Annotated in this window: 48 protein-coding genes and 1 tRNA gene (2 of these 49 only partly in view); 33 read left to right on the forward strand and 16 right to left on the reverse strand. The window is 67.3% G+C overall.

Translation table 11 applies throughout. The features are described from left to right. Together ntrC and C3Y15_RS05680 are read left to right on the forward strand one after the other, a co-directional pair. A protein-coding gene (ntrC, locus tag C3Y15_RS05675) for a nitrogen regulation protein NR(I) (protein ID WP_011885434.1) crosses the window boundary here: on the forward strand, positions 1-1,489 show its 3' portion. It extends 32 nt beyond the left edge of the window; the window shows 1,489 of its 1,521 coding nt (coding positions 33-1,521); its start codon lies beyond the left edge, outside the window; its stop codon occupies positions 1,487-1,489. 78 nt (positions 1,490-1,567) lie between these two features. Beyond that, a complete protein-coding gene (locus tag C3Y15_RS05680; RefSeq protein ID WP_045578950.1) occupies positions 1,568-3,712 on the forward strand; it encodes a prolyl oligopeptidase family serine peptidase in 2,145 nt (714 codons plus the stop codon). Positions 3,713-3,742: 30 nt separating this feature from the next. On the opposite strand, the gene xth is transcribed toward C3Y15_RS05680, so the two are convergent. Continuing rightward, on the reverse strand, positions 3,743-4,519 hold the full coding sequence (xth, locus tag C3Y15_RS05685; RefSeq protein WP_059462111.1) for an exodeoxyribonuclease III: 777 nt from the start codon (positions 4,517-4,519) through the stop codon (positions 3,743-3,745). 192 nt (positions 4,520-4,711) lie between these two features. Here xth and C3Y15_RS05690 point away from each other — a divergent pair. After that, positions 4,712-4,788 (forward strand) — tRNA-Met (locus C3Y15_RS05690). An 82-nt stretch (positions 4,789-4,870) separates the two neighbouring features. On the opposite strand, the gene C3Y15_RS05695 is transcribed toward C3Y15_RS05690, so the two are convergent. Continuing rightward, positions 4,871-5,563, reverse strand: coding sequence for an aspartate/glutamate racemase family protein (locus C3Y15_RS05695; protein ID WP_045578951.1), 693 nt, complete (start codon positions 5,561-5,563; stop codon positions 4,871-4,873). A gap of 180 nt (positions 5,564-5,743) precedes the next feature. Here C3Y15_RS05695 and dinB point away from each other — a divergent pair, with 180 nt between their 5' ends. Continuing rightward, entirely contained in the window at positions 5,744-7,150 is a 1,407-nt protein-coding gene (gene dinB / locus C3Y15_RS05700; protein WP_124259918.1) for a DNA polymerase IV, read from the forward strand. A gap of 62 nt (positions 7,151-7,212) precedes the next feature. On the opposite strand, the gene C3Y15_RS05705 is transcribed toward dinB, so the two are convergent. The 4 genes from C3Y15_RS05705 to fixL form a co-directional block, all read right to left on the reverse strand. Then, on the reverse strand, positions 7,213-9,300 hold the full coding sequence (locus C3Y15_RS05705; protein ID WP_014723292.1) for a M3 family metallopeptidase: 2,088 nt from the start codon (positions 9,298-9,300) through the stop codon (positions 7,213-7,215). A 294-nt stretch (positions 9,301-9,594) separates the two neighbouring features. Beyond that, on the reverse strand, positions 9,595-10,449 hold the full coding sequence (gene folD, locus C3Y15_RS05710; RefSeq protein WP_011885428.1) for a bifunctional methylenetetrahydrofolate dehydrogenase/methenyltetrahydrofolate cyclohydrolase FolD: 855 nt from the start codon (positions 10,447-10,449) through the stop codon (positions 9,595-9,597). A 239-nt stretch (positions 10,450-10,688) separates the two neighbouring features. Next, entirely contained in the window at positions 10,689-11,327 is a 639-nt protein-coding gene (gene fixJ, locus C3Y15_RS05715) for an oxygen response regulator transcription factor FixJ (RefSeq protein WP_006493245.1), read from the reverse strand. Continuing rightward, the gene (gene fixL, locus C3Y15_RS05720) at positions 11,324-13,840 is read right to left on the reverse strand and encodes an oxygen sensor histidine kinase FixL (protein ID WP_124259919.1); all 2,517 of its coding nucleotides are present in this window, start codon (positions 13,838-13,840) and stop codon (positions 11,324-11,326) included. The genes fixJ and fixL overlap by 4 nt, the downstream gene beginning before the upstream one ends. Before the next feature lie 272 nt (positions 13,841-14,112). Between fixL and aceE the strand changes: the two genes are divergently transcribed. The 3 genes from aceE to lpdA all read left to right on the forward strand — a co-directional run bounded on the left by aceE (position 14,113) and on the right by lpdA (position 20,589). Then, positions 14,113-16,809 (forward strand): pyruvate dehydrogenase (acetyl-transferring), homodimeric type, encoded by a 2,697-nt coding sequence (aceE, locus tag C3Y15_RS05725; protein ID WP_011885426.1) that lies wholly within the window; start codon positions 14,113-14,115, stop codon positions 16,807-16,809. A gap of 70 nt (positions 16,810-16,879) precedes the next feature. Next, a complete protein-coding gene (gene aceF, locus C3Y15_RS05730; protein WP_069246269.1) occupies positions 16,880-18,520 on the forward strand; it encodes a dihydrolipoyllysine-residue acetyltransferase in 1,641 nt (546 codons plus the stop codon). Between the two features lie 281 nt (positions 18,521-18,801). Next, positions 18,802-20,589, forward strand: a complete 1,788-nt coding sequence (gene lpdA / locus C3Y15_RS05740; RefSeq protein ID WP_124259920.1) for a dihydrolipoyl dehydrogenase — start codon at positions 18,802-18,804, stop codon at positions 20,587-20,589. Between the two features lie 198 nt (positions 20,590-20,787). Here the strand turns inward: lpdA and C3Y15_RS05745 are convergent, their stop codons facing one another. Further along, the gene (locus tag C3Y15_RS05745) at positions 20,788-21,354 is read right to left on the reverse strand and encodes a phasin family protein (protein WP_011885423.1); all 567 of its coding nucleotides are present in this window, start codon (positions 21,352-21,354) and stop codon (positions 20,788-20,790) included. Positions 21,355-22,007: 653 nt separating this feature from the next. Here C3Y15_RS05745 and pbpG point away from each other — a divergent pair. Beyond that, positions 22,008-23,159, forward strand: coding sequence for a D-alanyl-D-alanine endopeptidase (pbpG, locus tag C3Y15_RS05750; protein WP_011885421.1), 1,152 nt, complete (start codon positions 22,008-22,010; stop codon positions 23,157-23,159). Positions 23,160-23,263: 104 nt separating this feature from the next. Here the strand turns inward: pbpG and C3Y15_RS05755 are convergent, their stop codons facing one another. After that, a complete protein-coding gene (locus C3Y15_RS05755; protein ID WP_011885420.1) occupies positions 23,264-24,073 on the reverse strand; it encodes an IclR family transcriptional regulator in 810 nt (269 codons plus the stop codon). A 194-nt stretch (positions 24,074-24,267) separates the two neighbouring features. On the opposite strand from C3Y15_RS05755, the gene C3Y15_RS05765 reads away from it, so the two are divergent. From C3Y15_RS05765 to iscX, 12 genes are all read left to right on the forward strand, one after another. After that, positions 24,268-24,990: a (Fe-S)-binding protein gene (locus C3Y15_RS05765; protein ID WP_011885419.1), complete on the forward strand. Its 723-nt coding sequence runs from the start codon at positions 24,268-24,270 to the stop codon at positions 24,988-24,990. Between the two features lie 34 nt (positions 24,991-25,024). Next, positions 25,025-26,437: a lactate utilization protein B gene (locus C3Y15_RS05770; protein ID WP_059460475.1), complete on the forward strand. Its 1,413-nt coding sequence runs from the start codon at positions 25,025-25,027 to the stop codon at positions 26,435-26,437. Between the two features lie 127 nt (positions 26,438-26,564). Further along, a complete protein-coding gene (locus tag C3Y15_RS05775; protein ID WP_014723283.1) occupies positions 26,565-26,792 on the forward strand; it encodes a hypothetical protein in 228 nt (75 codons plus the stop codon). Between the two features lie 101 nt (positions 26,793-26,893). Next, entirely contained in the window at positions 26,894-27,376 is a 483-nt protein-coding gene (locus tag C3Y15_RS05780; RefSeq protein ID WP_011885416.1) for a low molecular weight protein-tyrosine-phosphatase, read from the forward strand. Between the two features lie 117 nt (positions 27,377-27,493). Next, positions 27,494-28,033: a Fe-S cluster assembly transcriptional regulator IscR gene (gene iscR, locus C3Y15_RS05785; protein ID WP_011885415.1), complete on the forward strand. Its 540-nt coding sequence runs from the start codon at positions 27,494-27,496 to the stop codon at positions 28,031-28,033. A gap of 73 nt (positions 28,034-28,106) precedes the next feature. Then, a complete protein-coding gene (locus C3Y15_RS05790) occupies positions 28,107-29,330 on the forward strand; it encodes an IscS subfamily cysteine desulfurase (RefSeq protein WP_011885414.1) in 1,224 nt (407 codons plus the stop codon). A gap of 68 nt (positions 29,331-29,398) precedes the next feature. Next, positions 29,399-29,806 (forward strand): Fe-S cluster assembly scaffold IscU, encoded by a 408-nt coding sequence (gene iscU, locus C3Y15_RS05795; protein WP_009691729.1) that lies wholly within the window; start codon positions 29,399-29,401, stop codon positions 29,804-29,806. Positions 29,807-29,870: 64 nt separating this feature from the next. Then, complete coding sequence (gene iscA / locus C3Y15_RS05800; protein ID WP_011885413.1) at positions 29,871-30,194, forward strand: iron-sulfur cluster assembly protein IscA; 324 nt, start codon at positions 29,871-29,873, stop codon at positions 30,192-30,194. A 97-nt stretch (positions 30,195-30,291) separates the two neighbouring features. Next, positions 30,292-30,819, forward strand: a complete 528-nt coding sequence (hscB, locus tag C3Y15_RS05805) for a Fe-S protein assembly co-chaperone HscB (protein WP_011885412.1) — start codon at positions 30,292-30,294, stop codon at positions 30,817-30,819. A gap of 54 nt (positions 30,820-30,873) precedes the next feature. Continuing rightward, entirely contained in the window at positions 30,874-32,742 is a 1,869-nt protein-coding gene (gene hscA, locus C3Y15_RS05810; RefSeq protein WP_011885411.1) for a Fe-S protein assembly chaperone HscA, read from the forward strand. Positions 32,743-32,825: 83 nt separating this feature from the next. Beyond that, positions 32,826-33,167 (forward strand): ISC system 2Fe-2S type ferredoxin, encoded by a 342-nt coding sequence (gene fdx / locus C3Y15_RS05815; RefSeq protein ID WP_011885410.1) that lies wholly within the window; start codon positions 32,826-32,828, stop codon positions 33,165-33,167. Positions 33,168-33,203: 36 nt separating this feature from the next. Then, positions 33,204-33,413 carry a Fe-S cluster assembly protein IscX gene (iscX, locus tag C3Y15_RS05820; protein WP_011885409.1) on the forward strand — a complete coding sequence of 70 codons (210 nt, stop codon included), beginning with the start codon at positions 33,204-33,206 and terminating at the stop codon, positions 33,411-33,413. Between the two features lie 109 nt (positions 33,414-33,522). Here iscX and C3Y15_RS05825 read toward each other — a convergent pair whose 3' ends face one another. The 5 genes from C3Y15_RS05825 to C3Y15_RS05845 form a co-directional block, all read right to left on the reverse strand. Further along, the gene (locus tag C3Y15_RS05825; RefSeq protein WP_014723279.1) at positions 33,523-34,251 is read right to left on the reverse strand and encodes a glycine zipper 2TM domain-containing protein; all 729 of its coding nucleotides are present in this window, start codon (positions 34,249-34,251) and stop codon (positions 33,523-33,525) included. Between the two features lie 347 nt (positions 34,252-34,598). Continuing rightward, on the reverse strand, positions 34,599-36,125 hold the full coding sequence (gene lysS / locus C3Y15_RS05830; protein WP_124259921.1) for a lysine--tRNA ligase: 1,527 nt from the start codon (positions 36,123-36,125) through the stop codon (positions 34,599-34,601). A gap of 75 nt (positions 36,126-36,200) precedes the next feature. Next, positions 36,201-37,305, reverse strand: a protein-coding gene (gene prfB, locus C3Y15_RS05835; protein WP_106919330.1) for a peptide chain release factor 2 whose coding sequence is annotated in 2 segments (ribosomal slippage) — positions 36,201-37,223 and positions 37,225-37,305 — 1,104 coding nt in all. Because the reading frame shifts where the segments join, the coding sequence is not laid out codon by codon here. 147 nt (positions 37,306-37,452) lie between these two features. Continuing rightward, positions 37,453-39,150, reverse strand: coding sequence for a single-stranded-DNA-specific exonuclease RecJ (gene recJ, locus C3Y15_RS05840; protein WP_059460476.1), 1,698 nt, complete (start codon positions 39,148-39,150; stop codon positions 37,453-37,455). A 10-nt stretch (positions 39,151-39,160) separates the two neighbouring features. Then, positions 39,161-40,237 carry a hypothetical protein gene (locus C3Y15_RS05845; protein WP_059460477.1) on the reverse strand — a complete coding sequence of 359 codons (1,077 nt, stop codon included), beginning with the start codon at positions 40,235-40,237 and terminating at the stop codon, positions 39,161-39,163. A gap of 207 nt (positions 40,238-40,444) precedes the next feature. Here C3Y15_RS05845 and C3Y15_RS05850 point away from each other — a divergent pair, with 207 nt between their 5' ends. The 9 genes from C3Y15_RS05850 to ftsB all read left to right on the forward strand — a co-directional run bounded on the left by C3Y15_RS05850 (position 40,445) and on the right by ftsB (position 51,451). Next, on the forward strand, positions 40,445-41,698 hold the full coding sequence (locus C3Y15_RS05850; protein WP_059456381.1) for a lipoprotein-releasing ABC transporter permease subunit: 1,254 nt from the start codon (positions 40,445-40,447) through the stop codon (positions 41,696-41,698). 55 nt (positions 41,699-41,753) lie between these two features. Continuing rightward, entirely contained in the window at positions 41,754-42,449 is a 696-nt protein-coding gene (lolD, locus tag C3Y15_RS05855) for a lipoprotein-releasing ABC transporter ATP-binding protein LolD (RefSeq protein WP_014723276.1), read from the forward strand. Positions 42,450-42,511: 62 nt separating this feature from the next. Next, positions 42,512-43,300 carry a TatD family hydrolase gene (locus C3Y15_RS05860; protein WP_014723275.1) on the forward strand — a complete coding sequence of 263 codons (789 nt, stop codon included), beginning with the start codon at positions 42,512-42,514 and terminating at the stop codon, positions 43,298-43,300. A 59-nt stretch (positions 43,301-43,359) separates the two neighbouring features. Next, complete coding sequence (locus tag C3Y15_RS05865; RefSeq protein ID WP_069246385.1) at positions 43,360-45,906, forward strand: DNA internalization-related competence protein ComEC/Rec2; 2,547 nt, start codon at positions 43,360-43,362, stop codon at positions 45,904-45,906. Positions 45,907-46,027: 121 nt separating this feature from the next. After that, positions 46,028-46,873, forward strand: coding sequence for an alpha/beta hydrolase (locus C3Y15_RS05870; protein WP_011885399.1), 846 nt, complete (start codon positions 46,028-46,030; stop codon positions 46,871-46,873). 175 nt (positions 46,874-47,048) lie between these two features. Next, positions 47,049-48,707 (forward strand): CTP synthase, encoded by a 1,659-nt coding sequence (locus C3Y15_RS05875; protein ID WP_011885398.1) that lies wholly within the window; start codon positions 47,049-47,051, stop codon positions 48,705-48,707. Further along, positions 48,704-49,558: a 3-deoxy-8-phosphooctulonate synthase gene (kdsA, locus tag C3Y15_RS05880; protein WP_011885397.1), complete on the forward strand. Its 855-nt coding sequence runs from the start codon at positions 48,704-48,706 to the stop codon at positions 49,556-49,558. Before C3Y15_RS05875 ends, kdsA begins: the two co-directional genes overlap by 4 nt. A gap of 105 nt (positions 49,559-49,663) precedes the next feature. Then, on the forward strand, positions 49,664-50,947 hold the full coding sequence (gene eno, locus C3Y15_RS05885; protein ID WP_011885396.1) for a phosphopyruvate hydratase: 1,284 nt from the start codon (positions 49,664-49,666) through the stop codon (positions 50,945-50,947). A gap of 81 nt (positions 50,948-51,028) precedes the next feature. Then, complete coding sequence (gene ftsB, locus C3Y15_RS05890; RefSeq protein ID WP_011885395.1) at positions 51,029-51,451, forward strand: cell division protein FtsB; 423 nt, start codon at positions 51,029-51,031, stop codon at positions 51,449-51,451. Positions 51,452-51,548: 97 nt separating this feature from the next. Here ftsB and C3Y15_RS05895 read toward each other — a convergent pair whose 3' ends face one another. From C3Y15_RS05895 to C3Y15_RS05905, 3 genes are all read right to left on the reverse strand, one after another. Beyond that, positions 51,549-51,902, reverse strand: coding sequence for a hypothetical protein (locus C3Y15_RS05895; RefSeq protein WP_011885394.1), 354 nt, complete (start codon positions 51,900-51,902; stop codon positions 51,549-51,551). A gap of 163 nt (positions 51,903-52,065) precedes the next feature. Next, complete coding sequence (gene hslO / locus C3Y15_RS05900) at positions 52,066-53,013, reverse strand: Hsp33 family molecular chaperone HslO (RefSeq protein ID WP_014723272.1); 948 nt, start codon at positions 53,011-53,013, stop codon at positions 52,066-52,068. Positions 53,014-53,038: 25 nt separating this feature from the next. Beyond that, entirely contained in the window at positions 53,039-53,563 is a 525-nt protein-coding gene (locus C3Y15_RS05905; RefSeq protein ID WP_011885392.1) for a gamma carbonic anhydrase family protein, read from the reverse strand. A gap of 151 nt (positions 53,564-53,714) precedes the next feature. Between C3Y15_RS05905 and C3Y15_RS05910 the strand changes: the two genes are divergently transcribed. From C3Y15_RS05910 to C3Y15_RS05925, 4 genes are all read left to right on the forward strand, one after another. After that, on the forward strand, positions 53,715-54,572 hold the full coding sequence (locus tag C3Y15_RS05910) for a ferritin-like domain-containing protein (RefSeq protein ID WP_046428364.1): 858 nt from the start codon (positions 53,715-53,717) through the stop codon (positions 54,570-54,572). Between the two features lie 258 nt (positions 54,573-54,830). Then, a complete protein-coding gene (locus tag C3Y15_RS05915) occupies positions 54,831-55,721 on the forward strand; it encodes an alpha/beta hydrolase (protein WP_046428325.1) in 891 nt (296 codons plus the stop codon). Between the two features lie 82 nt (positions 55,722-55,803). Then, a complete protein-coding gene (locus C3Y15_RS05920) occupies positions 55,804-56,634 on the forward strand; it encodes a 3',5'-nucleoside bisphosphate phosphatase (protein WP_014723269.1) in 831 nt (276 codons plus the stop codon). A 76-nt stretch (positions 56,635-56,710) separates the two neighbouring features. After that, positions 56,711-57,019 carry the 5' end (the start) of an L-threonylcarbamoyladenylate synthase gene (locus C3Y15_RS05925; RefSeq protein WP_059460479.1) on the forward strand. 324 nt of this gene lie beyond the right edge of the window, so 309 of the gene's 633 nt are visible here — the first part of the coding sequence; the start codon lies at positions 56,711-56,713; its stop codon lies beyond the right edge, outside the window.

The following is a 57,019-nucleotide window of genomic DNA, read 5'->3' on the forward strand; positions in this document are numbered from 1 at the left end:
ATCGATTCGCTGGGTGCTCGAAAAGGCGCTCGCCCGCGACAGCTTCGCGACGCGCAGCTTCGCGAACGTGCGCGATGCGCTGGCCGCGCTCGATCACGAGTCGCCGCAGGTGCTCGTATCCGACATCCGGATGCCGGGCGGCTCGGGCCTCGAGTTGCTGCAGGCGATGCACGAGCGTCTGCCCGGCTTGCCCGTCATCATCATGACGGCGTTCTCCGATCTCGACAGCGCAGTGGCCGCGTTCCAGGGCGGCGCGTTCGAATACCTCGCGAAGCCGTTCGACGTCGACAAGGCGGTCGAACTGATCCGCCGCGCGGTGGAGGAAAGCCTGCGCGGCGGCGCACCGCAGGACGAACGCGTGGCCGAGGCGCCCGAGATGCTCGGGCAGGCGCCGGCGATGCAGGACATGTTCCGCGCGATCGGCCGGCTGTCGCATTCGGCCGCGACGGTGCTGATCACCGGCGAGTCGGGCACCGGCAAGGAGCTCGTCGCCCGGGCGCTGCACCGTCACAGCCCGCGCGCGAACGGCCCGTTCATCGCGCTGAACACCGCCGCGATCCCGAAGGATCTGCTGGAATCCGAACTGTTCGGCCATGAGCGCGGCGCGTTCACCGGCGCGCAGACGACCCGCCAGGGCCGCTTCGAGCAGGCCGAGAACGGCACGCTGTTCCTCGACGAAATCGGCGACATGCCGTTCGACCTGCAGACGCGCCTGCTGCGCGTGCTGTCGGACGGCCAGTTCTATCGGGTCGGCGGCCACAACCCGCTGCGCGCGAACGTGCGCGTGATCGCCGCGACGCACCAGAACCTCGAATCGCGCGTGCGGCAGGGGCTGTTCCGCGAGGACCTTTACCACCGGCTCAACGTGATCCGCCTGCGCCTGCCGCCGCTGCGCGAACGCAGCGAAGACATTCCGCTGCTCACGCGCCACTTCCTGCAGAAGAGCGCGCGCGATCTCGGCGTCGAGCCGAAGCGCGTGTCCGACGAAGCGCTCGCGTATCTGACGTCGCTGCCGTTTCCGGGCAACGTGCGGCAACTCGAGAACCTCGCGAACTGGCTGACGGTGATGGCGCCCGCGCAGACGGTCGAGATCAAGGACTTGCCGCCCGATCTCGTGCCGAGCGGCGCGCCGGTGACGGCAGCCGTCGACGGCGCGGACGCGCCCGCGGCCCTCGGCGGCGGCGACGTGTCGCGCGTGCAGCCGTCGGTCGGTGCGGCGACGCTCGCGAGCGCACCCGTTGCGGCCGCATCGAACGGCGCGCCGGCCGGCTATCCGATGTGGGAGAGCGGGCTGCGTACCGAAGTCGCGCGACTGCTGCGCGAAAATTCCGCCGACGTGATGGACGAACTCGCACGTCGCTTCGAGGCTGCCGTGATCCGCGAGGCGCTCGACTTCACGCGCGGCCGCAAGGTCGAGGCGGCCGAGCGGCTCGGCATCGGCCGCAACACGATCACGCGCAAGATCCAGGAACTGCATCTGGAGCCGTAAGCCGTCGTCGCGGCATGCGCGCGCCGCGCATGCCGCGATCGGACATAATCGCGGTTTGCCGTCACGCGCACGCCCGTCATGTCCGATTCCTTCCGCTGGCCCGCCGGGGCCGATCCTTTCCGATTTCTCGAAGCGCTCGACAGCAAGCGCGCCCGCACGTGGGTCGACGAGCAGAACGCGCGCACGCGTGCTGCGCTGCGTGACGACGACGGCTACCGCACGCTGACCGCGCGGCTCGCGCAGGCCTACCTGCCGCGCGAGCGGCCGGTGATTCCGACCCGCTGGCGCGAATGGGCGTACGACCTGTGGCAGGACGATCAGCACCCGAAGGGGCTGTGGCGCCGCGCGCGCTGGGACGACTGGCGCGCCGGCCGGCCCGACTGGGAAACGCTCCTCGACGTCGACGCGCTCGGCGCGCAAGAGGGCGAATCGTGGGTGTTCGAGCAGGACGCGATCCTCTATCCGGACGGTGACCGCGCACTCGTGTCGCTGTCGCCGGGCGGCGCGGACGCGGTCGTCGTGCGCGAATTCGATCTGGTGCAGCGCCGCTTCGTCGACGGCGGCTTCACGATCGACGAGCCGGGGCATCACACCGTCGGCTGGATCGATCGCGACACCGTCTACGTGAGCTGGGATCGCGGCGAAGCGCATGCGACCGCGGCCGGCTATCCGTACGATGCGCGCCGCTGGGTGCGCGGCACGCCGCTCGCCGATGCACCCATCGTGTTTCGCGGCGAACCGGACGACATCAGCGCGGGCGCATGGTTCGATCCGATCGACGGCCGCCATGTCGCATGGCGCAGCGTGGACTTCTTCGACGCGCATGCGTACCGGCTCACCGAGGCGGGCGAATGGGCGCGCTACGACGTGCCGACGCACGTCGAGGTCGGCTTCTGGGAAGGCTGGCTGGTGCTGGAGCCGCGGCTCGACTGGGACTGCGGCGGCGTACGGCATGCGGGCGGCTCGCTGCTCGCGATTCGCGAGCACGCGTTTCTCGCCGGCTCGCGCGAATTCACGACGCTGTTCGCGCCGCAAGCATCGACGTCGGCGTGCACGTGGACCCACACGCGCACGATGCTGATCGCGAGCTGGCTCGACGACGTGCACAACCGCACGATGCTGTGGACGCCGCGCAAGGGCGAGGGCAGCGACGACGGCGAAGGCGGCGAATGGACGTGGGACGCGCATGCGTTCGACTGGCCGCGCGATGCGCAGATCGACGTCGAGCCGGTCGAGTCGACGCTGAACGACGACGTGTACGTGGACGTCGACACCTATCTCGATCCACCCGAATGCTGGCTGGCCGATCTCGCCGATCGCGCGGCCGATGCGCAAGCGCGCCGCGTGCTGCTCGACCGGCCGCCGGTGCGCTTCGATGCGGCAGGGCTCGTCGTGCGGCGCGCGAATGCGCGCTCGCGCGACGGCACGATCGTGCCGTACACGTTGATCGGGCCGCGCGATGCCGTCGAGGCAGCCAACCGTGATGATGGCGGCGATGGCGGCACGCGCGTCGCGCGGCCGTGTCTGTTGTCAGGCTATGGCGGCTTCGCGATTCCGAACCTGCCGGGCTACAGCGACGCACTCGGCATCGCGTGGCTCGAGCGCGGCGGCGTCGCGGTGTTCGCGCACATCCGCGGCGGCGGCGAATTCGGGCCGCGCTGGCACGTCGACGCGCAGCGCGAACATCGGCAGCGTTCGTTCGACGATTTCATCGCGGTAGCCGAGGACCTGGTCCGCACCGGCGTGACGACCGCGGCGCAGCTCGGCATCGAAGGCGGCAGCAACGGCGGCCTGTTGGTGGGCGCGTGCATGGTGCAGCGTCCCGAACTGTTCGGCGCGGTGCTGTGCCGCGTGCCGCTGCTCGACATGCGGCGTTATCCGAAACTGCATGCGGGCGCCGCCTGGCTCGACGAGTACGGCGACCCGGACGATCCGCGCGAGGGCGCGGCGCTGGCCGCCTATTCGCCGTATCACCGCGTGCGCGACGGCGTCGTCTATCCGCCGCTGCTGCTGACGACGTCGACGCGCGACGACCGCGTGCATCCGGCGCATGCCCGCAAGATGGCGGCGCGCATGCACGCGCTCGGGCACGAGCGCGTGTGGTACTGGGAGAACACCGACGGCGGCCACGGCAGCGCCGACGATCTGGAGCGGGCCGAATCCGATGCGGCGGAATTCGGCTTCCTGTGGGCGCATCTGGGGCCGGCGCCCGCGCGCGGCTGAGCGAGCGGGCGGGGCGGCAGGCCAGCGGCCTCAGCCCACGACCGCGACGACCGGCGTGTGATCGGACGGCTGCTCCCACGTGCGCGGCACGCGGTCGACTTCGCACGACGTGCAGGTGGCCGCGAGCGCCGGCGAGAGGAGAATGTGGTCGATGCGCAGCCCGGCGTTGCGGCGAAACGCGAACATCCGGTAGTCCCACCACGTGAAGGTCTTCTCGGGCTGCTCGAAGCGCCGGAACGCGTCGACGAAGCCGAGCTCGAGCAGCTTCGCGAAGTGCGCGCGCTCCTGCGGCGACACCAGGTTCTGGCCTTCCCATTTCGCGGGGTCGTGCACGTCGCGATCTTCCGGCGCGATGTTGTAGTCGCCGAGCAGCGCGAGCTTCGGATAGCGCTGCAGCTCGGCGCCGAGCCACGCATGCAGCGCGTCGAGCCACTGCATCTTGTAGAGAAACTTGTCGGAGTCCGGCGCCTGGCCGTTCGGGAAATACGCGGACACGATGCGCACGCCCTCGACCGTCACGGCGACCACGCGCTGCTGCGGATCGTCGAAGCCGGGAATGTTGCGCACGACGTCCGATTCGTCGACGGCCAGCGTGTCGCGCACGAGGATCGCGACACCGTTATACGTCTTCTGGCCCGTGAACCAGCTGCGGTAACCGACGGCCTCGAGATCGGCGCGCGGATATTTTTCGTCCGGCAGCTTCAGCTCCTGCAGGCACAGCACGTCGGCGCCGCTTTGCGCGAGCCAGTCGAGCACATGCTGTTTGCGGACGTTGAGCGAGTTGACGTTCCAGGTGGCGATTTTCATGAACGGGAAGGCGGGCGGCATGGATTCGAAGGCCGCCATCTTACCGCGAGCGCGGCGCGCGAACGCGTGCAACACGCGATCGGCAGCGCATCCCGTGCACGTCGCGAGCCTCGCGATATTGGGGCCCAGCCAATAAATTGTGACAAAAGTGTTGACGTAAGTGCTTCCTCACCCTATAATTTATTTCTCTGACGCGGGGTGGAGCAGTCTGGCAGCTCGTCGGGCTCATAACCCGAAGGTCGTAGGTTCAAATCCTACCCCCGCAACCAAGCACACCAGACGATGTGCAGCGCAACTGACCGATGCGCGCTTCGTCGACAGGAACCCGGCCCCGTGCCGGGTTTTTTGTTTTCAGCCTGCCGCCCACTCGACCGCCGCCTTCGCATGCAGCGTGGTCGTGTCGAACACCGGCAGCGGCGAGTTTGCGTCGCCGATCAGCAGCGTGATTTCCGTACAGCCCAGTATGACCGCCTGCGCGCCGCGTCGCGCGAGTTCGTCGATGATCGCGACATAGGTCGCGCGCGACTGCGCGTCGATCCGGCCGTGACACAGCTCGTCGTAGATGATCCGGTGCACGTCGGCGCGCGCCGGTTCGTCCGGCACCCGCACGTCGAGCCCGAACCGGTCGCGCAGCCGCTGCGCATAGAACGGCAGCTCCATCGTGTAGCGCGTGCCGAGCAGCGCGACGCGCTCGACGCCCGCGGCGCGCAGTGCGTTGCCGGTCGGGTCCGCGATGTGCAGGAACGGCAGCGTCACCGCCGCTTCGATCGCGTCGTGCACGCGATGCATCGTGTTGGTCGTCAGCACGATCAGGTCGGCGCCGGCCGCTTCGAGTCGGCGTGCGGCGTCGGCCATCCGTTCGCCGAGCGCGCGCCAGTCCTGCGCGCGCTGCAGCGCCTCGATCTCCGCGAAGTCCACCGTGACCAGCACGCTCTTGGCGTTGTGATGGCCGCCGTGCAATGCCTTCGAATAGCGATTGATCATCCGGTAGTACTCCGCCGACGATTCCCAGCTCATCCCGCCGATCAGGCCGATCGTCTTCATTCGTCACCTTTGCGTTTCATCTGTCGTGGCGCACGAGTATAGGGGCCGACCGGCGCGCGCGGCGGTACGATCCGTGCGCAGCCGACCGGTACGGCGCCGCTGGCCGAGCTGGGTCGGCGCCGCGTCGGACTGTCCGCATTCGCCGGTACGTGGCAGCACGCGGCAGTTGAAACGGTCACTGTGTTTTTGTACAGTATCGGCACCGTGAAGCCGACCACTCCCGAGCCTGCCGATTCGCACCTGCCGCCGCCTGGCGACGCGCCGCCGCGCGTGCGCAAGATCATCCATTGCGATTGCGACTGCTTTTACGCATCGGTGGAGATGCGCGACGATCCGTCGCTGCGCAATCGGCCGCTCGCCGTCGGCGGCCGGCCCGATCAGCGCGGCGTGATCGCGACCTGCAACTACGAGGCGCGGCGCTACGGCGTGCATTCGGCGATGTCGTCGGCGCTCGCGATGCGCAAGTGCCCGGACCTGCTGATCCTGCCGTCCGCGATGGACAAGTACCGCGCGGCGTCGCGGCAGATCATGGCGATCTATCGCGACTACACGCGCGACGTCGAGCCGCTGTCGCTCGACGAGGCGTATCTCGACGTCAGCGGCTCCGAGCTGTGCCACGGCAGCGCGACGCTGATTGCGCGGGAGATCCGTCAGCGCGTGTACGAGACGGTCGGCGTGACGGTGTCGGCGGGCGTCGCGCCGAACAAGTTCATCGCGAAGATCGCGTCCGACTGGAACAAGCCCGACGGGCTGTTCGTCGTGCGCCCGCACGAGGTCGATGCGTTCGTCGCGGCGCTGCCGGTGCGCAAGCTGCACGGCGTCGGGCAGGTGACGGCCACGCGCCTCGACCGGCTCGGCATCCAGACCTGCGCGCAATTGCGCGACTGGTCGCTGATCGATCTGCATCGCGAGTTCGGCGCGTTCGGCCGGCGTTTGTACCAGCTCGCGCGGGGCATCGACGAGCGGCCGGTGCACGCCGATCAGGAGCGCAAGTCGGTCAGCGTCGAGACGACCTATGTGACCGACCTGACGACGCTCGAGCAATGCGCGCAGGAAATCCGCCGTCTCGTCGAGCAGCTCGATGCGCGTATCGCGCGCGCGGGCGCCGCGCGATCGATCCGCAAGCTGTACGTGAAGATCCGCTTCGCCGATTTCCAGCGCACCACGGTCGAATGCGTGGCCGACGCGACGAATGCGCAGACGGTCGTCGCGTTGCTCGCGAAGGGGCTGCAGCGGCGCGCGCAGGCCGTGCGGTTATTAGGCGTCGGCGTGCGCATCGACGAGAACACGGCCGAGCGCCATGGACAGTTCTCGCTGTTCGGCGATGCAGTGGATGAGTCGGTTGAGGGGGGCGCCGATGCGGCAGCTGAGGAGTTGACCGAGGAGTCGAACGAGGACCCAGCCGAGGAGTCAACTGAGGAGCCGACCGAGAACGCAGCCGGCGCGTCAATCGAGGATCCGGCCGAGGGCTCAACTGCAGAGTCAACCAATGACCCAGCCGACCATTCAACGAACGCCCGAACCGACGCCCCGACCAGCGGTTCAAACCCGGCCGCCGAGCCATCCGGTCCAACGCCCGCACAATAAAAAAAGCACCGCCGAAGCGGTGCCTGCCGAAGTCGCCGGGCGAACCGCCCGGCAACGCGCGATCACTGCGCGGGCGCTGCCATACCGTTGTGACGCAGCAGCGCGTCGATTTCCGGCTCGCGGCCGCGGAACGCCTTGAACGAATCCATCGCCGGACGGCTGCCGCCCACTTCGAGGATCTCGCGGCGATAGCGCGTGCCGGTCGTCGCGTCGAGCACGCTGCCGCTTTCGGCGGCTGCTTCCTCGAACGCCGCATACGCGTCGGCCGACAGCACCTCGGCCCACTTGTAGCTGTAGTAGCCAGCCGCATAGCCGCCCGCAAAGATGTGGCTGAACGTGTTCGGCCAGCGCGAGAAGGCCGCCTGCGGGATCACGTGGTAGCGCTCGTTGATCTCGCGCGCGAAGGCGTTCACGCCGGTCGCGCCGGCCGGGTCGAAGTCGACGTGCAGCAGCATGTCGAACATCGAGAACACGATCTGCCGCAGCGTGCCGAGCCCGCTCTGGAAGTTCTTCGCGGCGATCATCTTGTCGAACAGCTCGCGCGGCAGCGCGGCACCGGTTTCCACGTGCGACGACATCGACGACAGCACGTCCCATTCCCAGCAGAAGTTCTCCATGAACTGCGATGGCAGCTCGACCGCGTCCCATTCGACGCCGTTGATGCCCGACACGCCCAGCTCGTCGACGCGCGTGAGCATGTGATGCAGCCCGTGGCCGAATTCGTGGAACAGCGTGATCACTTCGTCGTGCGTGAAGCACGCGGGCTTGCCGCCGACGGGCGCCGAGAAGTTGCAGGTGAGGTACGCGACCGGCGTCTGCACGGCGCCGTCGCGCTTCGCGCGCGCACGCGCGTCATCCATCCACGCGCCGCCGCGCTTGCCTTCGCGTGCGTACAGGTCGAGATAGAACTGCGCGACGAGCGAGCCGTCGCGGTTCTCGACGCGGAAGAAGCGCACGTCCTTGTGCCAGACCGGCGCATCGTCCGGCTTGATCCGTACGCCGAACAGCGTTTCGGTGACGGTGAAAAGGCCCTTCAGCACTGCCGGTTCCGGGAAGTACTGTTTGACTTCGTTCTCCGAGAACGCGTAGCGCTGCTGGCGCAGGCGCTCGGCCGCGAACGCGACGTCCCACGGCGCGAGCTCGGTGAACCCGAGCTCCTTCGCGGCGAACGCGCGCAATTCGTCCCAGTCCTTCTCCGCGTGCGGGCGCGCACGCGTTGCGAGATCCTCGAGGAAGGCGATCACCTGCTGCGGCGATTCGGCCATCTTCGGCGCGAGCGACACTTCGGCGAAGTTGCGGTAGCCGAGCATCTGCGCTTCTTCGCGGCGCAGCTTCAGCTCGTCGGCGACGATCGCCGTGTTGTCCCACTCGGCCTTGCCGCCGCCGTACTGCGGCCCGAGTTCCGACGCGCGCGTCGCATAGGCGCGGTACATCGTTTCGCGCATCGCGCGGTTCTCGGCGTATTGCAGCACCGGGAAGTACGACGGGAAGTGCAGCGTGAATTTCCAGCCTTCCTTGCCGTCCTTCTGCGCGGCTTCGCGGGCCGCCTCGATCGCGTCGCCCGGCAGCCCGGCCAGTTCGGCTTCGTCCTGCGCGAAATACGCATACGCGTTGGTCGCGTCTAGCACGTGATCGGAGAACGCCTTCGACAGCGCTGCCTGCTGCTCCTGCAGTTCCGCGAAGCGCGGCTTCTGGTCTTCGGGCAGCTCGGCGCCCGACAGGCGGAAATCGCGCAGCGCGTTATCGAGGATCTTCTTGCGTTCGGCGGACAGCGTCGCGTATTCGGCGCCCGCCGCGATCGCCTTGTACTTTTCGTACAACGCGAGGTTCTGGCCGACGCTCGACCAGAACTCGGTCACGCGCGGCAGATTTTCGCCGTACGCGGCGCGCAGTTCGGGCGTATCGGCGACCGCGTTCAGGTGGCCGACGACGCCCCACGCGCGCCCGAGCGGCTCCGTCGCCTGCTCGACCGTCTCGACGATCGCAGCCCAGGTCGCCGGCGTCTCGCTTGCGCTGGCGGTGTCGACCGCGCGGTTGGCGGCGGCCAGCAATACGTCGAGGGCGGGCGTCACGTGTTCCGGGCGGATCTCGCCGAAACGGGGCAGGCCGGAGAAATCGAGGAGCGGATTGGTATTGGCGCTGGCGGACATTAAGACTCCCTGTCTGTTGCCGGATGAACCGGAGTGAAAAGGGTGGGGCGCGCTGCGGCGGCGCTCGATACCGACATTATTGGGGCGCACGGCGCGGTTTCCAATCGTTAGTTTCTAACGATGCGATTGCGTGCGGGCGGCGGCGCGGGGTCGGATTGTGACGACACGCGACGAGCGGCGGCGGTGCGGGCGCGGCGGCGCGGTGCTGACACGGCCGCGGGCATGGCCGCGGCCGGGGAGATGCCGGCGCGCGAATGCGCGGCGGCAGAAGGGGCGGGCGCGAGCGCGCGGCGCTCAGGCCGTGGCTGCGCGCTCGGCGGCTTCGATCGTGTTGATCAGCAGCATCGTGATGGTCATCGGGCCGACGCCGCCCGGCACCGGCGTGATGTGGCCGGCCACGTCCTTCACGCCGGCGAAGTCGACGTCGCCGCACAGCTTGCCTGCGTCGTCGCGGTTCATGCCGACGTCGATCACCGTCGCGCCCGGCTTGACCATGTCGGCCGTCAGGATGTTGCGCTTGCCGACCGCGGCGACGACGATGTCGGCCTGCCGCGTGTGCGCGGCGAGGTCACGCGTCTTGCTGTGGCAGATCGTCACCGTTGCGCCGGCTTCGAGCAGCAGCATCGCCATCGGTTTGCCGACGATGTTCGAGCGGCCGATCACGACCGCGTTCGCGCCTTGCAGCGGGATGTCGTGCGCCTCGAACATCTTCATCACGCCATACGGCGTGCACGGGCGGAACAGCGGCTTGCCGGTCATCAGCGCGCCGGCGTTCGCGACGTGAAAGCCGTCGACGTCCTTCTCCGGCGCGATCGCCTCGATCACCTTGTGGCTGTCGATATGCGCGGGCAGCGGCAGTTGCACGAGGATCCCGTGGATCTTCGGGTCGCGGTTCAGCTCGTCGATGCGCGCGAGCAGGTCGGCCTCCGACAGCGTGTCCGGGTAGGCGTCCTTCAGCGAGAAGAAGCCGTTGTCCTCGCACGCCTTGATCTTGTTGCGCACGTAGACTTCGCTCGCCGGGTTCGCGCCGACGAGGATCACCGCGAGACCGGGCTGGTGGCCGCGTGCGGTCAGGGCGGCGGCGCGTTCGGCGGCCTGCGCGCGCAAGGTCTTCGAGAGGGCGTTGCCGTCGATGAGGAGGGCTGTCATGGTGGTGGTCCTGCCGGGAAGTTGGAATGCGGTCGTGCGGCGCGCGAAGCGCCGCAGCAAAGCACGCAATTATACCGTTCGCATGCCGTCGTCCGACAGTGAATACAAGGAAAGCGTCATGACGGCGGGGCCGGCGCCCCGGGAGGAGGCGCCCGGCCGTGCCGCGCGAGTGGGGCGCAGCGCGCGGCGCGAGGGAACGGCGAGGCGGCCGGGCGGGCGCCCGACGGCCGTGCGCAACGTCAGGCCTGCTTCTTCGACAGCGCGAGGCGCAGCAGATCGGCCACGGTGTTGACGTTGAGCTTCTCCATGATGTTCGCGCGGTGCGCTTCGACCGTCTTGATGCTGATGCCGAGATCGTCGGCGATCTGCTTGTTCAGGCGGCCGGCGATGATCCGCTCGAGCACCTGCTGCTCGCGCGCCGTCAGCTTCGACAGGCGCTCGCTCGCGGCACGCTGTTCCTGCACGCTCTTGCTTTCGCTTCGGGCCTTGTCGAGCATCCGCTCGACGAGCTTGCGCAGCTCGGCTTCGTCGAACGGTTTCTCGATAAAGTCCATCGCACCCTTTTTCATCGTCGAGACGGCCATCGGCACGTCGCCGTGACCGGTGACGAAAATGATCGGCAGCGCGGCGTTGTCGGCGATCAGGCGTTCCTGCAACTCGAGGCCGCTCATGCCCGACATCCGCACGTCGAGGATCAGGCATGCGATCTGGCCGGCCTGCTGCGCCGGCTGGTATGCATCGAGGAACTGCTCGGCGCTCGAGAAGCACTGCACGCGATAGCCGTTCGCCTCCAGCAGCCAGCGCAACGAGTCCCGTACGGCCTCGTCGTCGTCGACGACGAAGACGGTTTCCTGAGTGGTGGTAACAGGGCTATTCATAGTTCTCCCGTGACGGTATGTGATGCCGATGACTCGCGCCCCCCTTGGGCGAGATCAGCGGGTTCCCCAATGGGCAGGCTGCAGTGGAATGTCGCGCCGGAAATGCGGCCGTCCGGTTCGACATTGTTGACCACCCACAGACGCCCCCGATGCGATTCGATGATCGAACGGCAGATGTTCAGCCCCATGCCCATGCCGTCGGACTTGGTGCTGTAAAACGGTTCGAACAGGCGCTCGGCGGTCGCTTCGTCGACGCCCGGGCCCTGATCGATCACGCGGATGTCGACGAAGCCCGCGTCGATGTCGGCGACGACGCGAATCACGCCGTCCGCCGACGCCGGCTTCACGTCGGCCATAGCCTCGGCCGCGTTCTTCATCAGGTTCACGAGCACCTGCTCGATCAGCACGGGGTCGACATAAATAATAGGCATTCTTGCGAGGATTTCCGTGACGATCCGGATCCTGCGCTTCCTGGCCTCGATTTCGGCGAGCCCGACCGCATCGGCGACGATGTCCGCGACGCGCGCCGGCTGGCGCTTCGGCTCGCTGCGCTTCACGAATTCGCGAATCCGCTTGACGATCATCCCCGCGCGCAATGCCTGCTGCGCGGTCTTCTCGAGCGCCGGCTGCAGCGTCTCGGGCGTGCTGCGGCCGCTCTTCACGAGCGCGAGCGTGCCCGAGCAATAGTTGTTGATCGCGGCGAGCGGCTGATTCAATTCGTGAGCAATCGACGACGCCATTTCGCCCATCGTCATCAATCGGCTCGTGAACTGCAGTTTCTCTTCCTGCTGGTGCGCGAGTTCCTGCGCCTTCTTGCGGGTCGTGATGTCGGTCGCGATCTGCATCTGCGCGAGGTGGCCGTCGACCCACTGGATGTATTGGCGGCGCACCTCGAACCACTTCTGGATGCTCTCGACGTAGACCTCCTGCGCGTCGGCCGTGCTGTTGGTCAGCGCGGCGGCCGGCAGGCCGGCGAAGGCGTCGACCATGTCGATCGAGTCGGACGATGCCTGCGCGCGATCGAAGCCGCCGCCCGACAGCTCGAGATGGCCGTCCGGGCGAATGCCGAACAGGTGGCGGTAGTAGCGGTTCGCGAACAGCAGCTCGGCCTCGTCGGCGGCCAGCACCGACACGGCGGCGTCGAGGCTTTCGAGCACCGTCGTGAAGCGTTCGTGCGCGGCCGCGAGCTCCTCGCGTGCGCGCTTCGGCTCGGTGATGTCGGTCATCGACGACATCCAGCCGGTCTGCCGGCCCGAGCTGTCGATCAGCGGCGACACGTACAGGCGCGCATGGAACAGCGTGCCGTTCTTGCGCCGCACGCGCAGCTCGAAGCCCGAGCTCGGCGCCTTGCCGCGCAGCGTCATGTCGAGCTGGCGCTGCATTTCCGGGTAGGCGTCGCGCGGCCAGTACGGGAACGGCGCGACCTTGCCGACCAGGTCGCTTTCATCCCAGCCGGTCATCCGGCAGAACGCCGGGTTCACGTGGGTGATGCGGCCGTGCATGTCGAGCACGCGCATGCCGATCAGCACCGAGTTCTCCATCGCGCGGCGGAAGAACGCTTCCGCGTACAGCGCCTGCTGCGCCTCGAAGCGCTGCCGCGTGTGCTTCCACAGGCTCCAGAGGCTCCACAGCACGAAGCACGACAGGCCGGCCACGAGCCACACGAGCGTGTTGTTGGTGAGGTTCGTCAGCTGCGGGAACGCGTACACGCGCACGGTCAGCCCCTGGCCGGGCGGGTCGAGCGGCAGGTCGTAGTGGGAGTCGCGCGGCAGGCGCGGGCGCGTTGACGTCGACGACAGCTCGCGATTGTTCGAGTCGGTGATCGAGATCTTGTACTTCGACGACAGCTCCTGCGGGATGTCGTGCTTCAGGATCCCTTCGACCGAGAACACCGCGGCGATCGAGCCGAGGTATTCGCGATCGCCGCGCATCACGGGCGTCTGCAGCGTGATGAAGCCGTTGCCGAAGTCGTCGTAGATCAGCGGCGAATAGGCCTGGCGGCGCGTGCTGCGCGCCTCGTCGTAGGCGCCGCGCACGGCGTCTTCCATCTGCGCGTCGCCGGGCTTCGCGAGCCGCTGGCCGAGCAGCGGCGGATTCACGGTCGGCCAGCGCTGCACGCCGGGCGCCGTGTACCAGTTCAGATAGAGGATTTCCGGATGGGTCTGCATCACGTCCGCGACGGCCATCTGGAAGGCGTTCTGGTCGAGGCGGCCGGATGCGAGATCGCGCGACAGCGCCTGCAACTGCTCCTGCGCGCCCGTCATCGACAGGCGGATCTGCTGCTGCGCCCACGCAACGTTACGGAACAGCGTGTCTTCCTGCTGCTGCTGTTCGCGGCGATTGAGGCTCCATAAAATCAGGCTCATCACCACGAGGAACACGAGGATCGACAGCAGCGGCGTCAGCAGATAGGAGTTGGACCACCACGGTCCGTGGTGCCAGCGGGACGGCTGCGACTCCGCCGGCGGGCCCGACGGTCGCGCCGAGCGTGCGAAAAGCCGATCGGTCAACATGGCAGGATTGTAGCGCAGCGCAATACATGGAAAACCCATACCGGATATGTTGAGCGGAAACGAATTTGTGCGCGCCGCGCGTGCCGCCGAGCCCCGATGCATGGGTGCGCCGCAACAATATTCCGCATTACGAGAAAAGATCTCACAATTCGAAAATTTTGTTGCGCGCGGCCGTAGGCGCTCATTACAATCCGTCCAGCTTGCCCGCAGCCGGCCGCGACGCGTCGTCTGCACGAGAGCGATCCTCACATTCCAGGACCCAGGAGACGAGAATGTCCGCTGTACCGAACGAAGTGATGAAATACGTCGCCGCCGAGCGTGACGACGATCCGCAAGAAACCGTCGAATGGCTCGAGTCGCTCGACGGCGTGATCTCCTCCGTGGGCACCGGCCGCGCGCACTACCTGATCGAAAAGCAGATCGAATTCGCGCGCATGCACGGCGAACACCTGCCGTTCTCCGCGAACACCCCGTACATCAACACGATTCCGGTCGAAGCCCAGGCGAAGATTCCGGGCGACCAGGACATCGAGCACCGCATCCGTTCGTACACGCGCTGGAACGCGCTGGCGATGGTGCTGCGCGCAGGCAAGGACACGAACGTCGGCGGCCACATCGCGTCGTTCGCATCGGCCGCGACCCTCTATGACGTCGGCTACAACCACTTCTGGCACGCGGCGTCCGACCAGCACGGCGGCGATCTCGTGTTCGTCCAGGGCCACTCGTCGCCCGGCGTATACTCGCGCGCGTTCCTGCTCGGCCGCCTGTCGGAAGAACAGCTCGACAACTTCCGTCAGGAAGTCGACGGCAACGGCATCTCGTCGTACCCGCACCCGTGGCTGATGCCCGACTTCTGGCAGTTCCCGACGGTGTCGATGGGCCTCGGCCCGATCATGGCGATCTACCAGGCCCGCTTCATGAAGTACCTGGAATCGCGCGGCATCGCGCAGACGGCCGGCCGCAAGGTCTGGGCGTTCCTCGGCGACGGCGAGACGGACGAGCCGGAATCGCTCGGCGCAATCGGCATGGCGAGCCGCGAAAAGCTCGACAACCTCGTGTTCGTGATCAACTGCAACCTGCAGCGCCTCGACGGCCCGGTGCGTGGCAACGGCAAGATCATCCAGGAGCTCGAATCGGAGTTCCGCGGCGCCGGCTGGAACGTGATCAAGGTGATCTGGGGCAGCCGCTGGGATGCGCTGTTCGCGCGCGACAAGACGGGCGCGCTGATGCGCCGCATGATGGAAGCGGTCGACGGCGAATACCAGACGTACAAGTCGGAGTCGGGCGCCTACGTGCGCGAGCACTTCTTCAACACGCCCGAGCTGAAGGCGCTCGTCGCCGACTGGTCGGACGACGACATCTGGGCGCTGAACCGCGGCGGTCACGATCCGCACAAGATCTACGCGGCGTTCCACGAGGCGAGCAACTCGCAGGGCGCGCCGACCGTCATCCTCGCGAAGACCATCAAGGGCTACGGGATGGGCGAGTCGGGCCAGGCGATGAACATCACGCACCAGCAGAAGAAGCTGCCGGTCGAGCAACTGAAGAAGTTCCGCGATCAGTTCCGCCTGCCGATCACCGACGAGCAGATCGCCGACGTGCCGTACATCAAGTTCGAGGAAGGCTCGAAGGAACTCGAATACATGCGCCAGAAGCGCATGGAGCTCGGCGGCTATCTGCCGCACCGCCGCCAGAAGGCGACGTCGCTGCCGGTGCCGGCGCTCGACGCGTTCGAGCCGCTGCTCAAGGGCACGGGCGAGGGCCGCGAGATCTCGACGACGATGGCGTTCGTGCGGATCCTGAACATCCTGCTGAAGGACAAGGCGCTCGGCAAGCGCGTCGTGCCGATCGTCCCGGACGAATCGCGCACGTTCGGCATGGAAGGGCTGTTCCGCCAGATCGGCATCTGGAACCAGGACGGCCAGAAGTACGTGCCGGAAGATTCCGACCAGCTGATGTTCTACAAGGAATCGAAGACCGGCCAGATCCTGCAGGAAGGCATCAACGAAGCGGGCGGCATGTGCGACTGGATCGCGGCGGCGACGTCGTATTCGACGCACGGCGAGATCATGGTGCCGTTCTACATCTTCTATTCGATGTTCGGCTTCCAGCGGATCGGCGATCTGGCCTGGGCGGCTGGCGACATGCGCTCGCGCGGCTTCCTGCTCGGCGGCACGGCCGGGCGCACGACGCTGAACGGCGAAGGGCTGCAGCACGAAGACGGCCACTCGCTGCTGTGGGCCGCATCGGTGCCGAACTGCGTGAGCTACGACCCGACGTTCGGCTACGAACTCGCGGTGATCATCCAGGACGGCCTGCGCCGCATGGTGCAGGAACAGGAAGACGTGTACTACTACGTCACGGTGATGAACGAGAACTACGAGCACCCGGCGATTCCGCAGGGCGAGCACGTGGCGGCCGACATCATCAAGGGCATGTACGCGTTCCGCAAGGCCGAGGCCGACAAGAAGGCGCCGCGCGTGCAGCTGCTCGGCGCGGGCACGATCTTCAACGAAGTGATCGCCGCCGCGGATCTGCTGAAGAACGACTGGGGCGTCGCGGCCGACCTGTGGAGCGTGCCGAGCTTCACCGAACTCGCGCGTGAAGGTCACGACGTCGAGCGCTGGAACCTGCTCCATCCGACCGAGGAGCGTCGCCTGTCGCACGTGCAGAAGTGCCTGAAGGACACGCAGGGTCCGGTCATCGCGTCGACCGACTACGTGCGCGCGCTGGTCGACCAGATCCGCGGCCAGATCGATCGCCGCTTCGTCGTGCTGGGCACCGACGGCTTCGGTCGTTCGGACACCCGCGCGAAGCTGCGTCACTTCTTCGAAGTCGACCGTTACTGGGTCGCCGTCGCGGCGCTGAACGCGCTCGCCGACGAAGGCACGATCGAGCGCAAGGTGGTCGCGGACGCGATCGCCAAGTACAACCTCGATCCGTCGAAGCCCAACCCGATGACCGTTTAACGCACACGCGCCGTGTGACGCCGCGCGCCGCTTCCGGGAGGGGCGCGCGCGGCCATGGAGACACAAAAAGATGAGTCAAGCGATCGAAGTGAAGGTGCCGGATATCGGCGATTACAAGGACGTGCCCGTCATCGAGGTGCTCGTCAAGGTGGGCGACACGGTCGAGCCCGAGCAGTCGCTCGTCACGCTCGAGTCGGACAAGGCGACGATGGACGTGCCGAGCCCGGCAGCCGGCACGGTCAAGGAAGTGAAGGTCAAGGTCGGCGACGCCGTGTCGGAAGGCACGCTGATCATCCTTCTCGAAGGCGGCGCGGCCGCGCAGGCGAACGGCGCCGGTGCAGCGGCCGCCGCGCCGGCGCCGGCTGCTGCGCCCGCTGCCGCTGCACCGGCTGCTGCGCCGGCTGCGTCGGGCGGTACGCTCGAAGTGAAGGTGCCCGACATCGGCGACTACAAGGACGTCCCGGTGATCGAGATCGGCGTGAAGATCGGCGACACCGTCGAGAAAGAGCAGTCGCTCGTCACGCTCGAGTCGGACAAGGCGACGATGGACGTGCCGAGCCCGGCCGCCGGCGTCGTGAAGGACATCAAGGTCAAGGTCGGCGATGCGGTGTCGGAAGGCACGCTGATCGTGCTGCTCGAAGCGGCAGGTGCGGCTGCACCGGCCGTTGCGCCGGCGAGCGCGCCGGCTCCGGCCGCCGCTGCACCGGCACCGGCGGCAGCGCCTGCGCCCGCACCGGCAGCATCGGCACCGGCCGCTGCTGCGCCGGCTGCCGCCCCGTCGGGCGAATACCGCGCGAGCCACGCGTCGCCGTCGGTGCGCAAGTTCGCGCGCGAGCTCGGCGTCGACGTCGCGCGCGTGCCGGGCAGCGGCCCGAAGGGGCGCATCACCAAGGACGACATCACGGGCTTCGTGAAGGGCGTGATGTCAGGCCAGCGCGCGGCGCCGGGCGCGGCAGCCGCGCCGGCAGGCGGCGGCGAGCTGAATCTGCTGCCGTGGCCGAAGGTCGACTTCGCGAAGTTCGGCCCGTTCGAGGCGAAGCCGCTGTCGCGCATCAAGAAGATCTCGGGCGCGAACCTGCATCGCAACTGGGTGATGATCCCGCACGTCACGAACAACGACGAAGCGGACATCACCGAGCTCGAAGCGCTGCGCGTGCAGCTGAACAAGGAGCACGAGAAGGCGGGCGTGAAGTTCACGATGCTCGCGTTCGTGATCAAGGCGGTGGTGGCCGCGCTGAAGAAATTCCCGACCTTCAACGCGAGCCTCGACGGCGACAACCTGGTGTTCAAGCAGTACTACCACATCGGGTTCGCGGCCGACACGCCCAACGGTCTCGTCGTGCCGGTGATCCGCGATGCGGACAAGAAGGGCCTCGTCGATATCGCGAAGGAAATGGCCGAGCTGTCGAAGGCCGCGCGCGACGGCAAGCTCAAGCCCGACCAGATGCAGGGCGGCTGCTTCTCGATCTCGTCGCTCGGCGGGATCGGCGGCACGCACTTCACGCCGATCATCAACGCGCCGGAAGTGGCGATCCTCGGGTTGTCGCGCGGGCAGATGAAGCCGGTGTGGGACGGCAAGCAGTTCGTGCCGCGGTTGACGTTGCCGCTTTCCCTGTCGTACGACCATCGCGTGATCGATGGCGCCGAAGCCGCGCGGTTCAATGCGTATCTCGGCGCGTTGCTCGCGGATTTCCGTCGCATCATTCTTTGATGAGAAGAGGGGCTCGCGGGGGCGTGCGTTTTTCGTTTTTGTCGGTGCGCCCCGTACTGTCGTTGAACCTGTTTTGCATGCGGTCTGCTGGCGTCGCCCCTGCGCGGGGCGGCGGTCACTTTTCTTTGTCTTCCAAAGAAAAGTAACCAAAAGAAAGGCGCGTCCTTGGGCGGACAGCAAAGGTGGTTCTGCCCAGGTTCGCGTTCTCTTGTCAGGCCGTGGCCGGTTCGTCGCGCGAGTTTCCATTCCCTCTCTCCGTAGCCAACAAGAAGGGGACGTACATGAGTCTCATCGAAGTCAAAGTTCCAGATATCGGCGATTTCAGCGGCGTCGATGTCATCGAAGTCAACATCAAACCCGGCGACGTGATCGAAAAAGAGCAAACGCTCCTCACGCTCGAATCCGATAAGGCATCCATGGAAGTGCCCAGCGACATCGCCGGCACCGTCAAGGAAATCAAAGTCAAAGCCGGCGACAAAGTCTCGCAAGGCACCGTGATCGCTCTCGTCGAAGCGTCCGCAGGGGCAGCCGCACCCGCACCGGCAAAAGCACCAGAGCCTGCCAAGCCCGTCGCGGCCGCGGCACCGGCAGCGGCTCCGGCACAGGCCGCAGCCGCCTCGGCACCCGCGCCGCAAGCCGGCAGCTACGGCGGCTCAGTCGACATCGAGTGCGACATGCTCGTGCTCGGCGCCGGCCCCGGCGGCTACTCGGCCGCGTTCCGCGCCGCCGACCTCGGCATGAAGACGGTGCTCGTCGAACGCTATTCGACACTCGGCGGCGTATGCCTGAACGTCGGCTGCATCCCGTCGAAAGCACTGCTGCACACGGCGCTCGTCGTCGAGGAAGCCGCAGCGCTCGCGTCGCACGGCATCACGTTCGGCAAGCCCCAGGTCGACCTCGACAAGCTGCGCGACTTCAAGGGCGGCGTCGTCAAGAAACTGACCACCGGCCTCGCCGGCATGGCGAAGGCGCGCAAGGTCGAAGTCGTGACCGGCATCGGCGCATTCCTCGACGCGTTCCACATGGAAGTGCAGGGCGACAACGGCAAGAAGATCGTCAAGTTCAAGCAGGCCATCATCGCCGCCGGCTCGCAGGCGGTGAAGCTGCCCTTCATGCCGGAAGACCCGCGCGTCGTCGATTCGACCGGTGCACTCGAGCTGCGCCAGCTGCCGAAGCGGATGCTCGTGATCGGCGGCGGCATCATCGGCCTCGAAATGGCGACGGTGTACTCGACGCTCGGCGCCGAGATCGACGTCGTCGAAATGATGGACGGCCTGATGATGGGCGCCGACCGCGATCTCGTGAAGGTCTGGGAAAAGTTCAACGCGAAGCGCTTCGGCAACGTGATGCTGAAGACCAAGACGGTCGGCGCGCAAGCGAAGGAAGACGGCATCTACGTGAAGTTCGAAGGCGAGAAGGCGCCCGCGGAAGCGCAGCGCTATGACCTCGTGCTCGTCGCGGTAGGCCGCAGTCCGAACGGCAAGAAGATCGGCGCGGACAAGGCGGGCGTCGCGGTCACCGAGCGCGGCTTCATCGACGTCGACAAGCAGATGCGCACGAACGTGCCGCACATCTTCGCGATCGGCGATATCGTCGGCCAGCCGATGCTCGCGCACAAGGCCGTGCATGAAGGCCACGTCGCAGCCGAAGCCGCGCACGGCGAAAAGGCGTACTTCGACGCGCTGCAGATTCCGTCGGTGGCATACACCGATCCGGAAGTGGCATGGGCCGGCAAGACGGAAGATCAGTGCAAGGCCGAAGGCATCAAGTACGGCAAGGCGGTGTTCCCGTGGGCCGCGTCGGGCCGCGCGATCGCGAACGGCCGCGACGAAGGCTTCACGAAGCTGATCTTCGACGAGGAAACCCATCGCGTGATCGGCGGCGGCATCGTGGGCCTGAACGCGGGCGACCTGATCAGCGAAGTGTGTCTCGCGGTCGAAATGGGCGCGGACGCGGAAGACATCGGCAAGACGATTCACCCGCACCCGACGCTCGGCGAATCGGTCGGCATGGCCGCCGAATTGTATGAAGGCGTCTGCACGGATTTGCCGCCGCAACGCAAGAAGTGACGCAGCCTTAACGACCGGCCTCGCGCCGGTCGCGAAAAAACGCCGCCGTCCGGTCGTACCGGGCGGCGGCGTTTTGTTTTGTTCTGTCTCGTGCGGGCGCAGCGTCACGCCAACGCCGAACGCGGGCACACGCGCGAATCCGCTGCCGAAAATGAAAAAGGCCGCGCAGTGCGCGGCCTTTCCCGGAGCAGCTGACGCTTACGCGGCCGGCTTGCTCGAACGGCGCGATGCGGCGGCGGTCGCAGCCTTCGTCGCGACTGCAGCAGCGGCGTTGAAGTTCGTCTCGGCGATCTCGACGGCTTGCTTCGCAGCCTTCTGGACCGTTTCGTACGTGGTGTTTGCTGCGTTCAGCGCCGACTTCAGCGCGGCAACCGCGGTTTCCGAACCGGCCGGCGCGTTCTTCGCGACGTTGTCGACGAGCGCCTGGACCTTCTTGTTCTGCTCGTCGAATTGCGCTTCGGCAACCTTCGCGAACTCGGCTTGCGTAGCCGACGCGATTTCATACAGGTGACGGCTGTACGACAGCACCTTCTCGGCAACCGGCTGCGACAGGCTTGCCTGCAGCGCGATCAGCTCCTGCGCGTCCTTAACCGACAGCAGGCGCTGTGCGTTTTCCTGGCTTTCCGTCAGCGTCGACTTCACGACCTGCAGGTTCAGTTCGATCAGCTTTTCGACGCCTTCGAACGCCTTGGTCGTCAGACCGAACAGGCTTTCGAGATTGGCTTTCTGTGCGGCGGCGATTTGCTCGGGGGTCAGCAAGGACATGTCAAGCTCCTGAAAAGCGATCGCGTCGATCGCAGGGATAAAGGGCACTACGACGGGGAACTTCGTGTTGACGTGCTTTGTGCAACGCAACAATGAGTCCTATTTTAGGGCACAGAAAAGTCTTGTCAAGCACTTTTTGTGCATTGCACAATGGGGACAAATTATCTATAAAACAACGAGTTAACTCGCCCGTCCGGAACCGATTTCAGTCGCAATCCCACATGTTGCGCGGCCTGCCCCGGCAGCGCGCAGTGCACCATCGGCAAGCACAGGTAAACCTGACAGGCACCTGGAACGTTATGCTTCTGTTCCGGTCGAAAAGCGCGTCGTTTCGATGCGTACCATGGCGACGTGCCGCCGCCGTGGTTGAAACCGATGCCATTGGCCCGCCGAGCGCCGGATCCGTACTTTCCCCGCTTTAATTTGTCGCCAAAGTGACGTTATCTCAATTAACCGTGTGGTTATCGGGAGGCGGGTACTGTCGGGCAGCGCGGCCCATGAAATTTTTCGATGGGGGCGGGAGGATCGATCGACGCATCATGGTCGACCCTTACATTCCGGTTTAAAGACGATCGGTAAGTGCCTAATATTGCTCTTTTTTTCAGCTTTAACTACACTTGCGGAAACCTCCCGCCCGCTTTGTCCAGACCCCAATGAAAGCCGAATCGTTTTCACCGCGCAGATTGTTGCAGAGCATGACGCTCGGCACGGCTGTGTCGGTCGCCGTCGCGTTGCTCGCGACTGCCGCGACCGTCGCGCCCGCTGACGCCGTCGCCGCCACTGCGAAGACCCACCAGGCCGCCAAGAAAGCCGCTTCCGCTTCGTCCGCGAAGAAGAAGACGGTGAAGGCCGCCTCCGCCAAATCCGCGAACGTCGCATCGGCCGAAGCGCCGCGCGCCACGCGCAAGCGGGCGACGCTCGCGGCCAACGTGCGCGGCCATCACGGCGCGGTGCGCAAGGTCGCGTTCCAGCCGCGCCGCCCGACGGTCGGTCAGGCGTTCGGCCTGCACGACACGCCGGACGCCCTCGCGCTGCGCTCGAGCGTCGCGTACGTCGTCGACCAGAACACCGGCGAGCCGCTGTTCGACAAGAATTCGCACGCCGTCGTGCCGATCGCGTCGATCTCGAAGCTGATGACCGCGATGGTCGTGCTCGACTCGAAGGCGCCGATGACCGACCAGATCGAGGTCACCGACGAAGACCGCGACTACGAGAAGGGCACGGGCTCGCGCCTGTCGGTCGGCTCGGTCCTGTCGCGCGAGGACATGCTGCACATCGCGCTGATGGCATCGGAGAACCGTGCCGCCGCGGCGCTGTCGCGCTATTACCCGGGCGGCCGCCCGGCGTTCATCGCGGCGATGAACGCGAAGGCGAAGTCGCTCGGCATGAACGACACGCACTTCGAGAATTCGACGGGCCTGTCGAGCTCGAACGTGTCGAGCGCGCGCGACCTCGTCAAGATGGTCAACGCCGCATACCAGTATCCGCTGATCCGCCAGTTCTCGACCGACCGTACGTACGACGTGAACACGGGCAAGCGCACGCTGGTCTACAACAGCACGAACGCGCTGATTCGCGGCAATGGCTCGTGGGACATCGGCCTGCAGAAGACGGGCTTCATCAACGAAGCCGGCGAGTGTCTGGTGATGCAGGCGACGATCCACGGCCGCCCGATGGTGATGGTGCTGCTCGATTCGTTCGGCAAGTATTCGCGCTTTGCCGACGCGTCGCGCCTGCGCAACTGGCTCGACGCCGGCGGCGGCGAGCGGCTCACGGCAGCCAATACCCCGAACGGCGGCACCTGATCGCGCTGCGGCGGCCGGCCCGCCGCACCGATGTCCCAAACAACGAAAAAGCCCCGCGATGCAATCGCGGGGCTTTTTCGTTGCAGCCGTCGGCGCGGCGCGGATTACGCCTGCCGCTGCAGTCCTTCCGTCTCTTTCGCGGGCGCCGGGCGGTAGCCGAGCGCCTCGGAGATCGTCAGCGCGGTGCGGCTCAACTGGCCGAGCCACGCGTCCTGCAGGCGATCGGCCGGGGCCGACAGCGACAGGCCGGCCACCAGCTTGCCCGAGTCGTCGTAGATGCCCGCGGCGATACAGCGCACGCCGAGCTCCAGCTCCTCGTTGTCGCGCGCGCACGATTGCTGGCGCACGATGGCCAGCTCGCGCTCGAGCTTCGCGATGTCGGTAATGCTGTTCTGCGTGTGGCCGGACAGCCCGGTGCGCGTCGCATAGGCGCGCACGCGCGCGGTTTCGTCGGCGGCGAGAAACAGCTTGCCGACCGACGTCAGGTGCAGCGGCGCGCGGCCGCCGATCGCGCGGACCACCTGCATCCCCGAGCGCTCCGAGTAGGCGCGCTCGATGTAGACGATTTCGTCGCCTTGGCGCACCGACAGGTTCACCGTCTGGCCGGTGAGGCGATGCAGCTCGCGCATCGGCATCAGCGCGGCGTCGCGTACCGACAGCCGCGCCTTCACCAGGTTGCCGAGCTCGAGCAGCCGCATGCCGAGCCGGTAGGTGCCGGGGTCGGAGCGGTCGACGAGGCGGCAGGTCACCATGTCGTTGAGAATGCGGTGCGCGGTCGACGGATGCAGTTCCGTGCGTTGCGCGAGTTCCTTCAGACTGACGGGGTCGCTGTGCGCGGCGAGCGCGTCCAGCAGCCGCATCATCCGTTCGATCACCTGGATCGAGGTTTTGGAATCCGGGGTGGGTTGGGTCATATCGGCGGAAAAATCGGCGGAGAATCGGTTGACGCATCAAGCGGGTTGCGTCGATTGTATCTCGTATCGTGAAAAAAGCGAACGCCGTTCGAGGAACCCCTCGTTTCCGGCGGGCCGGTTACGGCGTGCGCGCCGGCGTTGGTCTTGCAGGCCAAACGGCGGATAATGAGACCCGTTTTCTCGAAGGAGCACGTATGCGAGTCGGTTTGTTCGTGACCTGTCTGGTCGATCTGATGCGTCCGGAAATCGGTTTTTCGGCGCTGAAACTGATTCGCGAAGCCGGCTACGAGGTGTTCGTGCCGCCTGCGCAAACCTGCTGCGGGCAGCCGGCGTACAACTCCGGCGACCGCGCGCTCGCGCGCGACCTCGCGGAGAAGACGCTGCGCGAGTTCGAGCAGTTCGATTACGTGGTCGCGCCGTCGGGTTCGTGCGGCGGAATGATCCGCGCGCATTACGGCGACCTGTTCCGCGACGATCCCGAACTGATGGCGCGCTACGGGCGACTCCAGCAGAAGGTCTACGAACTCACCGATTTTCTCGCGAACGTCGCGAAGGTCACGCTCGCGCCCGGCGAATTCACCGGCCCCGTCACCTATCACGACTCGTGCTCCGGCCTGCGCGAGCTCGGCGTCAAGGCGCAGCCGCGCGCGCTGCTCGCGCAGCGCGGCGTGGCGATCAACGAGATGAAGGACTGCGAGCACTGCTGCGGATTCGGCGGCACGTTCTCGGTCAAGTACGGCGACATTTCGGCGGCCATCGCGGACGAAAAATGCGCGAACGTGCGCGCGTCCGGCGCCGGCGCGGTCGTGCTCGGCGATCTCGGCTGCATGCTGAACATCGAAGGGCGGTTGCGCCGCACCGGCGACCGCGACACGCGCGTGCTGCACATCGCGCAAGTGCTGGCGGGCGACGTCTGACGCCCGGTTCCGCTCACTTTTTCCCGATCCCGCGATGCAAGTCCAATCGATGCATTTCAAGGCGCGCGCCGGCCAGAAACTCGCCGACCAGCGTCTGCAGCAGAACCTGAAGAAGCTGTCGACGAAATTCGTGTCGGCACGCGCCGACGCGATGACCGCGATCGACTTCCCGGCGACGCGCGCCGCGCTGAAGGCGCGCCGCAACCGGGCGCTCGAGAATCTCGACGTGTGGCTCGAGGCGTTCGAGCGCGAGGCGACGCGGCGCGGCACGACGGTGCTGTACGCCGAAACGACCGCGGACGCCGCGCGGCTCGTCGCCGACATCGCGCGCCGGCACGACGTCAAGAAGGTCATCAAGACGAAGTCGATGGTGTCCGAGGAGATGCGTCTGAACGCGGTGCTCGCCGAGATGGGCGTGCAGTCGATCGAGACGGATCTCGGCGAATACATCCTGCAGATCAACGACAACGAGCCGCCGAGCCACATCATCGCGCCCGTCGTCCACAAGGACAAGGACGAGATCGCCGACCTGTTCGCGCGCACGCATCACCGCGAGCGGCTGACCGAGATCACCGACATGACGCGCGAGGCGCGCGACGTGCTGCGCCCGCACTTCATGTCGGCCGACATGGGCGTGACGGGCGGCAACTTCGTGATCGCCGAGACGGGTTCGGTCGCGGTCGTCACGAACGAAGGCAACGAAGGGATGTGTACGGTGATGCCGCGCGTACACGTCGCGGTGACCGGCATCGAGAAGGTGCTCCCGACGCTCGAGGATCTCGCGACCGCGATGCGCCTGCTGCCGCGTTCGGCCACCGGGCAGAAGACCTCGAACTATTTCTCGCTGCTCACCGGCCCGCGCGGCCCCGGCGACGAGGACGGCCCCGAGCACAACTACGTGGTGCTCGTCGACGGCGGCCGCACGGGGCTGATCGGCGGCGAATTCCAGGAGATGCTGCGCTGCATCCGCTGCGGCGCGTGCATGAACCACTGTCCGGTCTACCAGAAGGTCGGCGGCCACGCGTACGGCTGGGTCTATCCGGGCCCGATGGGCTCGGTGCTGACGCCGAGCTACGTCGGCATCGATCGCGCGCTCGACCTGCCGCAGGCCGCGACGCTGTGCGGCGAATGCGACAGCGTGTGCCCGGCCGGCATCCCGCTGTCGCACCTGCTGCGCACGTTGCGCGAGAAGCAGGTGGAGCGCCATCTGCGGCCGTGGCGCGAGCGCGCGGGGCTCGCCGCGTGGGGCTTCTTCGCGCGGCGCCCGATGTTGTACGCGCTGACGACCAAGCTCGCGGTGCGCATCCTCGAGCGCCTGGGCGGCAGCGGCGGGACGCTGCGCCGCCTGCCGATGATGGGCGGCTGGATGGACACCCGCGACATGCCGACGCCGACCGGCCGCACGTTCCGCGAACTGTACGCCGCGTCGCAAAGCCATCTCGGCTGAGGACTGTTCATCGAGCGACAACAGTGCGTTCGCTATTCGCATATTTATCTTGATAGATGCGGTCTATAGAATCTTGCTTATCGTCACCGAAACCGGGTTTCGGGACATCAGGTCAAGGAGCCGCATCATGAGAAAGACAATATCGATGTACTGGCCGCTGGCAATCGTCGTTCCGCTCGCCGCGGCCGCCTATCTGCACGCAATGAGCGACGAACCGTCGCGGGGCCCGCTCGCCGTGCATCAGGCGTCGGCGGAACTCGCGCGCGCCGTGTCGTTCGGCCTGGTCGACGACGCCGCGAAGCCGATCTCGGGCGCGTCCGGCGACGCGATGCTCGCCGCGCCGAAGGCGCTGTAGGACAGGCGGCCGGCGCTTTGCGCCGCGGCGCGATTTCGTGCGCCTTTGTATAATGGCGCGTTCCTCTCCGACGCGGCTTGCCGCGGCTTTCCGATAGTGCGATGACCCGCGTTGCGATCTGTTTCGTTTGTCTGGGCAATATCTGCCGTTCGCCCACCGCGGAAGGCGTGATGCGTCATCAGATCGACGCGGCCGGGCTGGCTGATCGGATCGCGGTCGATTCGGCCGGCACCGGCGACTGGCACGTCGGCGAGCCGCCCGACACGCGCGCACAGGCGGCCGCCCGCACGCGCGGCTACGATCTTTCGACGTTGCGCGCGCGGCAGGTGAGCGCGGCCGACTTCGAAGCGTTCGACCTGCTGCTCGCGATGGACGAAGCCAATTTCGCGGAACTGCGCCGGCGCTGCCCGCCCCGGCATCGCGACAAGGTGCGGCTGCTGATGGAATTCGCGCCGGGCGCGACCGCCACCGAAGTGGCCGATCCTTACTTCGGCGGCGCACACGGCTTCGAACAGGTGCTCGATCAGGTCGAACACGCCTGCGCGGGCCTGCTCGACACGCTGCGTCGCGACGTCGCACGCTGAAGCGCGACCCGTATTCAGCGTTCTGCGAATACCCTTTCGAAGACATGGATACTTGACTAAAAACGTCAAATATTTATACTTGACCAAAATCGTCAAGATTGCAGTCCCCTAGACACCATGAGACTCACCACCAAAGGCCGTTTCGCCGTCACGGCGATGATTGACTTGGCACTGCGCCAGGAGCAGGGCCCGGTGACGCTTGCAGGCATCAGCCAGCGCCAGCGGATTTCGCTCTCGTATCTCGAACAGTTGTTCGGCAAGCTGCGCAGGCATGAAATCGTCGAATCCGTGCGCGGCCCGGGCGGCGGCTACAACCTCGCGCGCCGCGCGCAGGACGTCACCGTCGCCGACATCATCATCGCGGTCGACGAACCGCTCGACGCGACGCAATGCGGCGGCAAGGGCGCGTGCGACGGCTCGAAGCAGCCCGACGGTCATTGCATGACGCACGAGCTGTGGTCGACGCTGAACCAGAAGATGGTCGAGTACCTCGATTCGGTTTCGCTGCAGGATCTCGTCGATCAGCAGCGCGCCCGCGAGGGCGCGCCGGCCGTGCTGCGCGACCGGCGTACGCCCGAGCCGGCCGCCGCGCCGGCCGAGCCGGTTCGCACGATGCCCCTCGGCCCGAATTCGGTGTTCAACATCGCGAGTTCGTGAGCGTCGTACACCACCGCGCACCCCGCACACCCATAACGCACATAGTCCCTGCACAGAATCCCCGGAGCGACAGATGACCCAACAGACCCTCCACCTGCCCATCTACATGGATTACAGCGCGACGACGCCGGTCGATCCGCGCGTGGTCGACAAGATGGTGCCGTACCTGCGCGAGCGGTTCGGCAACCCGGCGTCGCGCAGCCACGCCTACGGCTGGGACGCGGAGCACGCGGTCGAGGAAGCGCGCGAGCAGGTGGCTGCGCTCGTGAATGCGGACCCGCGCGAGATCATCTGGACGTCGGGCGCCACGGAGTCGGACAACCTCGCGATCAAGGGCGCCGCGCACTTCTACAAGGGCAAGGGCAAGCACATCATCACGGTGAAGACCGAGCACAAGGCCGTGCTCGACACCTGCCGCGAACTCGAGCGCGAGGGCTTCGAGGTCACCTATCTCGACGTGAAGGAAGACGGTCTGCTCGACCTCGACGTGTTCAAGGCCGCGCTGCGCCCGGACACGATCCTCGTGTCGGTGATGCACGTGAACAACGAGATCGGCGTGATCCAGGACATCGCGACGATCGGTGAGATCTGCCGCGAGAAGGGCATCGTGTTCCACGTCGACGCCGCGCAGTCGACCGGCAAGGTCGAGATCGACCTCGCGAAGCTGAAGGTCGACCTGATGTCGTTCTCGGCGCACAAGACCTACGGCCCGAAGGGCATCGGTGCGCTGTACGTGCGCCGCAAGCCGCGCGTGCGCATCGAAGCGCAGATGCACGGCGGCGGCCACGAGCGCGGCATGCGTTCGGGCACGCTGGCGACGCACCAGATCGTCGGCATGGGCGAAGCGTTCCGCATCGCGCGCGAAGAAATGGCGACCGAGAACGAGCGCATCCGGATGCTGCGCGACAAGCTGCTGCGCGGCCTGTCGCAGATCGAGGAAACCTACGTGAACGGCGACATGGAGCACCGTGTGCCGCACAACCTGAACATCAGCTTCAACTTCGTCGAAGGCGAGTCGCTGATCATGGCGATCAAGGACGTCGCGGTGTCGTCGGGCTCGGCGTGCACGTCGGCGTCGCTCGAGCCGTCGTACGTGCTGCGTGCGCTCGGCCGCAACGACGAACTCGCGCACAGCTCGATCCGCTTCACGGTCGGCCGCTTCACGACGGAAGAGGAAGTCGACTTCGTGATCGATCTGCTGAACAGCAAGATCGCGAAGCTGCGCGAGCTGTCGCCGCTCTGGGAAATGCACCAGGAAGGCATCGATCTGTCGACGATCGAATGGGCTGCACACTGAACACCGCATTGCATACATTCGCGCGCGGATTTACGCACGCAGACGTAACGAGTCAAGGAGTCTGAGTCATGTCATACAGCAACAAGGTTCTGGATCACTACGAAAACCCGCGTAACGTCGGTTCGTTCGCGAAAGACGACGACGCGGTCGGCACCGGCATGGTCGGCGCGCCCGCCTGCGGCGACGTGATGAAGCTGCAGATCCGCGTCGGCGCGGACGGCGTGATCGAAGACGCGAAGTTCAAGACCTACGGCTGCGGTTCGGCCATCGCATCGAGCTCGCTCGTGACCGAATGGGTGAAGGGCAAGACGCTCGACGAGGCGCTCTCGATCAAGAACACGCAGATCGCCGAAGAACTGGCGCTGCCGCCGGTGAAGATTCACTGCTCGATCCTCGCGGAAGACGCGATCAAGGCAGCCGTGGCCGACTACAAGAAGCGCCACGACACCAAGGAAGGCGATCAGGCAGCAGCCTGAGCGGCAACGAGCGGCTTGTGAAGGAACCGGGTGCGCGCTGGCCGCGCACCGCGGCAAGGACATCATGGCAATTACACTGACCGAAAAAGCAGCACAGCACGTCCAGAAATACCTCGTCCGGCGCGGCAAGGGTGTTGGCCTGCGGCTTGGCGTTCGCACGACCGGGTGCTCGGGGCTCGCGTACAAGCTCGAGTATGTCGACGAGCTGGCCCCCGAGGATCAGGTGTTCGAGAGCCATGGCGTGAAGGTCGTCGTCGATCCGAAGAGCCTCGCGTACATCGACGGCACCGAGCTCGACTTCGCGCGCGAAGGTCTGAACGAAGGGTTCAAGTTCAACAACCCGAACGTGAAGGACGAGTGCGGGTGCGGCGAATCGTTCCGCGTGTGACGACGCGGGTTTCCGCGCAATGCGGGCAAGAGGCGGCACGAGCCGCCTTTTTAATGTGCGGCGTTCGCCGCGCAACGAACCGGAATTGAACGCGACGATGGTTTCGCTGAAAGACAGCCACTTCGACCTGTTTCACCTGCCGGCGCAATTCGCGCTCGACGACGCGGCGCTCGACGACGCGTATCGCACGGTGCAGACGCAGGTGCATCCGGACCGCTTTGCAGCGGCGGGCGACGCGCAAAAGCGCATCGCGATGCAATGGGCGACCCGTGCGAACGAGGCGTACCGCACGCTGCGCGATCCGCTGCAGCGCGCGAGCTATCTGCTGTCGCTGCGCGGCGTCGACATCGGCGCGGAAAACAACACCGCGATGGAGCCCGCGTTCCTGATGCAGCAGATGGAATGGCGCGAAGGCATCGAGGATGCCGCGGCCGCGCGCAACGTCGACGCGCTCGACGCGCTGCTCGCCGAGCTGCGCGACGAAAAGCGCGTGCGCATCGAGCGCCTCGGCACGCTGCTCGACAGCGGCGCCGACCAGGCTGCCGCCGAGGCCGTACGCCAGTTGATGTTCATCGAACGGGTCGCGTCGGAAGTCGGCGCGCAGATCGAGCGTCTCGAAACTTAACCGCGTGCCTCGCGGCACGCGCAGCAAACGGGCCGAGCGCCCGAACGAACCAAGATGGCTTTACTGCAAATTTCCGAACCGGGCATGGCGCCGGCGCCGCACCAGCGGCGGCTTGCCGTCGGCATCGATCTCGGCACGACGAATTCGCTCGTCGCCGCCGTGCGCAACAGCGTGCCCGAAGTGCTGCCGGACGAAGCGGGCCGCGTCCTGCTGCCGTCGGTGGTGCGCTACCTGGAGAAGGGCGGCCGCCGCATCGGCTACGAAGCGAAGGAGCAGGCCGCGACCGATCCGCGCAACACCATCGTGTCGGTCAAGCGCTTCATGGGCCGCGGCAAGGCCGAGGTCGAAGGCGGGGCGAACGCGCCGTATGAATTCGTCGACGCACCGGGGATGGTGCAGATCCGCACGATCGACGGCGTGAAGAGCCCGGTCGAAGTGTCGGCCGAGATTCTCGCGACGCTGCGCTACCGGGCCGAGGACACGCTCGGCGACGAGCTGGTCGGCGCGGTCATCACGGTGCCCGCGTATTTCGACGACGCGCAGCGCCAGGCGACCAAGGACGCCGCGCGCCTCGCCGGTCTGAACGTGCTGCGCCTGCTGAACGAACCGACCGCGGCCGCGATCGCCTACGGCCTCGACAATGGGTCGGAAGGCCTCTATGCGGTGTACGACCTGGGCGGCGGCACGTTCGACCTGTCGATCCTGAAGCTGACCAAGGGCGTGTTCGAAGTGCTCGCCGCGGGCGGCGATTCCGCGCTCGGCGGCGACGATTTCGATCACGCGCTGTTCGGCCACGTGCTCGCGCAGGCCGGCATCGACGCGCACACGCTCGCGCCCGAGGACGTGCGGCTGCTGCTCGATCGCGTGCGGGTGGTGAAGGAGGCGTTGTCGTCGGCGCCGCACGCGTCGCTCGATGTGACGCTGTCGAGCGGCGCGCATCTCGTGCAGACGATTTCGCACGACACGTTCGCCGCGCTGGTCGAGCCGCTGGTGCAGCGCACGCTGACGCCGACCCGCAAGGCGCTGCGCGACGCGCAGGTGAGCCCGGCCGACATCAAGGGCGTCGTGCTGGTCGGCGGCGCGACGCGCATGCCGGTGATCCGCGCGGCCGTGGAGCAGTTTTTCGGCCAGCCGCCGCTCGTCAACCTCGATCCCGATCAGGTCGTCGCGCTCGGCGCGGCGATTCAGGCCGATCTGCTGGCCGGCAATCGAGGCAACGGCGACGACTGGCTGCTGCTCGATGTGATCCCGCTGTCGCTCGGCGTCGAGACGATGGGCGGGCTCGTCGAGAAGATCATTCCGCGCAATTCGACGATTCCGATCGCGCGCGCGCAGGAATTCACGACCTTCAAGGACGGCCAGACCGCGATGGCGATCCACGTCGTGCAGGGCGAGCGCGAACTCGTCGCCGACTGCCGGTCGCTCGCGCGTTTCGAGCTGCGCGGCATCCCGCCGATGACGGCCGGTGCGGCGCGCATTCGCGTGACCTATCAGGTCGACGCGGACGGCCTGCTGTCGGTGTTCGCGCGTGAACAGCTGTCGGGCGTCGAGGCGTCGGTCGTCGTAAAGCCATCGTACGGCCTCGCCGACGACGATATCGCGAAGATGCTCGAGGACAGCTTCAAGACCGCCGAGATCGACATGCGTGCGCGCGCGCTGCGCGAAGCGCAGGTCGAGGCCGAGCGGATGATCGAGGCGACGCAGGCGGCGCTCGCGGCCGACGGCGAATTGCTCGACGCGGACGAGCGCGAACAGGTCGACGCGCTCGTCGCGGCGCTGCGCACGATCGCTGCGGGCGACGACGCCCACGCGATCGAAACCGCGACCAAGGCGCTCGCCGACGGCACCGACGAATTCGCGGCGCGCCGCATGGACAAGAGCATCAAGCGTGCGCTGTCCGGCCGGCGGCTCGACGAGATCTGAACGAACCGCACCGGCCCGGCGACGGCCGGTGCGATATTGAACCGTGCGGCGCGAGCCGCCGCACCTTGACTGACGGAACCGACATGCCTCAATTGGTGGTGCTGCCTCACGTCGAACTGTGCCCGGACGGCGCGGTGATCGACGCGACGCCCGGCAAGAGTATTTGCGACAACCTGCTCGACAACGGGATCGAGATCGAGCATGCATGCGAGAAGTCGTGCGCATGCACGACCTGTCACGTGGTGATCCGCGAGGGCTTCAACGCGCTCGAGCCGTCCGACGAGGACGAGGACGACCTGCTCGACAAGGCCTGGGGCCTCGAGCCGACGTCGCGTCTGTCGTGCCAGGCGATCGTGACGGAAGATTCGGATCTGGTGGTCGAGATTCCGAAGTACTCGATCAACCACGCGAAGGAAAATCACTGACGCGTCGCCACGGCAGCGCATACGGGAGGGCAGGCGATGAAATGGACCGATTCGCGCGAAATCGCAATCGCGCTGGCAGACAAGCATCCGGACGTCGATCCGCAGCGGATCAACTTCGTCGAGTTGCGCCAATGGGTGATCGAGCTCGACGGCTTCTCGGACGACCCGGCACACTCCGGCGAGAAGATTCTCGAAGCGATCCAGGCGCACTGGATCGACGAGTCCGACTTCGACGACGAAGACTGAGCGTCGTTAAACCGTCGCCCGCCCATGCAAAAAGGCTCGTGAATCCTCACGAGCCTTTTTTCGTTTCAGTGCGACGGCGCGGGTGACCGTGCCGCGTTACGTGCCGACGTTACGCGCCCACCAGCGTACCGTTCTCGATCCGCACGCGCTGGCCCTGGCCGAACGGCGGCGGGTTGTGGTACGTGAACGTGCGGGTCGCGCCGCTTTCCATCTGGACCTCGACCTGATAGTCGGTTTCCGCGCGGACCTGCTTCTCGACCTGGTTGCCGGCCAGGCCGCCGCCGAGCGCGCCGATGATGGTCATCGCGGTGCGGCCGTTGCCGCGGCCGAACTGGTTGCCGAGCAGGCCGCCGGCCGCTGCGCCGCCGACCGCGCCGATCCCCGAGCTCTGGCCCGGCGTACGCGTTTGCGTGATCGCGACGATCGTGCCGCAGCTCTGGCAATAGGCCGGCTGCGCGGGCGCGCCCGACTGCTGCGCATATTGCGGCGGCTGCGGCGCCGGGGCACGGCGGTGGTGCGTGGCCGCCGGGCGCGGAGCCGGCTTCGGCTCGGCCTGCGCGATGGCCTTTTGCTGCTCGGCCTTCTGCTGCGCCGCTTCCTGCTCGGCTTGCGCGGCACGCGCGGCGCTGGCCGCAGCGGCCGTGTCGACGGCCGGCTGCGACGCGATCAGCGCGGCCTGGGTCTGGCCGTTCTGCTCGTTGTTGCTACTGGCCTTCGGGAAGATGCCCGTGATGGCGGCGGTGGCCGCCAGGCTGGCGACGATGACGGCGCCTGCGGCGGTCGCGATCAGCGGGTGCAGGCGTTGCTTTTGCGGCGTGGTCTGATTCTGGTTGTCCATATTCTTCTCCGGTGTCGATTCGGCCGGCAATAGCGCGGCGGCCGGATCCCACGCTCGGGAGCGATCGGACGTGGCGTGCGATGCCGCGTTCCGGTCCCGTGGTCATGCGTGGTGACGCAACAGGAGTGTCGTCGACGCGCGCTGCGCGCACCGTATCAAGGTGTAACCAATTGAAGCAGCGCGTTGGCGGCCGATCTCGGGAAAACCCGAGGCAAGCCGTTGCGGCGAGGAAATAAAACGGGGAGGGAGCGAATGCCGGCGAGCGCCGGCAGGCGGGATTTACGCACGGTTACAAAGCCGCCGCGTGGGCACCGCGCGGCGCGCGGGCGCACACGCGGCGCGGCCGGTCAGTCTTCGCGGCGCAGATGGGGGAACAGCAGCACGTCGCGGATCGTCGGGCTGTCGGTCAGCAGCATCACGAGACGGTCGATGCCGATCCCGCAACCGCCGGTCGGCGGCATCCCGTGTTCGAGCGCGCGGATGTAGTCGGCGTCGAAGAACATCGCTTCCTCGTCGCCCGCGTCCTTTTGCTCGACCTGCTTCTTGAAGCGTGCAGCCTGATCTTCCGGATCGTTCAGCTCCGAGAAGCCGTTTGCGATCTCGCGGCCCGTCATGAACAGCTCGAAGCGCTCGGTGATGCCCGGCACCGTATCGGACGCGCGCGCGAGCGGCGACACTTCGACCGGGTAGTCGATGATGTAGGTCGGCTCCCACAGTTGCGACTCGGCGGTTTCCTCGAACAGCGCGAGCTGCAGCGCGCCGATGCCGGCGTTCAGGAAGGCCGGCTGCGACACGTCGACGCCGAGGCGCTTCAGTTCGGTGCGCAGGAATGCGTCGTCCGACAGCTGGCCGTCGGTGTACTGCGGCGCGTACTTCTGGATCGCCTGCGTGATCGTCAGACGATGGAACGGCTTCGCGAGATCGAGCTCGCGGCCTTGATACTGGATCGTCGCAGTGCCGAGCGCATCGATCGCCGCCTGGCGGATCAGCTGCTCGGTGAAGTCCATCAGCCAGCGGTAGTCGGTGTACGCGGCGTAGAACTCCATCATCGTGAATTCCGGGTTGTGGCGCGGCGACACGCCTTCGTTCCGGAAGTTACGGTTGATCTCGAACACGCGCTCGAAGCCGCCGACGATCAGCCGCTTCAGATACAGCTCCGGCGCGATGCGCAGGAACATCTGCATGTCGAGTGCGTTGTGATGCGTGATGAACGGCTTGGCCGCCGCGCCGCCCGGGATCGGGTGCAGCATCGGCGTTTCGACTTCCATGAAGTCGGCGTTCTCCATGAAGCGGCGGATCGACGAGATCGTCTTGGTGCGCGCGCGGAACGTGTCGCGCGTTTCCGGCGTGACGATCAGGTCGACGTAGCGCTGGCGATAGCGCATTTCCTGGTCGGCGAGGCCGTGGAACTTGTCCGGCAGCGGGCGCAGCGCCTTCGCCAGCAAACGCAGTTCCTTGCACTGCACCGACAGCTCGCCCTTGTTGGTGCGGAACAGCACGCCGCGCGCGGCGACGATGTCGCCGAGGTCCCACTTCTTGAACGCGTCGTAGGTTTCCGCGCCGACGTCGTTCGGCGTCACGAAGAACTGGATCTGGCCCGAACCGTCCTGCACCGTCGCGAAGCTCGCCTTGCCCATCACGCGCTTGAGCATCATGCGGCCGGCGACCGACACCTCGACCGGGTTCGCTTCGAGCGCAGCCTTGTCCGAGTCGGCGTAGGTCGACTGGAGCTTGGCGGCGTGATGCGTCGGCCGGAAATCGTTCGGATACGCGACGCCTTGCTCGCGCAACGCGCGCAGCTTGTCGCGGCGCTCGGCAATGATCTGGTTTTCGTCCGCCGCGACGGCGGGCTGCGTTTGGGTCGGTTCGGTCATGATGGTCGGAATTCGGAATGGGTGCGGCAACGCAAACGGGAAGGGCGGCGCGACCGAGGGGCCGCGCCGCGGCGCTTACACGCCCTGTTTGAGGCTCGCGCTGATGAAGTCGTCGAGATCGCCGTCGAGCACGGCTTTCGTGTTGCTCATTTCGACGTTCGTGCGGAGATCCTTCACGCGGCTCTGGTCGAGCACGTACGAACGGATCTGGTGGCCCCAGCCCACGTCGGTCTTGCTCGATTCGAGCTTGTCCTGCTCGGCCTGGCGCTTGCGCATCTCGGCTTCGTACAGGCGCGACTTCAGCATGGCCATCGCTTCGGCGCGGTTGCGGTGCTGCGAACGGTCGTTCTGGCACTGCACGACGATGCCGGTCGGCATGTGCGTGATCCGCACCGCGGAGTCAGTCTTGTTGATGTGCTGGCCGCCCGCGCCCGAGGCGCGGTAGGTGTCGATGCGCAGGTCGGCCGGGTTCACCTCGACTTCGATCGAGTCGTCGATTTCGGGATACACGAACACCGACGAGAACGACGTGTGGCGGCCGCCCGACGAGTCGAACGGCGACTTGCGCACGAGCCGGTGAATGCCGGTTTCGGTGCGCAGGAAGCCGTACGCGTATTCGCCCGACACCTTGATCGTCGCGTTCTTGATGCCGGCGACGTCGCCGTCGGATTCTTCGAGCACTTCGGCCTTGAAGCCCTTGCGCTCGCAGTAGCGCAGGTACTGGCGCAGCAGCATCGACGCCCAGTCGCACGCCTCGGTGCCGCCGGCGCCGGCCTGGATGTCGATGAAGCAGTTGTTCGGGTCGGCCGGGTTCGAGAACATCCGGCGGAATTCGATGTCGCCGACGCGCGCGGCGAGCTTGTTCGCGTCGTCTTCGGACGCGAGCAGCGTGTCTTCGTCGCCTTCTTCGCGGGCGAGCTCGAACAGGTCGAGCGCGTCGCGCAGGTCGCTATCGAGCGCGGTCAGCGTCGTGACGACGCCTTCGAGCAGCTTCTTCTCGCGGCCGAGCGCCTGGGCGTTCTTCGAATCGTTCCAGACGTTCGGGTCTTCCAGTTCCTTGTTGACTTCGGTCAGACGCGCAGCCTTGGCGTCGTAGTCAAAGATACCCCCGAAGCTCGCCCGCGCGGTTGCGCAGGTCGAGCAGGGAGCTTTCGATCGCGTTGAGACGTTCCGCTTCCATGATCGTTCGCTGTTCTTGCTTCGTAAAAAAGCGGAATTATAGCCGATCGGCGGGGTGTCCCGGTGACGCGGAGTGTGCTTGCATGCGTGCGGCGGCCCGTTGCCGCGCGCCGCACGCGCGGCCGGCGGGATGGCGCGCGGCCGCCGTTCAGCCGGCCGCGTGCTCGACGACGAGCTGCACGCGCGTCACGCCGTTCCACGTGTCGGCGACCAGCCGGTACGCGATCAGCGCGCTCGCCGGCAGCGGCTCGGTGTGGTTGAACCAGATCGCGTTGAAACGCTGCCGGCCGCGCGCCAGCTGCAGCTTCAGGTGCTTTTCCTTCACGAGCGATTGCGACACGACGTCGAACTCGCCGGAGAAAAGTGGGGCCGGAAAGCCCTGGCCCCAGACGGCCTCGTCGAGCAGCCCGACGAACTGCGGCGTGAAATAGGCGTCCTCGAGCTCGCCGTCGGTCTCGATCACGCGCGCCAGCGCGTCGTCGGACAGCCACTCGCGTGCGACGGCCTCGAACGCGGCCGCGAAGCGCGGCACGTTGGCGGTGTCGAGCGTGAGGCCCGCGGCCATCGCATGACCGCCGAATGCGACGATCAGGTCCGGCTCGCGCTTCGAGACGAGGTCGAGCGCGTCGCGCAGATGGAAACCGGCAATCGACCGTCCCGAGCCCTTCACGCGCGTGCCGCTTTCGTCCGCATGCGCGAACGTGAACGACGGGCGGTGGAATTTCTCCTTGAGCCGCCCGGCGACGATGCCGATCACGCCCTGGTGCCATGCGGGGTTGAACAGCGTGATGGTGCACGCGTCGGCGGGATCGACGTCGGCGAGATCGGCGAGCGCCTGCTGCTGCATGCCGGCCTCGATTTCGCGGCGCTCGCGGTTCATCGCGTCGAGCTGCTGCGCGAGCTCCCATGCGCGGCCGATGTCGTCGGTGATCAGGCATTCGATCCCGAGCGACATGTCGGAGAGCCGTCCCGCCGCGTTCAGGCGCGGCCCGACGCCGAAGCCGAGATCGAAGCCCGACGCGGTGCGCGCGTCGCGGCCCGCGGCGCGGAACAGCGCGGCGATGCCCGGCTGCATGCGGCCGTTGCGGATCCGGTGCAGCCCCTGCGCGACCAGCACGCGGTTGTTGCCGTCGAGCCGCACCACGTCGGCGACGGTGCCGAGCGCGACCAGATCGAGCAGCCCGTCGAGGCGCGGCTCCGCGTCCTTGCTGGCGAACGCGCCGCGCCGGCGCAGCTCCGCGCGCAGCGCGAGCAGCACGTAGAACATCACGCCGACGCCGGCGATGTGCTTGCTCGGGAACGCACAGCCCGGCTGGTTCGGGTTGACGATCGCGCGCGCGGCGGGCAGCGCGTCGCCGGGCAGATGGTGGTCGGTCACCAGCACGGCGATGCCGCGCGCGTTCGCGGCTTCGACGCCGGCGACGCTCGCGATCCCGTTGTCGACGGTGATCAGCAGGTCCGGCTTGCGTGCCGCCGCCAGCTCGACGATCTCCGGCGTGAGCCCGTAGCCGTATTCGAAGCGGTTCGGCACGAGGTAGTCGATCTGCGCGCCGAACATGCGCAGGCCGCGCACCGCGACCGCGCAGGCGGTCGCGCCGTCGCAGTCGTAGTCGGCGACGACCAGCAGGCGTCGCCGCTCGGCGATCGCGTCGGCGAGCAGCGCGGCGGCGTCGGCGCAGCCTTTGAGGTCGGTGGGCGGGACGAGGCGTGCGAGCGCGGTCTCGATGTCGGTCGGCGACTGCACGCCGCGCGACGCGTACAGGCGCGCGAGTACGGGGTGCAGGCCGTGGCGCGCGAGCGCGGCGGCGTCGGCGGGGGCGACGGGGCGGGTAACGATGCGGGTCATACGGATGCGGTCATTCGAACAGGGACGCCAGCGCGCGGCGGCGCCAGAACTTGCGCAGGTCGCCGCGCGTCGCGTGCAGCGTGACGGAGCTCGTGTCGCCGCACAGCGTGAATTCGACGCCGGCCAGCTCGCCGTTCTGCAGCGCGGCGAGCGACGGTGCGAACCAGTCGCGCTCGAGCACGGCGAGCGCGTCGTGCCAGCGTGCCCAGTCCTGTTCGATGTACGGCGCGGACAGCGACGGCAGCTCGACGAGCGTCGCACCGGCCGCGGCGGGCAGCGCGCCGAAGGCGCTCGGCACGACGCCGGTCTCGGCCTGCGCGGCGCGCGCGAGGCCCAGTGCCGCGGGCGATGCCGACAGCACGCGCCCGAACGGCTTGCCGACCGGCTTGAGCGTGCCCTGCGCATGGAACCAGATCGAATTGACGGCCGGCAAGCCGCGCGCTTCGCGCGCTTCGTTGACGGGATGCTGGAACCACGCCATCTGGACTTCGTTCTGCAGCTTCATCCACATCCGCGACCGCTCGCCGGTGTGCGCCTCGTGCGGCAGCCAGATCTCGATGTTGCGGCCGCTCGCGCGCAGCGGCGCGGCGCCGGCAAGGCGTGCGAGCTGCTCGCTCGACAGATACCAGCGCGCCGGCTGCGGCGCTTCGAGCCGCACGCCGAGTTCCTCGATCAGCGGCCGCGCGACCGCGAGCAGGGCGGCCGCGTCGCCTTCGTCGAGCGCGAGGCTCGCCGGATCGACGAGCACCAGGTGATCGTGCGCGATTTCGACGTGCACGGGTTCGACGCACGCCCACGCGAGCGCGCCTGGGTCGCCGCCGTCGGCCAGCAGCATGTACGGGGCGAGCGGCGCCTCGTCGGCCGCGTTGCCGTGGGTCGCGCCGAACCGGCGGGCGAGCCAGCGCTCGTGCGGCAGCGTGCGCTGGAAGTCCTCGCCGGCCACGCGCTCGACGACGCTCGCGCGGGCGAGCAACTTTTCGAGCGCGGGACTGTCCAGCGTGTGCAGGGACGAGGCCGCATCGGCCGCCGACGGCAGCGCGAACGGAACGAGAAAATGGAGGCGTCGGTCGTGCATGATGGTGCGCATTGTATGGCAAACTGCGCGCGTGATCGGGCCGGCTCAGGGTTCGAACCGAGGTTCGGGCCGGCGCGATCGGGCCCGATCGCGCGGCGGCTGCCGCCGCGGTCGCGCTTGCGGCGGCCGGCTGGCCGTCGCCGCAGCGCACCGCGCCGGATCGTTGCCCGTCCCCGCCGTCACCCGCAGAACCCGCCGTAACCAGCAGAAAGGATTCGCTTGAAACTTCCGTACGAATGGCAGATCGGCTGGCGCTACACGCGCGCCGGCAAACGCACGACCGGCAACGGCTTCATTTCCTTCATCGCGCTCGTATCGATGCTCGGGATCGCGCTCGGCGTCGCGGCGCTGATCGTCGTGCTGTCCGTGATGAACGGCTTCCAGAAGGAGGTGCGCGACCGCATGCTGTCGGTGCTCGCGCACGTCGAGGTGTTTTCGCCGACCGGCTCGATGCCGGACTGGCAACTCACGGCGCAGGAGGCGCGGCGCAATCCGTCGGTGATCGGCGCGGCGCCGTACGTCGACGCGCAGGCGCTGCTCACGCGCCAGGACGCGGTGAGCGGCGTGATGCTGCGCGGCGTCGAGCCGTCGCTCGAGCCGCAGGTGTCCGACATCGGCAAGGACATGAAGGCCGGCCGCCTCGACGCGCTGGTGCCCGGCCAGTTCGGCATCGTGCTCGGCGATGCGCTCGCCGGCAATCTCGGCGTGACGGTCGGTGACAAGGTCACGCTGGTCGCACCGGAGGGCACGATCACGCCGGCCGGGATGATGCCGCGGCTCAAGCAGTTCACGGTCGTCGGCGTGTTCGAATCGGGCCATTACGAATACGACAGCACGCTCGCGATGATCGACATCCGCGACGCCGAGGCGCTGTTCCGGATGAGCGCGCCGACCGGCGTGCGGCTGCGGCTCAGCGACATGCAGAAGGCGCCGCAGGTCGCGGTCGAGCTGTCGCACACGTTGTCGGGCAGCCTCTACATCCGCGACTGGACGCAGCAGAACAAGACCTGGTTCTCGGCCGTGCAGATCGAGAAGCGGATGATGTTCATCATCCTCACGCTGATCATCGCGGTGGCCGCGTTCAACCTCGTGTCGTCGCTCGTGATGACGGTGACCAACAAGCAGGCCGACATCGCGATCCTGCGCACGCTCGGCGCGCAGCCAGGCTCGATCATGAAGATCTTCGTCGTGCAGGGCGTGACGATCGGCTTCGTCGGCACCGCGTCGGGCGTCGCGCTCGGCTGCCTGATCGCGTGGAGCATTCCGTGGTTGATCCCGATGATCGAGCATCTGTTCGGCGTGCAGTTCCTGCCGCCGTCGGTGTACTTCATCAGCGAGCTGCCGTCCGAACTCGTCGCCGGCGACGTGATCAAGATCGGGCTGATCGCGTTCGTGCTGTCGGCCGTCGCGACGCTGTACCCGAGCTGGCGCGGCGCGAAGGTGAAGCCGGCGGAGGCGCTGCGCTATGAATGACCGCGCGACCGCATTCGCGGATTCACGACAACCCATCAGACAGGATTCGGCTGGTATGCAGGAATACGTGCTTCAGGCGCGCGGGATCACGAAGGCGTTCGTGCAGGGCGGCTTCAACGTGCAGGTGCTCAACAACACCGAGCTGACGGTGCGGCGCGGCGAGAAGCTCGCGGTCGTGGGCGCGTCGGGCTCCGGCAAGAGCACGCTGCTGCACGTGCTGGGCGGCCTCGACGAGCCGAGCGCCGGCGAAGTGTCGCTGCTCGGCAAGCCGTTTACGCAGCTCGCCGAGCGCGAGCGCAACGACCTGCGCAATCGCGCGCTCGGGTTCGTCTACCAGTTCCACCATCTGCTGCCGGAGTTCACGGCGCTGGACAACGTCGCGATGCCGCTGCGCATTCGCCGGATGACCACCGAGGACGCGCGCGCGCAGGCACAGGCGATGCTCGAGCGCGTCGGGCTCGGCCCGCGTGCGAAGCATCGGCCGGGCGAGCTGTCCGGCGGCGAGCGGCAGCGTGTCGCGATCGCGCGCGCGCTGGTGACGAAGCCGGCCTGCGTACTCGCCGACGAACCGACCGGCAACCTCGACGGCGCGACGGCCGACACGGTGTTCAACCTGATGCTCGAATTGTCCGAGACGCTCGAAACCAGCTTCGTGATCGTCACGCACGATCCGGAGCTCGCCGCGCGTTGCGACCGCATCATGCGCTTGCGCGACGGCGTGCTGCACGAGGAGCCGGCGCAGCCGGCGTGAGCGCACGCTCGCGCCGCATGCGCGGCCGGGCGACGCATCGCGACGGAGGAGGGAAGCTAGCCATGTGGATCGATACGCATTGCCATCTCGATGCCGGCGAATTCGATGCCGATCGCGACGCCGTCGCGCAGGCGGCGTGCGCGGCCGGCGTGTCGCGCATCGTGATCCCGAGCGTCGGGCGCGACAATTTCACGACCGTGCGCGAGCTTGCGCAGCGCACGCCGGGCGCCGTCTATGCGCTCGGCATCCACCCGCTGTTCACGCCGCACGCGCGCGACGCGGATCTCGACCGGCTGCGCATGGAGATCGAGGCGAGCGTCGACGATCCGCGCTTCGTCGCGATCGGCGAGATCGGCCTCGACTACTTCGTGCCGGGGCTCGACGAAGAACGGCAGCAATTCTTCTATCAGGGGCAGCTCAGGCTCGCGCGCGAATTCGATCTGCCGGTGCTGTGCCACGTGCGCAAGTCGCAGGATCGCGTGCTGGCCGGGCTGCGCCGTTTCGGCGTGCGGCGCGGCATCGCGCATGCGTTCAACGGCAGCTTCCAGCAGGCCGATGCGTATCTCGCCCAGGGGCTGCATCTCGGTTTCGGCGGCAACGTGACATTCGGGCGCGCGTTGCAGATCCGCCGGCTCGCGGCGCAGCTGCCGCTCGATGCGATCGTCGTCGAGACCGACGCGCCCGACATCGCGCCCGAATGGGCGTACAAGTCGCGCAATACGCCCGACCAGGTGCCGCGCATCGGCGCCGTGCTCGCCGAACTGCGCGGCCTCGACCCCCACGCGCTGTCCCTATCCACAACGGCCAACGCGCTCGCCGCGCTGCCGCGCCTCGCACTTTCGTCCGCATAATCGTCGTCACGTGGTGCGCGCGCCGATGACGGCGGCGCCGGATGGACGAAGGAGGCGCGATGCGCGTGTGGTGGATCGCGTTCGCGCTCGGCGTCGTCGTGCTGCAGCGGCAGGCGGCGTTGCCGGGGGCGGGCGGCTGGGCCGGCGCGGCGATCATGGTGGCCGTATGCGGGGCGGCGTACGTCGGGTCGGCGCGGTGCGCTCGGAGCCGCCCGCTCGTCGCGCTCCGTTGGGTGCTTTGTGCGTGCATCGCGTCTGCAGTCGGCTTCGGCTATGCGGCCGCCCGCGCCGAATGGCGGCTGCGCGATGGGCTGCCCGTCGAGTGGGAAGGGCGGGACATCGTCGTCACGGGCGTGATCCGCGGCTTGCCGGCCATCGACGAAACCGGTGCGCGGCTGCTGCTCGCGGTCGAGTCGAACGATGCGGCGCTGGCCCGCTTCGCGCCGCTGATCCGCTTGTCGTGGCGCAGCTACGGTGAGCCCGCAGCGCGCGGCACGCTGCCCGCGTTGCACGGCGGGCAGCGCTGGCGGCTCGTCGCGCGCATGAAGCGGCCGCATGCGGAGGCCAATCCCGGCGTGCGCGACAGCGAGGCCGCGTGGCTTGCCGCCGGCATTCGCGCGATCGGCTACGTCGTCGCGCCCGAGCGCGCAATCTTGCTCGACGAGCGAGCATCGGGATGGCTTGCGTCGATTGACCGGATGCGCGACACGCTGCGCATGCGCATCGGCGATGCGCTCGGCGACGACGCGCGCCATCGCGGCATCATTACCGCGCTCGCGGTCGGCGATCAAGCCGCGATCGGCGACGACGACTGGCGCGTGCTGCGCAATACCGGCACGAGTCATCTGGTCGCGATCTCGGGGCTGCACGTCGGCTTCGTCGGCGCGCTCGCGGGCGGGATCGCGTCGCTCGTGTGGCGGCGTCTGCGCTGGCGCCGGCGCGCCGTTACGCTGGCGGTGCCGGCGCCTTACGCGGCGTCGCTGGCATCGCTCGCGGCCGCCGGCGGCTATGCGGCGCTGGCCGGCTTCAACGTGCCCGCGCAGCGCGCCTGGTGGATGATCGCAACCGCAGCGGTGGCCTATCTCGCCGGGCGCAGCGCGCCGACATCCGCGGTGTTGTGCGCGGCCCTCGGCGGCGTGCTGCTGGTCGATCCATGGGCCGTGCTGTCGGCTGGCTTCTGGCTGTCGTTCGGAGCGGTCGCCGCGATCCTGCTGACCGTCGCGGGCTGGCGAGCGACGCCGGAAATCGAACGCGCTGACGACGGCGCTGACGACGGCGCTGACGACGGCGCTGGCGACGGCGCTGGCGACGGCAGCAGCGACGCGACGCAGCAGCGTGTTGCGCAGGATCGCCGGCGCGTGCTTCACGCATGGTGCAAGCGTGCAGCGCAGCGGCTCGCGGACGCGACCCGCGTGCAGTACGCGGTGACGATCGGCCTCGCGCCGTTGACCGCCGCGTGGTTCGCGCAGATGTCGGTATCGGGGCCGTTCAGCAACGCATTCGCGATTCCGTGGGTGAGCTCCGTCGTGACGCCGCTCGTGCTGGCCGGCGTCGCGCTGCCGGCGCCGCTCGACGCGTACGCGTTCCGGCTCGCGCATGCGGCGCTCGGACCGATGATGACGCTGCTCCGCCATCTCGCCGACTGGCCGGCCGGCGTGTTCTGGCTGCGCATACCCGACTGGCCGGTGCTCGCGCTCGCGTGCATGGGCGCAGCGTGGGCGCTGATGCCGCGCGGCTGGCCACTGCGCTGGGCCGCGCCGATCACATGGCTGCCGCTCGTCGCGCCGGCCCCCGATGCGCCGCCGCCCGGCGGCTTCCGACTGACCGTGCTCGACGTCGGGCAGGGCGAGTCGGTGCTGGTCGAGACCGCCCGGCGAACGCTGCTGTTCGATGCGGGGCCCGGGCCCGAGTCGACCCATGCCGGCACGCGGATCGTCGTGCCGGCATTGCGCGCACGCGGCATCCGCGTCGTCGATACGCTCGTCCTCAGTCATGGGGACGCCGATCATGCGGGCGGCGCGGCGGCCGTCTATGCCGGCACGGAGGTTCGCCAGCTGCTCGCCGGCATCGTGCCGCAACACCGACTGTGGCGCGATGCGCAGGCGGCCGGCGTCACCGATCGCGTGCCCTGCGCGGCCGGCCAGCGGTGGACCTGGGACGGCGTCGTGTTCACGATGTTGTGGCCGTCCAGCATCGCATCGGGCCGGTCGAACGAGCAGTCATGCGTGCTGCGCATCGACGCGGCCGGCACGTCGGCGCTCTTGACCGGCGACCTCGACGCACGCGCCGAACGCCGGCTCGTCGCCGGCTCGCGCGACGCGCTCGCCGCGCAAATCCTCGTCGTTCCGCACCACGGCAGCCGCACATCGTCGGTCGAGCCTTTCCTCGATTCGGTCGAGCCGCGCGTCGCGGTATTTCCTGTAGGCTATCGCAATCGCTTCGGGCATCCGCACCGCTCGGTCCTTGCCCGCTACGAGGCGCGCGCAATCCCGCTGCCGCGCACCGATCGCGACGGCGCCGTGCGGTTCGACGTCGCGCCGTCGAACGGGGGTTTCACGTTCGAACGGTATCGCGAGGCGCGGCGACGTTACTGGATGGATCGGTGAGCGCCGCACCGAAGCGTCGAGCAAAAACAGGCCGCATCGGGTGCGCCAGCGCCGACGGCGCGGCACGGGGCGCGATAACGATGCGACGCGCGGCGCGTGCCGACACAGGAGACATCTGCATTTGAAGGACATCCTCCACTTCTCGCATGCGAACGGCTTTCCGGCATCGACGTACCGGACCATCTTCGCCGAGCTGGCAGACGATTACGAGCTGCGTTACATCGAGCGCATCGGTCATGACCGCCGCTATCCGGTGACGCGCGACTGGCCGCATCTGGTCGATCAGTTGCTCGACGACATCGGCCGCCGCTACGAGCGCCCGGTGTGGCTCGTCGGCCATTCGCTCGGCGGCTACCTGTCGCTGATGGCCGCGCTGAAGAAACCGCACTGGGTGCGCGGCGTCGTGATGATCGATTCGCCGATCATCGCGGGATGGCGCGCCGGTGCGCTGCGCGCGAGCCAGTGGGCCGGGCTCGACGAGCGGCTGTCGCCGGCGGCCGCGACGCGCAAGCGGCGCACGCACTGGGCGAGCCGCGACGAAGCGTGGCGGCACTTTCGCGAGAAGCCCGCGTTCGCGCGCTGGGACGAGCGCATGCTGTCCGACTACATCGACTACGGCATTCCGCAGGCCGGCGCCGACGGCGCGCGCACGCTCGCGTTCGACCGCCAGGTCGAATACCTGATCTACCGCACGCTGCCGCACACGCTCGGTCCGCGGCTCGCGCACGGCGCGCCGGTGCCGGTCGGCTTTCTCGCCGGCACGCGCTCGCGCGAAGTGCGCCAGGTCGGCCTCGATGCGACGCACCGGGCCGCGCACGGGCGCATCGAGTGGCTCGAGGGCAGCCATCTGTTCCCGATGGAGCGGCCGATCGAGACGGCCCGCGCATTGCAGCGGATGCTGAATTCGCTGAAGGCAGCGGAGGGCGACGGGCCGCGCGATCGCGCGGCGCTCGTGCAGCGGGGCTGACGCGGCGTCCGCTGCGCCGCGCAGCGCAAGGCGCCGCCGCACCGGCCGGCCGGTCGTTTCGCCCGGCCGCGCACGGCTGGCGCGGCACTGCGCGAAAGGGCGCGATCATCACGTCAATTGCTGAGAGAAGGGCGGGCTTTACGGTATAATCCGTTTTTCCCGCGAGCATTCAGCGATGACCAAATATGTTTTCGTCACCGGCGGCGTAGTTTCTTCCCTCGGCAAGGGTATTGCCGCCGCCTCCCTCGCCGCGATCCTCGAATCGCGCGGTCTGAAAGTCACCCTCCTCAAACTCGATCCCTACATCAACGTCGACCCCGGCACGATGAGCCCGTTTCAGCACGGCGAAGTGTTCGTGACGGAAGACGGTGCGGAGACGGACCTCGACCTCGGCCACTATGAGCGCTTCATCAGCACGAAGATGCGCAAGGCCAACAACTTCACGACCGGCCAGATCTACGAATCGGTGATCCGCAAGGAGCGCCGCGGCGATTATCTGGGCAAGACCGTGCAGGTGATCCCGCACATCACGAACGAAATCCAGGCATTCATCGAGCGCGGCGCGGCATCGGCCACCTGCGGCGAGCCGGACGTCGCGATCGTCGAGATCGGCGGCACGGTCGGCGACATCGAATCGCTGCCGTTCCTCGAGGCCGCGCGCCAGATGAGCCTGCGCCTCGGCCGCAACAGCGCATGTTTCGTGCACCTGACGCTCGTGCCGTACGTCGCGACCGCCGGCGAGTTGAAGACGAAGCCGACCCAGCACAGCGTGCAGAAGCTGCGCGAGATCGGCATCCTGCCGCACGTGCTGCTGTGCCGTGCGGACCGCCGCATTCCCGACGACGAGTCGAAGAAGATCTCGATGTTCTCGAACGTGCCGGAAGACGCGGTGATTTCGGTGTGGGATGCCGACAGCATCTACAAGATTCCGCAGATGCTGCACGACCAGGGCCTCGACCGGATCATCTGCGACGAACTGAAGCTGTCGCCGAAGGAAGCCGACCTCAGCATGTGGTCGGAGCTCGTCGAGAAGCTCGAGCATCCGAAGCACGAAGTGACGATCGGCATGGTCGGCAAGTACGTCGATCTGACGGAGTCGTACAAGTCGCTGATCGAGGCGCTGCGCCACGCGTCGCTGCACACGTCGACGAAGGTCAACATCGAGTACATCGACTCCGAAGAGATCGAGTCGAACGGTGTCGACAGCCTGAAGCATCTCGACGCCGTGCTGGTGCCGGGCGGCTTCGGCCGTCGCGGCACGGAAGGCAAGATCGCGGCGATCCGCTATGCGCGCGAGGCGAAAGTGCCGTATCTCGGCATCTGCCTCGGCATGCAGCTCGCGGTGATCGAGTTCGCACGCGACGTCGTCGGCCTGAAGCAGGCGAACAGCACGGAGTTCGATCCGGACACGCCGGAACGCGTGGTCGCGCTGATCACCGAGTGGTACGACCGCGAAGGCAAGGTCGAGACGCGCACCGAGTCGTCCGATCTCGGCGGCACGATGCGGCTCGGCTCGCAACGCTGCCCGATCAAGCCCGGCACGATGGCCGAAGAGATCTACGGCAAGGACGTGAACGAGCGCCATCGCCACCGTTATGAAGTCAATAACCGCTTCGTGCCCCAGCTCGAAGCCGGCGGCCTTATCATCAGCGCCCGTACCCCGAGCGAGGATCTGCCGGAGATGATGGAACTGCCGCGTTCGATGCACCCGTGGTTCGTCGGCGTCCAGTTCCACCCGGAATTCACGTCGACGCCGCGTGACGGTCATCCGCTGTTCAAGTCGTTCGTCGAAGCGGCGCTCGCCAACAAGCAAGCGCGCGGAGCAGAAGCATGAAGCTGTGCGATTTCGAGGTCGGCCTCGACCAGCCCTTCTTCCTGATCGCGGGTACCTGCGTCGTCGAATCGGAGCAGATGACGATCGACACCGCGGGCCGCCTGAAGGAAATCTGCGCGAAGCTGAACGTTCCGTTCATCTACAAGTCGTCCTACGACAAGGCGAACCGCAGCTCGGGCAAGTCGTTTCGCGGCCTCGGAATGGACGAGGGGCTGCGCATCCTCGGCGAGGTGAAGCGCCAGCTCGGCCTGCCGGTGCTGACCGACGTGCATTCGATCGACGAGATCGAGCAGGTCGCGTCGGTCGTCGACGTGCTGCAGACGCCCGCGTTCCTGTGCCGCCAGACCGACTTCATCCACGCGTGCGCGCGCTCGGGCAAGCCGGTCAACATCAAGAAAGGCCAGTTCCTCGCGCCGCACGACATGAAGAACGTGATCGACAAGGCGCGCGACGCCGCACGCGAAGCCGGTCTGTCGGAAGACCGCTTCATGGCGTGCGAGCGCGGCGTCTCGTTCGGCTACAACAACCTCGTGTCCGACATGCGCTCGCTCGCGATCATGCGCGAAACGAATGCGCCGGTCGTGTTCGACGCGACGCACTCGGTGCAGCTGCCGGGCGGGCAGGGCACGAGCTCGGGCGGTCAGCGCGAATTCGTGCCGGTGCTCGCGCGCGCCGCGGTCGCGACGGGTGTCGCCGGCCTGTTCATGGAAACGCATCCGAATCCGGCCGAAGCGAAGTCCGACGGCCCGAACGCGGTGCCGCTGCACCGGATGGGCGCGCTGCTCGAGACGCTCGTCACGCTCGACCAGGCGGTGAAGCGCAATCCGCTGCTGGAAAACGATTTCAACTAAGACCGAATGAACCTTGCGGCGGCTTCGCGCGTCTGTAGCGACAGCAGGTTCGGCACGCGTGCCGTCGCAGCTTGAAGAATCCATCGTCATTCTCAGAGGAAACCCATGAGTGCAATCGTAGATATCATCGGCCGCGAGATTCTGGATTCGCGCGGCAACCCCACCGTCGAATGCGACGTGCTGCTCGAATCGGGCACGATGGGCCGCGCGGCGGTGCCGTCGGGCGCGTCCACCGGCTCGCGCGAAGCGATCGAACTGCGTGACGGCGAAGCCGGCCGCTACAACGGCAAGGGCGTGCTGAAGGCAGTCGAGCACATCAACACCGAAATCTCCGAAGCCATCATGGGCCTCGACGCGTCGGAACAGGCGTTCCTCGACAAGACGCTGCTCGAGCTGGACGGCACCGACAACAAGTCGCGCCTCGGCGCGAACGCGATGCTGGCCGTGTCGATGGCCGTCGCGAAGGCAGCGGCCGAAGAAGCCGGCCTGCCGCTGTACCGCTACTTCGGCGGCTCGGGCGCGATGCAGCTGCCGGTGCCGATGATGAACATCGTGAACGGCGGCGCGCACGCGAACAACAGCCTGGACATCCAGGAATTCATGATCGTGCCGGTCAGCCAGCCGACGTTCCGCGAAGCGCTGCGTTGCGGCGCGGAAGTGTTCCACGCGCTGAAGAAGATCCTGAGCGACCGCGGCATGAGCACGGCAGTCGGCGACGAAGGCGGCTTCGCGCCGAACTTCGGCAGCAACGACGAGTGCCTGTCGACGATCCTGCAGGCGATCGAAAAGGCCGGCTACCGTGCGGGCGAAGACGTGCTGCTCGCGCTCGACTGCGCGGCATCGGAGTTCTACCACGACGGCAAGTACCAGCTCGCGGGCGAAGGCCTGCAACTGTCGTCGGCCGAATTCACCGACTACCTCGCGACGCTGGCCGACAAGTTCCCGATCGTGTCGATCGAGGACGGCATGCACGAAGGCGACTGGGACGGCTGGAAGCTGCTGACCGAGCGCCTCGGCAAGAAGGTCCAGCTGGTCGGCGACGACCTGTTCGTCACGAACACGCGCATCCTGAAGGAAGGCATCGAGAAGGGCATCGCGAACTCGATCCTCATCAAGATCAACCAGATCGGTACGCTGACCGAAACGTTCGCGGCGATCGAAATGGCGAAGCGCGCGGGCTATACGGCCGTGATTTCGCACCGCTCGGGCGAAACGGAAGACTCGACGATCGCGGACATCGCGGTCGGCCTGAACGCCGGTCAGATCAAGACGGGTTCGCTGTCGCGCAGCGATCGCATCTCGAAGTACAACCAGCTGCTGCGTATCGAGGAAGACCTCGGCGACATCGCCAGCTACCCGGGCAAATCGGCTTTCTATAACCTGCGCTAACGCGCTACTATCGGGTTCGTCATCTCGACGCCGCTCTGTGCACATGCGCTGAGCGGCGCTTCTTATATCTGCGTCTCTTACATGCGGCTTGTCACTGTCGTCCTGATTGCCTTGCTGGCGCTCATTCAGTACCCCCTATGGTGGGGACACGGCGGCTGGCTGCGGGTGCACGAACTGCGCCAGCAGCTCGGCGACCAGCTGCAGAAGAACGCGGACGAGAAGCTGCGCAACGAGCGGATCGCCGGTGAGGTGCAGGATCTGCAGAGCGGCACCGCGGCCATCGAGGAGCGTGCGCGCTACGAGATGGGGATGGTGAAGGACGGCGAGGTGTTCGTGCAGTTCGTGTCGCCGAACGCGCCGGCCTTGCCGCTCAACAACACGCCGTCGAGCACGTCGACGCGCGGCGCGGTGTCCTCGGCGCCGGTGCGCGTCGTACCGAATCCGCAGTCGATCGCGCGGCCGTCACGACATCACGGTGGCGAGAAGAAGGGCGCTCATCACTGAGCGCTGCGGGCAGCCGAATCATTGAAAAAGCGCGGGAAATACCGCGCTTTTTTATTTCCCGACGGTTTTCAATCGAAGCCGCCGCCGCGCTCGGGTGTCACCACCACCAGCCCGGATAGCCGTAGGTCACGCCGGTGCCCCACCGGTTTCCCCAGCCGCCGCTCGAATAGCCGCCGTAGAAGTTCACCGGCGGCGGCGTGTAATTCGCCCACGCACGCGCCGCGGCTTCGGCCGCCATCGCTTCGTGCTGTTCGCGCATCGCCTGCCGATCGATCTCGTCGTAGCGCTTGCGCTCGGCGCTCGACAAGGTCGGCGGCTGGCCGCCGGCTGCGCCCGGCTCGGGCAGACGGCTCAGGATCGTCGACGAAGGCGGCTGCACCGCGCAGCCGGCGAGTGCCAGCGTGCCGGCTGCGATGCCGGTCAGAAGGAGCGTGCGGAAGGTTTGATGCATGGGTTTCTCCAGCGGCGCGCCGGACGCGGGCAAGGCCCGCGGCAAGCGGCTTGTGACTGAGGCCGGGCCGGTGATGCGTCGGCGCCGGCCCCGTGTTGCGAGTGCCTCCATTATGCGCCCGCGCCGACGTCGCACTCGCGAGTCGGGACGCGAGGCTGCAGGCTCAGTGGCGCTGTTCGGTCGCGGGCGTGATGCCCGTCCCGAGTTCCGGCGCGGCGAACAGCTGCGCGACGTCGACCGGATCGAATTCGTAGCGCTGGTTGCAGAACTCGCAGTGGATTTCGACGTGGCCGCGCTCGACGATCACGCTGTCGACTTCGTCGCGGCCCAGCATGCGCAGCATCGCACCGACCTTTTCGCGCGAACACGTGCACTGGAAGCGCGTGCCGGCCGGCTCGAAGTGCTGCACGTTCTCCTGCCAGAAGAGGCGCCGGAACACGACCTCCGGCTCGACTTCGAGCAGCTCCTTCGCCGACATCGTGCCGCCGAGCGTACAGACGCGCTCCCACGTGTCGGCGTCGGTCTCGGCATTGCGCGGCACGATGCCGCCGTCGCCCGGCAGCTTCTGCAGCAGCATGCCGACCGCGCGGTCGCGATCGGCCGCGAGCCACAGGCGCGTGTCGAGCTGCTCCGAATGGTGCATGTAGTGCTCGAGCACCTGCGACACCGATTCGAGCGGGCCGTCGACGCCGTTCAGCGGCACGATGCCCTGGTACGGCTGCTGGCCCGGCAGCTTGTCGGCCGGGTCGAGCGTGATCACGCAACGGCCATGGCCGCTCGCGTTGACGAGCGATGCGAACGCCAGGTCGTCGCCGATCGTACTGGCTTCGCCGGCGAACTTGGCCGTGGCGCGCATCGACAGGTCCGAGCTGCACTGGACGACCAGCATCTGGACCGGCCCGTCGCCGAAGATCTGCATGATCAGGGTGCCGTGAAATTTCAGGTTCGCGGACAGCAGCGCACACGCGGCCATCATCTCGCCGAGCACCGTGCGCACCGGGGCGGGGTAGTCACGGCGGGTCAGCACCTCCTGCCAGGTGTTGCGTAGCGACACGATCTCGCCGCGCACGGGTGCCGAATTGAACATGAATTTCTGTAACTGGTCGCTCACTCTGGTTCCTTGAAATCCGCGCGGATCAGCCGATCCGCACGAGTTGCTCCTTGAAATGCGCACGGCGCTCGACGTACGTCTTCGCATTGGCGCGCAACCGCGCGATGTCGTCTGCCGACAGCTCGCGCACGACTTTCGCCGGTGCGCCGAGAATCAGCGAGTTGTCCGGGAACGTCTTGCCTTCCGTCACGACCGCGCCGGCACCGACCAGACAGTTGCGGCCGATCACCGCACCATTCAAGACCACCGCCTGAATCCCGATCAGCGAACCTTCGCCGACCGTGCAGCCGTGCAGCATCGCCTGATGTCCGATCGTCACGTTCTCGGCGATCGTCAGCGGGAAACCGGGGTCCGTATGCAGGACCGCACCTTCCTGGACATTGCTGCCGGCGCCGACGGTGATCGTCTCGTTGTCGCCGCGAATCGTCGCGCCGAACCACACGCTCGCGTTCTGCTCGAGCACGACCTTGCCGATGATGGCCGCCGTATCGGCGACGAACACGCTTTCGTGGATCGTCGGGGCCGTATCGCCCAGTTTGTAGATCGTCACGGAGTCTCCTGGTCTCTTCGATGATGGGCGCCGGTAGAATGACGCGTCTGGCGTGCCGGGCGCGACGCGATGGATGCGGCGCGGCACAAACCTCTATTGTAAACCGTCGCGTGCCGGCGCTCTCGCGCCGTGCATGGACGATTCCCGTTCGATGAGCATCGAGTCTTCCCAATCCGCCACGGCGCCGGTCTGCGTGCGCCGCGCCGCGCTCGACGCGCTGCGCGTATGCGAGCCGGTCGCGAAAGCCGCGCAAGTCGGCGAGCTGCAGCGGGCCTGGCTTGCCGGCCTGGCCGCGATCGCGCCGGCGCTCCGCTTCGACGAACCGGCCGGGCTGCCGGGCCGGCCGGCGCGCCCGCCGCTGGTCGAGCCGCGTCAGCTCGAGCGGCGCAGCATGCGTTCGCCGGCGGGGCGTGCGGTGCTGCTGCACGCGCTCGCCCACATCGAGTTCAATGCGATCAACCTCGCGCTCGACGCCGTATGGCGCTTCGCCGCGATGCCGCAGGCGTTCTACGCGGACTGGCTGAAGGTCGCCGCGGAAGAGGCCCATCATTTCACGCTGCTGTGCGGGCGGCTCGCCGAGTTCGGTCACGCATACGGCGATTTCCCTGCACACAACGGCCTGTGGGAAATGTGCGAGCGGACCCGCGACGACGTGCTCGCGCGGATGGCGCTGGTGCCGCGCACGCTCGAGGCGCGCGGGCTCGACGCGTCGCCGCCGATCCGCGCACGGCTCGTGCAGGCAGGCGACGATGCGTCCGCCGCGATCCTCGACGTGATCCTGCGCGACGAAATCGGTCACGTCGCGATCGGCAATCGCTGGTTTCGGCACCTGTGCGACGAAGCCGGCCGCGATCCGGTCAGCGCGTACCGCGAACTCGCCGTGCAGTACCACGCGCCGCGGCTGCGCGGCCCGTTCAATTTCGAGGCGCGCCGCACGGCGGGCTTCGAGCAGGCGGAACTCGACGAACTGGCCGCACACGACGCAGGAGGCGGCAGCGCAGCGGGTTAGCCGGGCCGCGCGGTCGATGGGGGCGGCGAACGCTGCGAAAAATCGCCGTGATGTCCGTGAGGCCAGCACGCGTCGTCACGACACGCGGCGCGTTCCGTCCCGCGCGGCGGTGGCCGGCGCCGGGCGATACTGGACGCGCCTCTCAGCCCATGCGGTCGTACCGCTAGAGCGCCGCCTCAAGGGCGCCCCGGACAGCGGCACGCCGGAAAACAGGCGCCGTCGCTATAATCGAACGATCATTCTTTTTTGGCGGTTGCAATGGGTATGTCGAGTTCTGTTTCCGATTTCATCACGGTGCGCGGCGTCAAGCTGCATGTGCGGCGCTGGGGCCGGCCCGATGCGCCGACGCTGTTCATGCTGCACGGCTGGATGGACGTCGCGGCGTCGTTCCAGTTCGTCGTCGAGGCGCTGGCGGGCGACTGGCAGGTGATCGCGCCCGATGCGCGCGGCTTCGGCCTGTCCGACTGGCCGGTCGCACGGCAGGGCGGCGGGCATTACTGGTACCACGACTACCTGGGCGACCTCGATGCGCTCGTCGATCACTACGCGCCGACCGGCGAAGTGAATCTGGTCGGGCACAGCATGGGCGCGAACGTCGTCTGCATGTATGCGGGCGTGCGGCCCGAGCGCGTCCGGCGCGTGGTGGACCTCGAAGGCTTCGGGCTCGCGCCGGCGCGCGCCGAACAGGCGCCGCGTCGCCTGCGCAACTGGCTCGACGAGCTGCGCGAGCCGCCGGTCCTGCGTCCTTACGCGTCGCTCGACGACGTGGCGGCCCGGCTGATCAAGACGAATCCGCGCCTCGATCCGCGTCGCGCCGCGTTTCTTGCCGCGCACTGGTCGAAGCACGGCGACGATGGCCAGTACCACCTGCTGGCCGATCCCGCCCACAAGATGGTCGGCCCGCAGCTGTACCGGCTCGACGAGGTAATGGCGATCTGGAAGCAGGTGCGCGCGAAGGTGCTGCACGTCGAGGCCGTCAATTCGCCGACGCTCGCGTATCTCGCCGGCGACATTCCGCTGCCGGAGTTCAAGGCGCGCTTCGCCGCGTTCGCCGACTGGCGCGAGAAGCTCGTCGAGGATGCCGGCCACATGGTCCATCACGACCAGCCGGCGCAGATCGCGGCGCTGATCGAGGCGTTCTGCGCGTGAGCCGGCGGCGTCGGCGGCAGGGCAGGCGGCCAGCGGAATTGCCGCATTGCAGTAGAATGAAGTTTCACCTGCCATACCGACAATGAACGCTGATCTCCACTGCCATTCGAATGTTTCCGACGGGTTGCTGTCGCCTGCCGACGTCGCGCGCCGCGCCCATGCGGGCGGCGTGACCCTGTGGGCGCTGACCGACCACGACGAGCTCGGCGGTCAGGCGGCGGCGCGTCGCGAAGCGGAAGCGCTGGGCATGCGTTACCTGAGCGGCGTCGAGATTTCGGTCACGTGGGCGTCGCGCACGGTGCACATCGTCGGGCTGAACATCGATCCGTCGAACCAGGCGCTCATCGACGGCCTCTATCAAACCCGCCACGGCCGCGCGGCGCGCGCGCGGGCAATCGGCGCGCAGCTCGAGACGCTCGGCATCCCGGGCGCCTACGAAGGCGCGCTGAAGTACGTATCGAACCCCGATCTGATCTCGCGCACCCATTTCGCGCGCTTCCTGGTCGAGAACGGCCACGCCGAATCGCTGACGGACGTGTTCGACCGCCTGCTCGGCGACGGCAAGCCGGGCTTCGTCGCGCATCGCTGGGCCACGCTGTCCGACGCGGTCGCGTGGATTCGCGCGGCCGGCGGCGAGGCCGTGATCGCGCATCCGGGGCGCTACCGCTACACGCCGGTCGAGTTCGACGCCTTCTTCGCGGAATTCATCGATCTCGGCGGCCGCGCGATCGAAGTCATTACGGGCAGCCACACGCCCGATCAATATCGCGAATACGCGGACGTCGCGCGCCGCTTCGGCTTCGAGGCGTCGAGCGGGTCGGATTTCCACGCACCGGGCGAAGGTCGCGTCGAGCTCGGCAGCCTGCCGCCGTTGCCGTCCGACCTGAAACCGGTCTGGGAGCGCTGGCTCTGACGCGGCGCGGCCGCGCGCCGCGCCGTTCGCGCGGCCGCCCGGGCGCGCTCCGACTCCTTCCTCTTTACGTGCCTCCATGTCCCAGTTCTTCAGGATTCATCCCGATAATCCGCAGCCGCGCCTCGTCAAGCAGGCCGCCGACATCGTCAGCAAGGGCGGCGTGATCGCGATGCCGACCGATTCGAGCTACGCGCTCGCGTGCCACCTCGACGACAAGGACGCGGTCGAGCGCGTGCGCCGGATTCGCGGCCTCGACGAGAAGCAGCATCTGTCGCTGCTCGTGCGCGACCTGTCGGAGCTGGCCAATTTCGCGATGGTCGACAACCGCCAGTACCGGCTGATCAAGTCGGTGACGCCGGGCCCTTACGTGTTCATCCTGCAGGCG

Source organism: Burkholderia sp. B10 (assembly GCF_004368385.1).
GTDB classification, from domain to species: Bacteria; Pseudomonadota; Gammaproteobacteria; order Burkholderiales; family Burkholderiaceae; genus Burkholderia; species Burkholderia vietnamiensis.

Excerpts from the sequence above, each read along its gene's own strand:
- C3Y15_RS05680 (WP_045578950.1), top strand. The coding sequence starts at position 1,568 with ATGTCCGATTCCTTCCGCTGGCCCGCCGGGGCCGATCCTTTCCGATTT.
- xth (WP_059462111.1), bottom strand. The coding sequence starts at position 4,519 with ATGAAAATCGCCACCTGGAACGTCAACTCGCTCAACGTCCGCAAACAG.
- C3Y15_RS05695 (WP_045578951.1), bottom strand. The coding sequence starts at position 5,563 with ATGAAGACGATCGGCCTGATCGGCGGGATGAGCTGGGAATCGTCGGCG.
- C3Y15_RS05705 (WP_014723292.1), bottom strand. The coding sequence starts at position 9,300 with ATGTCCGCCAGCGCCAATACCAATCCGCTCCTCGATTTCTCCGGCCTG.
- folD (WP_011885428.1), bottom strand. The coding sequence starts at position 10,449 with ATGACAGCCCTCCTCATCGACGGCAACGCCCTCTCGAAGACCTTGCGC.
- fixJ (WP_006493245.1), bottom strand. The coding sequence starts at position 11,327 with ATGAATAGCCCTGTTACCACCACTCAGGAAACCGTCTTCGTCGTCGAC.
- fixL (WP_124259919.1), bottom strand. The coding sequence starts at position 13,840 with ATGTTGACCGATCGGCTTTTCGCACGCTCGGCGCGACCGTCGGGCCCG.
- aceE (WP_011885426.1), top strand. The coding sequence starts at position 14,113 with ATGTCCGCTGTACCGAACGAAGTGATGAAATACGTCGCCGCCGAGCGT.
- aceF (WP_069246269.1), top strand. The coding sequence starts at position 16,880 with ATGAGTCAAGCGATCGAAGTGAAGGTGCCGGATATCGGCGATTACAAG.
- lpdA (WP_124259920.1), top strand. The coding sequence starts at position 18,802 with ATGAGTCTCATCGAAGTCAAAGTTCCAGATATCGGCGATTTCAGCGGC.
- C3Y15_RS05745 (WP_011885423.1), bottom strand. The coding sequence starts at position 21,354 with ATGTCCTTGCTGACCCCCGAGCAAATCGCCGCCGCACAGAAAGCCAAT.
- pbpG (WP_011885421.1), top strand. The coding sequence starts at position 22,008 with ATGAAAGCCGAATCGTTTTCACCGCGCAGATTGTTGCAGAGCATGACG.
- C3Y15_RS05755 (WP_011885420.1), bottom strand. The coding sequence starts at position 24,073 with ATGACCCAACCCACCCCGGATTCCAAAACCTCGATCCAGGTGATCGAA.
- C3Y15_RS05765 (WP_011885419.1), top strand. The coding sequence starts at position 24,268 with ATGCGAGTCGGTTTGTTCGTGACCTGTCTGGTCGATCTGATGCGTCCG.
- C3Y15_RS05770 (WP_059460475.1), top strand. The coding sequence starts at position 25,025 with ATGCAAGTCCAATCGATGCATTTCAAGGCGCGCGCCGGCCAGAAACTC.
- C3Y15_RS05775 (WP_014723283.1), top strand. The coding sequence starts at position 26,565 with ATGAGAAAGACAATATCGATGTACTGGCCGCTGGCAATCGTCGTTCCG.
- C3Y15_RS05780 (WP_011885416.1), top strand. The coding sequence starts at position 26,894 with ATGACCCGCGTTGCGATCTGTTTCGTTTGTCTGGGCAATATCTGCCGT.
- iscR (WP_011885415.1), top strand. The coding sequence starts at position 27,494 with ATGAGACTCACCACCAAAGGCCGTTTCGCCGTCACGGCGATGATTGAC.
- C3Y15_RS05790 (WP_011885414.1), top strand. The coding sequence starts at position 28,107 with ATGACCCAACAGACCCTCCACCTGCCCATCTACATGGATTACAGCGCG.
- iscU (WP_009691729.1), top strand. The coding sequence starts at position 29,399 with ATGTCATACAGCAACAAGGTTCTGGATCACTACGAAAACCCGCGTAAC.
- iscA (WP_011885413.1), top strand. The coding sequence starts at position 29,871 with ATGGCAATTACACTGACCGAAAAAGCAGCACAGCACGTCCAGAAATAC.
- hscB (WP_011885412.1), top strand. The coding sequence starts at position 30,292 with ATGGTTTCGCTGAAAGACAGCCACTTCGACCTGTTTCACCTGCCGGCG.
- hscA (WP_011885411.1), top strand. The coding sequence starts at position 30,874 with ATGGCTTTACTGCAAATTTCCGAACCGGGCATGGCGCCGGCGCCGCAC.
- fdx (WP_011885410.1), top strand. The coding sequence starts at position 32,826 with ATGCCTCAATTGGTGGTGCTGCCTCACGTCGAACTGTGCCCGGACGGC.
- iscX (WP_011885409.1), top strand. The coding sequence starts at position 33,204 with ATGAAATGGACCGATTCGCGCGAAATCGCAATCGCGCTGGCAGACAAG.
- C3Y15_RS05825 (WP_014723279.1), bottom strand. The coding sequence starts at position 34,251 with ATGGACAACCAGAATCAGACCACGCCGCAAAAGCAACGCCTGCACCCG.
- lysS (WP_124259921.1), bottom strand. The coding sequence starts at position 36,125 with ATGACCGAACCGACCCAAACGCAGCCCGCCGTCGCGGCGGACGAAAAC.
- recJ (WP_059460476.1), bottom strand. The coding sequence starts at position 39,150 with ATGACCCGCATCGTTACCCGCCCCGTCGCCCCCGCCGACGCCGCCGCG.
- C3Y15_RS05845 (WP_059460477.1), bottom strand. The coding sequence starts at position 40,237 with ATGCGCACCATCATGCACGACCGACGCCTCCATTTTCTCGTTCCGTTC.
- lolD (WP_014723276.1), top strand. The coding sequence starts at position 41,754 with ATGCAGGAATACGTGCTTCAGGCGCGCGGGATCACGAAGGCGTTCGTG.
- C3Y15_RS05860 (WP_014723275.1), top strand. The coding sequence starts at position 42,512 with ATGTGGATCGATACGCATTGCCATCTCGATGCCGGCGAATTCGATGCC.
- C3Y15_RS05865 (WP_069246385.1), top strand. The coding sequence starts at position 43,360 with ATGCGCGTGTGGTGGATCGCGTTCGCGCTCGGCGTCGTCGTGCTGCAG.
- C3Y15_RS05875 (WP_011885398.1), top strand. The coding sequence starts at position 47,049 with ATGACCAAATATGTTTTCGTCACCGGCGGCGTAGTTTCTTCCCTCGGC.
- kdsA (WP_011885397.1), top strand. The coding sequence starts at position 48,704 with ATGAAGCTGTGCGATTTCGAGGTCGGCCTCGACCAGCCCTTCTTCCTG.
- eno (WP_011885396.1), top strand. The coding sequence starts at position 49,664 with ATGAGTGCAATCGTAGATATCATCGGCCGCGAGATTCTGGATTCGCGC.
- ftsB (WP_011885395.1), top strand. The coding sequence starts at position 51,029 with ATGCGGCTTGTCACTGTCGTCCTGATTGCCTTGCTGGCGCTCATTCAG.
- C3Y15_RS05895 (WP_011885394.1), bottom strand. The coding sequence starts at position 51,902 with ATGCATCAAACCTTCCGCACGCTCCTTCTGACCGGCATCGCAGCCGGC.
- C3Y15_RS05910 (WP_046428364.1), top strand. The coding sequence starts at position 53,715 with ATGAGCATCGAGTCTTCCCAATCCGCCACGGCGCCGGTCTGCGTGCGC.
- C3Y15_RS05915 (WP_046428325.1), top strand. The coding sequence starts at position 54,831 with ATGGGTATGTCGAGTTCTGTTTCCGATTTCATCACGGTGCGCGGCGTC.
- C3Y15_RS05920 (WP_014723269.1), top strand. The coding sequence starts at position 55,804 with ATGAACGCTGATCTCCACTGCCATTCGAATGTTTCCGACGGGTTGCTG.